This is a genomic window from Viridibacillus arenosi (assembly GCF_001955655.1).
Lineage (GTDB): Bacteria > Bacillota > Bacilli > Bacillales_A > Planococcaceae > Viridibacillus > Viridibacillus arenosi.
Map to the genome: position 1 here is coordinate 1 of NZ_MSPW01000017.1, position 54,712 is coordinate 54,712.

The following is a 54,712-nucleotide window of genomic DNA, read 5'->3' on the forward strand; positions in this document are numbered from 1 at the left end:
TCGTCCTGAGCCAGGATCAAACTCTCCATAAAAGTAGTTTGAAAGCTCATTAGCTTTGCTAGCGTATCATCCGAAGATGATATCTATTTTTTGTTTTGACCCACCAACAGAGTTGATGTTCAAAAACATTTATTGATTAACGTCTTGCATGTTCAGTTTTCAAGGTTCATTTTGTTTGCCACTTCGTTAGCGACATTCAATATTATATCAGGATAACTTTTCGTTGTCAACAACTTTTTTAAGTTATTTTCAAACCGTTGTTTCAAACTTGTTATCATTGCTTGTTTATCAGCAACTTTTATATCTTATCAAATTCACTACTCAGTGTCAACAACTTTTTTAAGTTATTTTCAAACCGTTTTGTTAGCTAAATTAGCAACTCAATTAATATACCACTATATTAATTCTAATGCAACATCTTTTTTCAAAAAAGTAAACTTATATATAAGTTAATATTAGATGCTTTCAAAAATAGCTTGTCTTCTATTGTAATGAACTTCTTAGTAATTTTCAAACAAAAAGCTAACCACTCTAATAGAACGTAAACAAAAAAGACTCTAGCATTAACTAGAGTCTTTTCTATAAGAAAACCTTAGTATTTAATCACGTGGACGCATTGTAGGGAACAATAATACATCACGTATAGTTTGTGAATTCGTTAACAACATGATTAAGCGATCAATGCCGATACCTAATCCACCTGTTGGCGGCATACCATACTCTAACGCTTCAATGAAGTCATCATCCATTTCGTGCGCTTCGTCATTACCCGCTTCTTTTTCAGCAAGCTGCGCTTCAAAGCGTTCACGTTGATCGATTGGATCATTTAATTCAGTAAAGGCATTTGCATGCTCACGACGTACAATGAATAATTCAAAACGATCTGTGAATCGCTCATCTTCAGGGTTTTTCTTAGCTAACGGAGAAATTTCCACTGGGTGACCATAGATAAATGTAGGTTGAACTAATGTTTCTTCTATTTTTTGTTCGAAGAATTCATTAATAATATGACCCACTTCCATAGAGTCTTTAATTTCAACACCATGTTCTTTTGCATGCGCTCGTGCTTCTTCTTTAGACATTGGAGTCCAGAAGTCTACACCTGTTGCTTCCTTAACTGCATCTACCATGTGCAGACGAGTCCAACCTGGCGCTAAACTAATAACATCGTCGCCATATTGCACATCAGTTGTACCTAATACTTCTTGTGCTACGTGAGAAATTAAATTCTCTGTAAGTGCCATAATGTCACGATAGTCAGCATAAGCTTCATATAATTCAATCATAGTGAATTCTGGGTTATGGCGCGTTGACATACCTTCATTACGGAATACACGACCGATTTCATATACTTTTTCAAGCCCACCAACGATTAATCGTTTTAGATGAAGTTCAATAGCGATACGCATATATAATTCCATATCTAACGAATTGTGATGCGTAATGAAAGGACGAGCGGCTGCTCCACCTGCAATTGTGTGTAGCATTGGTGTTTCTACTTCAAGGTAACCATTACCATCTAAGTAACGGCGGATAGCTTGAATAATTTTTGAGCGAGTAATGAAAGTTTGTTTACTTTCTTCACTCGTCATTAAATCTAAGTAACGTTGACGATAACGTTGCTCTACATCTTTTAAGCCATGGAATTTCTCTGGCATTGGGCGTAGTGATTTAGTTAGGAAAGTAAATTCTAATGCTTTAACAGAAAGTTCTCCTACCTGAGTGCGGAAAACATTACCGCGAATACCTACGATGTCTCCTAGGTCCGCTTGTTTAAACAATTCGTATGCTTCTTCACCAATAGCATCTTTCCGAACATAAATTTGTACTTGTCCACCTAAATCTTGAATATGCGCGAAACCAGCTTTACCTTTACCGCGTTTTGTCATAATACGACCCGCGATTACAACTTCATGTAAATCTTCTTCTAATTGTTCTTTAGTAAAATCCACATACTGTTCTTTAATTTCGTTTGATAAATGCGTACGTTCAAAACGGGCACCGAATGGATCTAAGCCGTTTTCTCTAATAGAAGCCATCTTTTGGCGTCTCACCAAAATTTGGTCATTTAATTCTTCAGACACGATATTCACTCCTCATTTTTTGTTCCGCTATGCAGTCCATAATGTACTTATTGTACACAATTTTGCTTAACGATTCACGTCTTTATCATCATTTACTAGTAAATACTTCATAATCCATTAGCTCCTAAAGAAAAAAGCCGTCACTTCAAAGGCGACGACTCGGAGTTCCATTAAATAATATGGATAGCTTTTTCTGCTGCTTCTCGTTCTTCAAATTCTTCTACTAAGGTATTCAGTAATACTCTTAATTCTAACGCTGTCTCAGTTTGGTTAATAGCATTACGTGCCTTACCATTACCGCGAATGCCTTTTAAGTACCACGAAGCATGTTTACGCATTTCACGAACCGCTACAACTTCTCCCTTTAAGGCCATTAGGCGTTCAAAATGAAGAAGACAAACATTGATTTTCTCACGAACACTTGGTTCATCAATTAATTTACCTGATTTCAAATATTCCACTGTACGGTATATCATCCAAGGGTTACCCAGTGCTGCACGACCGATCATAACGCCATCTACCCCAGTTTGTTCAATCATACGTTTCGCATCTTGAGGTGTTTCTACATCTCCATTTCCGATAACAGGAATGTTGACGTTCTCTTTTACTTGACGAATAATATCCCAATTTGCATGACCTTCATACATTTGAACACGTGTACGACCGTGGACAGCAACTGCAGATGCTCCAGCACGTTCTACTGCTTTGGCATTATCGACTGCAAAGACATGCTCGTCATCCCACCCAATACGCATTTTCACGCTGACTGGTTTTTTCACATTATCTACTACTGCCGCTACCATTTCATATACTTTATTTGGATCTAGAAGCAATTTAGCCCCTGCTTCACATTTGATAATTTTATTTACTGGGCACCCCATATTGATGTCGATAATATCCGCCGTTGTATTTTGGTCTACATATTTAGCTGCTTCTACAAGCGTTTTTTTATCGCCACCAAATATTTGTAACGAAAGTGGGTTTTCACGTTCATCGATATAAAGCATACTCATTGTTTTATCATTACGATGAACAATCCCTTTATCTGAAATCATTTCTGCATATACTAAACCCGCTCCAAATTCTTTTACTGTTAGACGGAAAGCCGAATTACAAATACCTGCCATCGGCGCAAGTACTACTCGGTTATCCATAACAATGTCGCCGATTTTGAACGGGTTGTCATTTGTTAATGTCATACTCTGTTTCCTCCATATATGGTTGGTGCTTATTCTCTACCTTTTAATTCGTCCATTTTTATATCAAGCGCTGTCGCTATGATTTGTAACTGTTCTTCTGTTGGCAAACGATCCCCACGTTCAATTTTACCTAAAATTGAAGTAGACATACCAACTTTTTTCGCAAATTCGACCTGCTGAATTCTTTTTAGTTTTCGAAATGCACGAATTCTTCTACCCCAGCGATCGTTTTCCATTGTCGTACGCCTTCTTTCCCAACACTAGATAGCATTGATTGCAACGCTTCGTTTGTTTTAGGATAAATGAGATCTGGAGCGATTTCCAATAATGGTACTAGAACAAAAGCACGTTCATGCATTCTAGGATGCGGAACAATTAGTGTCTTTGTTTGAATATTGTCGTGATTATAAAGCAAAATGTCAAGGTCTATCGTTCTTGGACCCCAACGAATTACGCGCACACGCTTTAACTCATTCTCAATCGCTTGGCACAATTCAAGTGTTTTTTCCGGATTCAACGAAGTACGAATTTGCACAACTATATTAAGGAATGCATCTTGGTCTATAAAACCAACAGGATCAGTCTCATATACAGAAGACACCGCAACAACTTCCACTTCTGGATGTTCAGTTAGTAACTTGACTGCATGTCGCAAAGTTTGCAATCGCTCGCCTATATTTGAACCTAGCGAAATAAAAACTTCGTTCATTTAAACTCACCTCTTGTCAATTCAACAGATACTTCCCGGTAATGACCTGGAATCGGCGGGTCAGGTTTAATCATTTCTACACGTAACCCTTTTACTCGTCCCTCATATGTAGACAGAATACGAGTCGCTATTTGCTCTGCAACAGCTTCGATTAATTTGTAAGGTTCGCCTTCAACAATTTCTTTGCAAATCATATACACTTCCGCGTAATTCACTGTATATTCAAGCTCATCTGTCTCACCAGCTTGATGTAAATCTACCGCCAGTGATATCGATACCCTAAAACGCTGACCAATAGCAGTTTCGGCAGCTAATACACCATGATAGCCATAAAACTCCATATCTTTTACATGGATATAATCCATTATTAACACTCCACTTCATCATTAAAAATATTATTTCAAGATAAATCTTATCATTCTACATTTGGTTGTTTACCTAATAAGACATCCATCATCCGTGTCATACGAGCGATTTCCTTAACATCATGTACACGTACCATATGGCAACCTTTATCGATTCCGAAGCAGACTGTAGCACCTGTACCTTCCACCCGTTCTGTCACTGGGAGGTCTAAGATATTACCAATCATTCTTTTGCGAGACGTTGCAAGTAATACAGGATAACCCATTTCTACCAATTGCGGCAAAGCCTGCATCATCAATACATTTTCATGATGTGATTTCGCAAATCCAATCCCCGGGTCTAACCAGATGTGTGCATCAGGTACCCCAGCAGCTTTGGCTATTTGCAAACTCTTTTCTAAATCAGCTTTTGCTACCTCCCAGAAATTTGCCCCGTATTCTTCATTGTCGCGGTTATGCATTAAAATAATTGGCACATTTAATTCTGCAGCCACACTAGCAATTTCAGGATCGTACTTAGCTCCCCAAATATCGTTAATTATATGTGCACCTGCTAAAACAGCTTGTCTTGCTACTTCCGCTTTATATGTATCGATTGAGATCAATACATTTACCTCTTTACGAAGCTCTTTAATAATAGGTATAACACGAGCTAATTCTTCTTCGACTGAGATTTGAGTATGCCCAGGGCGAGTTGATTCGCCTCCGATGTCAATAACCTTCGCACCATCTGTGACCATTTGCTTTGCTTGAGCAACTGCTGATTCTATATCGTTATATTTTCCGCCATCTGAAAAAGAGTCTGGCGTTACATTTAATATACCCATCACAAACGTCTCTTTATGGAAGTCGAGTATATGCCCATCGATAGTTAGTGGTATTGCGTAATTGTCTAGGTTCATCAAGGTCTTCCTTTCGCATCATTTATGCTTTTAACATACTGCTCGTGTAGAGCTTTGTAAACCGGCCCGTTATTTCCTAGGAAATTTTTCCCTTGCAAAGAGCGGATTGGGATAAGTTCTTGGACGGACGTTGTTATAAAGCACTCGTCCGCTTGTTCTAGCTGCTCTCGAGTAAAGAACCCTTCTATAACCGTTATTTGTTGCATCACTTGCCCGCGCGTAATACCTGGTAAAATACCAGTTTCAATAGAAGGAGTATATACCTTACCATTCGTCACCCAAAAAATATTTGACGTTATACCTTCCGCTACAAAACCTTCTTCATTCACGAAAAACCCTTCCAAATCAGCTAAAGACGGTACTTCAAATCGAGCTAATACATTATTCGCATAGTGATGCGATTTATGGCGGATTGATTGCTCAGGCGTATTACGTTCTGTATTCAACCATACCGCGGATTTCTCTTGCCCTCTTACCATCCTAGGCAAAGATTTACGAAATACAATAACGGTTGGTTCAGTATAACTTGTTGGCTTTAATCCAATATCATGTGCACCTGCCGATACATTCAATCGAAAATAACCATCTTCTCCATCACAACGTTTATCCAACTCACGAATAACTGCTAACAATTCATCAAAGCTATAAGGCAATACGATATGATAATCATCTAATGCTCGTTGCAACCTTTTACAGTGATCTTCCCAGAGAAATACGTCTCCTTCATAGGTACGAAATGTTTCAAAGAAGCCTAATCCATACAAAAAGCCGTGATCAAATGGCGAAATCCTTAAATCCTCACTCTGTACATACTCTCCGTTCATCCAACACCACATTAATTACCACTTCCTTCAGTAACCTCACAATAGCACTCGATAAAGTTTTGCAATATCTTCTTACCTTCCTCTGTCATAATTGACTCCGGATGGTACTGAACACCTTCAACCGGATAATCCTTATGACGAATCCCCATAATTTCACCTTCTGCTGTCGACGAAGTAATTTCAAGGCACTCAGGTAAAGTCTCACGTTCAACAATTAGTGAATGATAACGCGTTGCTTGAAATGGATTTGGTAGCCCTCTATTTACACCTTTACTATCATGCTGTACAGGTGATGTTTTACCATGCATTAAACGTTCTGCACGAATAACTTTTCCACCAAATACTTGCGCAATTGCTTGATGCCCTAGACAGACACCAAAAATTGGAATGCTCCCTGCAAAATGAGCAATGATTTCTAGACTTCTACCGGCTTCATTCGGACTACAAGGCCCTGGTGAGATAACAATCATAACAGGCGCAAGCTTTGCAATCTCCTGCACTGTTAGCTCATCATTTCTTTTCACAATAAGCTCTTGTCCAAATTCACCAAAATATTGCACGAGATTATAGGTAAATGAATCATAGTTATCAATCATTAAAATCATACGTTACACTCCTCCGCCATTGCCTTCGCTTGCCATAAAGCTTTTGCCTTGTTTAGAGATTCAATATATTCATTAGTAGGAATAGAATCAATCACAATACCCGCACCCGCTTGTATATACGCCATCTCTTCTTTAATAAAAGCTGTACGGATAACGATATTCAGTTCTAAATCACCGTTGTATCCTAGCCAACCTATCGACCCTGTGTATAACCCCCGACGAACTGTTTCAAGTTCCTCAATAATTTCCATCGTTCGAATTTTTGGTGCACCTGTAATTGTGCCGCCAGGGAAAAGCGCTCTTACTACATCTGCATTTGAACAATTTTCATCTACAATGCCCCTTACATTCGAAACAATGTGCATAACATGCGAATATCTCTCAATCACCATAAACTCATTCACTTCAACGGTTCCATATTTTGAGACACGACCTAAATCATTACGCTCTAGATCAACGAGCATAACATGTTCAGCGCGTTCCTTTTCATTATCAATTAATTCCTGTGCCAATCGTTCATCTTCAACGATATCTTTCCCTCTCGGACGAGTTCCTGCTATCGGCCGAGTTGAAAGCTCCTGCCCTTTTTTCTTCACAAGTAATTCAGGAGAACCTGAAACAACAGCAAACTCAGGGGATTGGATAAATGCCATATACGGAGAAGGATTAAACGAACGTAGCGCCTCATACATTTGCATAGGTTCTGCACCAAGCTCTTTTGCTTGTCTAACGGACAGATTCACTTGGAATACATCACCTTGCGCAATATAGTTTTGCACTTTACGGACAGCCTCTTCAAAAACATCAACCGATAGAGACACTTGTAATTTTGTTACATCATGCACAACATCAGTAGCCGCACCCTCCGCAAATTTTTGTGATTTTAGCCCCTTCTCCCCTGCCAGTTGCCAATCGCGTTCACGTTTCGCAAGGTCAACATCGCTAGAAGAAAGCTTCATCAAATGAACTTGTTCCTCCGCTACATCATATACCGCCCATTCATCGAATAGATAAAAATACAAATCTGGTATCTGCAGATCATCCTCCGCTAGGTTTGGCAGGTTCTCAATTTTTCGTGCATAGTCGTATGAGATAAATCCTGCTGCACCACCTTGGAAATCAGGGAAATCCACATTAACAGGCAATTTATATTCATCTATTAAAGCTTCCAATAAATGTAGCGATTCTCCTACTCGTGTTTCCTCTTGTCCATCACGCCAGGAAATCAGTAAGCCGTCATCAGTCGAACGTACTACAGCCATCGGGTTCCATCCTGCCACTGACTGCTGACCGCCGCGGCCACTTTCTAATAACAAATGATATTTTTCATCTTTTACAAGTTCCTTAAACGCATAAAAGAACGACTGCTTGTCCATCGAAAAAGATGGGTAGTTGATTAATGATAAGCTCAAGAAATCTTCCTCCAATTAATTAAATCTATATTTTAACTTCACAAATTTCACTTTATAAATTACACCAACATCTAACAGTATATGAAAATGAAAGTCAGAGAGCAAAGTTCTAGAGAAAATATAAACAAAAATAAAAAAACGGGGCACGAATATGCCCCGCTTAGAAGTTAATGAAGTTGAATTAGTCGTCAAAATGGTAAAGAGGCGTACTTAAGTATCGTTCTCCATTCGATGGAAGAATCGCTAAAACGTTTCTACCTTTACCAAGACGTTTGGCTGTTTCAATTGCCGCGAAAATAGCTGCACCAGATGAAATACCACCTAATACTCCTTCTTCTTTAGCAATTTTACGTGCTGTATCAAATGCAGCGTCATTTTCCACAGGGAAGATCGAAGTATAGATTTCAGTATTCAACACTTTCGGAACAAAACCTGCTCCGATCCCTTGTATTTTATGAGGTCCCGGTTGTGCCCCAGCTAAAACTTGAGAATCTTTTGGTTCTACTGCGATAATTTCAATTTCAGGATATTTTTCTTTTAATACTTCCCCTACACCTGTAATTGTACCACCAGTACCAACTCCAGCAATAAACGCATCAAGATTTAAGCCATCAAATGCTTCAACTATTTCTGGACCAGTTGTTACACGGTGAACTTCAGCGTTTGAAGGGTTTTCAAATTGTTGAGGAACAAACCAACCATTTTGTTCAGAAAGCTCATTCGCCTTTGCAATTGCACCTTTCATCCCTTCAGCGCCAGGTGTTAAAACAAGATCCGCTCCGTAAGCACGTAGTAAATTGCGACGTTCCATACTCATTGTATCAGGCATTACTAACACTGCTTTATATCCCTTAGCAGCCGCTACCATTGCAAGACCAATACCAGTATTACCACTTGTCGGCTCAATTAATGTGCTTCCTTCTTTTAACTTACCAGCTTTTTCAGCAGCTTCAATCATCGCTAAAGCAATACGGTCTTTAACACTGCTGCCCGGGTTAAAGTATTCTAGTTTTACGTAAACATTACCGTCATTTGGTCCTGTTACATTATTCAATTTCACGATTGGCGTTTTACCAATTAAATCTGTTACTGAATTAACTAATCTACTCATCTTTTACTCACTCCTAATTCCTAGTAATTTTATAGGTTTTAAATTATCTTAATTTTACAACCTATTGGTTACGTTTGTCAAATGAAAAACTATTTACTCTACTAAAAATGCAAACTATATTCCTAAGCAACAAATCCCACCCAATAAACCCTAAAGATTATTCCTTGTAGACGTGTATATTCATTCCACTCATGTAAAATAAAAAAGACTACTCTACAATTAGTATGTGCAGAGTAGTCTAGATATCATTATTTTATAAGTCTTTGTCATGTATCAATATGTCTTCACAATATAAACATTTAGGCATTTAATTAAGATACAGACTAACTTAAATTACATTCTTCAGAATAGATTTACTATCATTTTAAGAATTAATTTCTGTTATGAATCCTTCTAATTCTTCTTTTGAGTATTGGTACTTTTCTTGACAGAAGTGACAATGAGCTTCTGCTTTTCCATCTTCTTCAATCATATCACGTATTTCTTTTTCACCTAAGCTAAGGATAGCTGCGCCAAAACGTTCTTTTGAACAGCTACATTCAAATTTCACTGGCATTGTATCTAGCATTTGAACATTATCTTCACCTAGTACAGCTTTTAAGATTTCTTCAGGAGTGAACCCTTTTTGAATCATTTTAGAAACCGGTTCGATTTTCGATAATTGATTTTCAATTTGAGTAATCGTTTCATCATCTACACCAGGTAGCAGTTGTATGATAAATCCACCAGCCGCCAGGATAGAATCATCTGTATTTACCAACACACCAAGACCTACTGATGAAGGTACCTGTTCAGATGTAGCAAAATAATATGTGAAATCTTCTGCAATTTCCCCAGAAACAATCGGCACTTGTCCAGAGAAGAAGTCACGTAAACCTAAGTCTTTCACAACTGTTAATGCACCCTCAGTACCAACAGCTCGGCGTACATCTAGTTTTCCTTGAGGATTCAAATCAAATTCTACATGCGGATTTGTAACATAACCACGAACTTCACCTTGTGCATTCGCGTCTACGATCATCGAACCAATTGGTCCATTACCTTCAACTTTAACAGTGATTTTATCTTCACCTTTTAACATAGCACCCATCATCACTGATGCAGTCATTGTACGACCAAGTGCCGCAGAAGTTGTTGGCCAAGTATCATGACGACGTTGTGCTTCCCCAACCGTTTCAGTTGTACTCACAGCAAATGCACGCACACTATTATTAAACCCTAACGCTCTTACTAAATAATCTCCCACTCTTATATTCCTCTTTTCTTATTGATTTCTCTTATATATTATACGCAATCCCTTTAAAGTTAAAAATGGATCAACAATATCGATAATTGTTGATTCTTTCGCAATTAATGAAGCAAGTCCACCCGTTGCAATTACAAGTGGTTCCTTCTTATTCTGCACCTTCATTCGACTAACGATACCTTCTACTTGTCCAACATAACCGTAAACGATACCGGATTGCATAGCAGATACCGTATTCTTTCCAATAACATTACCAGGTCGCATAATTTCAACACGCGGCAATTTAGAAGCACGTGCAAATAACGCTTCTGTTGAAATATTAATCCCTGGCGCAATTGCCCCACCCATATAGTCACCTTTATCATTCAAATAACAATAAGTTGTTGCCGTACCGAAATCTACAATAATCAGTGGCGATTCATACTCATGAAGTGCAGCTACAGCATTCACGATACGATCAGCACCAACTTCCCTCGGATTTTCATATTTGATATTCAGACCTGTTTTCACACCAGGTCCAACAATCAATGGCTCTAGCGAAAAATACTTACGACACATTGCCTCTAGTGAAAACATTATCGGAGGCACTACTGAAGAAATAATAATACCATCTATATCAGCAAAAGATAAATCCACATGTGTGAACAATGATTTAACCTGCATTGCATATTCATCTTCTGTCTTATGCGGGTCAGTTTCCATACGCCAATGATGCATAAGTTTGTCATCGTTAAATATACCAAGTGAAATATTCGTATTCCCAGTATCCATTACTAAAATCATCAACCCAAGCCTCACTTACATACAGTTTTCTGAAAGAATCATAACATATTTTGGCCTAATAAAAGAAGCTGATTGCCTTATGCGAACACAAAGGTCAATCAGCTTCTAATTTAATAGTTATTATTTTCGTTCTTCTTGAATACCATCATTTGATGTTCCATCCTGCTTTTCAGTAGGTAGGTCACTTGATGTTGGATCAGCAGTTCCAAATACATCAAGCTTTTCTTCTTTAACTAAAGTTACATTTTTAGATTCATTACTTTCAAGTACTAGATCAGCCTTTTTACCATTACTTTGGTTATAAGGTCTATCTGGCAACGTTCCGTGGTCTTTTAGATGTTGAATCTGTTCTGCATCTAATGTTTCAACTTCAAGTAAAGTTGTAGCAATTAAATTTAGAAGATCACGATTTTCAGTAAGAATACGTTTTGTACGGTCATATTGCTCTTTTACCATGCTTTGCATCTCTTGATCAATTTCGTAAGCAATTTTATCTGAGTAATTTTGTTCAGAATTGATATCTCTACCTAAGAAGACATTGCCTCCTTGGCTTGAACCAAATTGCAATTGACCAAGTTTATCACTCATACCGTATTCGGTAACCATTGAGCGAATAATACTCGTTACGCGTTGGAAGTCATTATGAGCACCTGTTGAAACTTCACCAAAGACGATATCCTCAGCTACACGCCCACCAAGTAACCCTGCAACTTTATCAAGAAGCTCCGGTTTAGTCATGAAGTAACGATCCTCTTTTGGAAGCATTACTGCGTAACCGCCAGCTTGACCACGAGGGACAATTGTTACTTTATGAACTTTTTCAGCTTCATCTAATATTAATCCAACAACAACGTGACCTGCTTCATGGTATGCAACAATATTACGTTCTTTTTGTGAAATGACACGGCTCGTTTTAGCAACACCTGCAATTACACGGTCTGTTGCTTCATCGATATCTCCCATGTCAATTTTCTTCTTATTCGTACGAGCAGCTACAAGTGCAGCTTCGTTTAATAAGTTTTCTAAATCTGCGCCAGAGAATCCAGGTGTACGTTGAGCAATTGCTTTTAAGTCCACTGATTCATCTAAAGGTTTTTTACGAGCATGTACTTTAAGAACTGCTTCACGACCTTTTACATCTGGGCGTCCAACAGTAATTTGACGGTCAAAACGACCTGGACGTAATAATGCTGGGTCTAGGATGTCTGGGCGGTTCGTTGCAGCGACGATAATAATACCTTCGTTTTCACCGAAACCATCCATTTCAACAAGCAATTGGTTTAAAGTTTGTTCACGTTCATCATGACCGCCGCCTAATCCTGCGCCACGTTGGCGACCAACAGCATCAATTTCATCGATGAATATGATACAAGGTGCGTTTTTCTTCGCATTTTCGAATAAATCACGAACACGTGAAGCACCCACACCAACAAACATTTCAACGAAGTCAGAACCACTAATAGAGAAGAATGGTACGCCAGCTTCACCGGCTACCGCACGCGCTAGTAAAGTTTTACCAGTACCAGGAGGCCCTACAAGTAGAATTCCTTTTGGAATACGCGCTCCAATATCATTGAATTTAGTAGGATCTTTTAAGAAGTCTACTACTTCTACAAGTTCTTGTTTTTCTTCGTCTGCACCAGCTACATCTGTAAAACGAACCTTTTTCTTTTGATCGTCATACAGCTTAGCCTTACTTTTACCAAAGCTCATTACACGATTACCGCCACCTTGTGCCTGATTCAATAAGAAGAAGAACAGGATAAAGATGATGATGAATGGAATAATTCCAGTAAAGAACTGAATCCATCCGCTCGTTTCAGGAGCAGGTAAAAAGTTGATTTTCGAGTTGTTTTTTGCCGCAGCATCAATTTTATCCATTACTGCTTGGTTATCACGAGGTACATTTGTTACGAAAGATTCACCTTTTTTGTAACCCTCTAATTCACCTTTAACGACATAAACCAATTTGTCAGGCTGTAACTCCGCTCGGGTTACTTTGCCTTTATCTAGTGCTGTTATGAACTCGTGATACTGTATTTCTTTCGTCGGTTGGTTCGAGTTATTAAACGTACCAAAAATCCCGATGATCACGAGGAAAATTAATAAATATAATATGGTGTATCGAAATATTCGATTCATCCCCAGCCTCCTCACAAGGTAAACAGAAAAACTATAGTAAATCTTAACATATGAACATTAAGGCGTACAACGAAAAGCATTTCGAAAAAGAAGTTTCAATGTAAAATTGTCAAAATTTTAACATTGTTATTAAAATGAATAAACTTCTTTCTTTAGCACCCCAATGTATGGTAAGTTACGATATTTTTCTGCGTAATCTAATCCATATCCTACAACAAATGCATCTGGTACTTCAAAACCTACAAAGTCAGCTTTTAAGTCTACTTTGCGACCAGTTGGTTTGTCTAATAATGTAACGATTTTAATTGATTTTGCTTTGCGATATTTGAAAAGGTCTACTAAGTAGCTTAGCGTTAGACCACTATCAATAATATCTTCTACGATTAAAATGTCACGGCCTTCAACACTTGTGTTTAAGTCTTTAACGATTTTCACTTCACCAGAAGATACAGTAGCATTACCGTAACTAGTTACATCCATAAAATCTACTTCAACATAAGTGTCGATTCGTTTCATTAAATCCGCCATGAATGGCATCGCACCCTTTAGTACACCAATCATTAAAGGAAACTTCTCTTGATATTCCTCCGTTAAGGATTCCCCAATCTCACGAATTTTAACTTGTAAATCTTCCTCAGAAATTAATACTTTTTCGATGTCTTTTTGAAGCATCTTAGTTCCTCCTTGATTGTATATAGACACTACAAAGTTTGTTGATCTACGATGAAGAATGCATCATCAGTAGAGCGTTCGCAATAAGAAAAACAATTACCTATACGAAGACCAGGAAGTGCAATGACCTCATCTTCTTGCGTAACAATAACTGGCCATTCGTCTCTAAGTGCCATTGGTACCTTCTCGTCAATAAAAATACGAGATATGCGCTTATGTTGATTCAAGCCAAGTAAATTGATACGGTCTCCATTCATTCTCGTTCTGACATATAACGGCAATGGGACTTGCTCAATTTGAAAAAAATAAGTCTTTGCGGACGGGGTAGTATCAGATGGCCTTTCATCAGATAACTTTCCTATGTATACACGCAAATTGTTCGTCAAATTCGTCCATGTATTAAGCGTAACCATTAAAGGCAACTTTTCTACACTTGAAATTTGTTTTTTCTTGATAATTAGCTCATCATATTGACGAATTGCTACAACACCTTTTGGTAAATGCAAAGTTGCATTTCCAGCCGTCGATGAAGTCAGTTCGAGAATAGAATTCCACAGGGTATAACTTTGTACAATTGTTGTATCTTTATATAGATATTTTAATAGTAGTAGAATGATTCTTCTTTGTAAAGCGAGTGGCTTATTTTGGAATGCTTTTATGCAAATTCTCCATGAATCTTCATTTATTATTGCCACAACTTCATGAAAAGCTTCTTGCGCTAAACTTTGCAATAAATCTTCATCCGCTTGTGCCTTTTCGGTATACTGACGAAATGCATCAGCAACACGTGGATTTTCACCTGCAAGTAACGGTACAACATGATGGCGAATTCGATTACGTGTATAAGAATCTTTTTTATTACTAGAATCTTCTCGATAAGCCTGTTCGTTTCGTTGTAAATAAGTATGAATGTCATTCTTCGTCACAGATAAAAATGGACGTATTAGATGCCCGTTTGCAAATGGTCGCTCTCGTTTAATCCCAGTAATTCCGGAAGCACTCGAGCCTCGTGTAAGTGCCATTATGACACTTTCTACTTGATCATCTGCATGGTGCGCAACTACAAGATGCGTACTTGAACTTTCTATCATGATCTTCTCGAAATACCGATAACGCTCTCTTCGGCATATAGCCTGTAAATTCCCTTTCTCACGTTGTAAAATCTCAGGAATAGGTATATCAATAGCATAAACAGGAATGTCACGTTCTTGGCAAAAAGCTTCAACAAATTGACGGTCCCTTTCAGCATCTTCCCCACGCAACATATGATTCACATGAATCGCCGCAACAGTGACACCCAATCGGTCTTTCTCTTTATACAAAAAATGCAGAAGTGCCATTGAATCAGCACCTCCCGAACAAGCAACGAGAAGACGGTCACCTTCATTACATAAATGATAATACTTCATGTATTGATAAGCTTTTTGTTCGAGTTGTTCCATCTTCTCACCTCATTCACTATCTTACCATTCTTTGCTCAGAAATAGCCGCCGAAGATGGTTTAAATAAAGACCAATTTGAAATTTTATGTTCAATACGGATTGCGACGAGTGTACAATCATCATTTGGTACATCCTGACCTCGAAATGCACGTAAAACAGATGCACACATATCCTCAGCTGGGCAATTCTCCAGCTCCTGTAAATGACGAATTAGTTTACTTTCCTGCTCCTCCCAAGACTTATTTTCAAAGAACAGACCATCCGTACACATGAAAATTATATCCCCTGCTTTTAGTGATACTTGATCTGCTTCTACTGAAAATGATGTCATAAACCCTACTGGCTCACTCTTACTCTCTAATCGAATACACCTTTCCCCTCGTACTAAATAAGTTGCCATACTCCCTGCTTTCCAGGACCATAAAGTGCCGACTTGTAAATCCACAAGTGCAAAATCCATTGTCGCGTACATATCACTATCATTTTTCAAAGACATGACATAATGCAATGTATGCATGGCTGTTTCGGGTGCCATTTGATGGTGCATGCATTCACGCATTAATCGAATGAGACGTCTACTTTCCTGATGTGCCTTTTTACTATGTCCCATTCCGTCTGATAACATAACGGCCGTAAGCCCTTGATGAAGTGGGAAAACGGCGTGTGAATCACCAGAGTAAATCGTATTCTGCTTCGAAGACGTATATACATCATAAGACATATGGAATCGAACCGAAGATTGAAATGTCATCTGCAAATGTGGATACGGACTGTCCTTCATAGCAGTTCTCGCGATTTCAAACGGCTCATTAAACACACTTTGTAAAATTGGTAGCACTAAGCGCTCTGCTAATGTTTGATCTGTTTCCCACATGGCCTTTTTCTCTGGTAAACAGCAAACAATTTTCCGATTCCCTGTCTCATTTGATAAAATATCTACTTGAAAATGTTCAATTCCAGCAAGTTTTAGCTCTTCTGATAGCTCGTCCTCTTTATGCTGAAAAGACACTGCTTCCCCCGTCATATCATTCATCACCATATCGATATGCTGGCACATATCCCGCAATTGCAAAGCAATCATCTTACGACCGTGGTAAAACTGACCACTAAGTTGCTTTTTCGAAACCTTCTCCTCCAGTGCGGACAAAAACGGCGCGGACTTCACACATTTATAACGAATTTTTTCATCAAGTTGCAATCTTGTCGCTGCATTCGCAGTAGCACTTGCATCCAGCCATCTCTGCGTTAAATCTGGCATCTCACTTTTACTATTGCTCCAACATTTATCGTACTTAAAGCAAGATTGGCAAACTGCGAGCGGTTGCTCCTGCCTCTCTTCTGCTACAGTTTTGTTCACATTCCCAAAACGATCATGTACAAGCTCTTTCATAAAATCTACGAAGTGATGAAAATCTACAAGCTTCGTATTGAGCCTTTCCGTTAACCACTTCTGCCTTTCTAAAAGCACTTCATCCCTATTTGGATATAATTGATTTTGCCAATAAAGAACCCATTTCTGTGGGAAGATAAAAAATAGTAAGGTAGCAAATGCAATAGACATAAAGAATGTATAATCAAGTGGCAGTGTCGCATCATACAATGAAAAAAAGACACTCGCCATAATGCCCCCTGTGGCAATCCAAAACCTACCGGCATTTTTGCAAACCCCTGCAAATAAACCGGTTACCGCGTAAACTGCCATCATTCCACTAAAAGATAATTGAGATAGACTAAGTATCATACCTGTTAGCACTGCTACAGCTGTTGCTAATGTGACACCGCCAACTAATGCAGATACAAGTATAAGTAAATGCATAGCAATACGTGATACTGATAAGAAGCTAAGAACAACATCGTCCATAGCGGTTAATACCACAGCCCCTACGATCAGTGCTGCACCGAGTCGCTCAAAAGACCATCTGGCCGTCATTAACTGATGCATCGGTAAGAAAAGGATACCCAAAAAGAGTGTCATGAAGATTGCTAATGCACCTTCATATCCGATGTATAGCCATACAAGAATTGGAGGATGCCCATTGTACGAAATATATTGCCAAACTATTTGAACCGTCAAAATACTAAACCCTACTATTACAGGAAGTGGTAATCGTTTAAAAGGGGTTTTTAAAAGGAGTAATAAAAACAACAATTCCAATATATGAATGGTTGTTTGCCCGAAACCTAATGTAAGACTTCCGCACAATCCTCCTACCAATGTCCAACTCATCCACCTTGGATATCTAGTAAATGCAATTGCTGCAATCGGTAGGAAGAATGGTACCGTTGCTTCAAATAACACAGCTTGAGATAAGTAAAAGGAACAAAATAAAAACAAAACTGATAGCCATATTCGGTATTTTCTCTTAGCTACACTTGCCCATGTATTCTTAATTGCTTGATTTTGCGCTATTCCTTCATGCCACATCTTCATAAAACAACCTCCTCCTGAACATTGCCACCATTATAGATTGAATATTCCATAAACTTTGTCTTTTTGTGTTTTCATGAAAAAAAACTTTTCGACGAGAAATTGCTTTTTTAAAGAAAATAATTTCATAAAACAGCTTGACACTTACACACTTTATCTTGTATTATTTATTATGTTGTTTAAAACGGCGGCGTAGCTCAGCTGGCTAGAGCGTACGGTTCATACCCGTGAGGTCGGGGGTTCGATCCCCTCTGCCGCCATAATTTTTTTATCTGGGCCATCTGTGCCAATATTATTTGGCCCCTTGGTCAAGCGGTTAAGACACCGCCCTTTCACGGCGGTAACACGGGTTCGAATCCCGTAGGGGTCATCATAAAAAAGCAACTTTCTCATGATGAGAAAGTTGCTTTTTTATATGTCAAATTAAGTACGGTATATACATATACGTGGCAAATTGTCTACAGAGGTGTCGTTATAGGCGAATTTTAGTTTGTTTGTATTGCATTTAATAGTACAATTCGTCAGGTATAAACAATTAAAAAAGCAACCCACGACGTACTTGGATTGCTCAAAAATCTATTTCACACTTTTTCTACGATTAAAATAGCCAGCAAGTTACCCTCTTCTTGCGCCACGGCCACCACGTTTAGATTCTGTAGCGCGTTTTAGCGTTGCAAGACGATCTTCACTGTCTTTTAAGAATCGTGCCATTTTTTGTTCAAAATTCTCTTTTGGTTGATGACGGTTATCATTACGATCATTTGAACGATTATTATGACGTGGGCGTTGAGGCCGCTCTGGTCGTTCTGCTTGAGGCTTTGCTTTACGAATAGACAAACCAATTTTGCCATCCGCTTCGACATTCATTACTTTAACCTCAACCATTTCTCCAACTTTCAAATGTTCGTTGATGTCTTTTACATAATTGTCTGCAACCTCACTAATGTGCACCAGACCTGTTGAGCCATTTGGCAGCTCTACGAATGCTCCAAAATTTGTGATACCTGTTACCTTACCCTGTACCTTGCTGCCTACTTCAATTGACATAAAAAAAATGCTCCTCCTTAATAAATCAAGCGACTTTGTAAGCCATGTAATCAAATTATGAATCTTAAAACTCGGTTAGATTCTCACTTCTAATTATATCCAACAAAAAAAGAGTGTCAATAAGACTACTCTTTCGAATCCCCATTTTTCTCATCTTTTTCGGTATTTTCTGGAATTGAGAAAATAATTTCACCAGCTTCAGAAAGGAAAAGTTCTTTACGTGCTAATTTGGCGATATAATCATCGTCATTTAGCTTCGAAATTTGAATTTTCAATTCCTCTTGTTGGTCTTGGGTGTCTGAAAGTTTCTGGGTTAGCTCAATTTTTTGCTGTTCTTTTTTAGCGAGTGTCTTCTTTTGATTTATCAATGTAAATACTAGGGACCCCATAACGAGAACAAATGCGATTGTGAAAAGTGCCAGTCTTCGATAAAGACGTATTTTCATGGCTCGTTTTTTCTTTTCCTGCCGTTCCATGGACTCGATGTATTCTCGACGAATGGCAGCAACTGAATTTTCTCCACTAGCTTTTTTGTTACGATTATTCATCCTCGTTATCCCTCCCTAAATAATAATTCTTCTAGCTTCTTCATTGTTATTGTATGTGTATTCTCCATTATAACGAATTTACCTTGATTTTTTAAGCCTTAACTGTTTAGTTTTTTTAACCAATGGCGTAAATGGTAACAGCAGGAGCCTTACAACACGCATTATGGCGCGGATTATCCACCTTATGATCGAAACGAAAAAATTAAAAATTAACCACAATGGCCTAAGTAAAATAATGTATATTAGACGACCTCCAAAGCGAAATACCGATTGGAAGTATAACTGATAACAATAAAAACCTGCGAGCTGTGCTATTGGATCAACAATACGCCATTCACCAGCTCGCACATTAAATAGTAAATAAAAACTAGCTATACCGAGTATAAGCCAAGTTATCAGCTCTAACGCTATATAGCCTTTTCTTCTGAATGACCGCGGGGGTGCATAATATTTAATCGTACGTACTAGATCTATACATGCTGCTCCTACAATTCCACTAGCAATCATGACGAGAAGGCTGAGAAATTGCGCTGTTACGGTCATCCAAATATTTTATGAAGGAAGCTTTTAGACAAGCCGTTGTCTTCGTCATCATACTGTAGCGTCTTCACTGTTCCTTCAAGTGTCAATAAACCCTTGTCTACATCCAAATGGACAATACGTAATTCCTCACCTCTGATGAGTAAATGTCCTTGCGAAGTGTGCACTAAAAACTCTTCTTGATCAAAGCGCTCGATTGATTTCACCGAAGTGACATCCATTCGTTTGCGATTTCTGACCGTTAGCAAATGATCCCCTGTTGGAATTGTGTACGTTGCATTATCCGGCTGTAACGTCAATGATTCCCCTCCCTTGTCCTGTCTTTAAACTATATGCTGCGGACAAACCCTTTATGATAAAACTGCTAATTTCCATTCAGATATTTGTTTATAGATAGGTTTTTCAAAACGCTTTGCAGTCATTTTAGTACTATTTTAGCGTTACCTCTTCAACATTCACTCTTTAAATAGATAGAAGAAACAAGTATAACAATGATTTACTGCATATACCTGCTCATTTCTATGTATCCTTACATAAGATATTCTTATTCATTAATAATTTGTAACTTCCCCCTATCATGTTTACTGGTCAGTGTTACTTTGGAGAACTAGCTTTGGAATTGTCCAATTAAAAAAGTTGCCCTAAAATTTAGTGAATACTAATTTTCAGGGCAACCTCATATAAAATCATTCAAACAAAATATAGATCAATGCTTAAAATACTATTTCTCTTTAAGCAACATCTACTTTCAAAATCAGCTAGTTCTCATCATCGATAAATTGCGGTTCAATCTTCTCTAATTTCTCCTCTTTTATAATCGTAAACATTCTTGCAGCGTCTTCTTTTTTTACTGTATCTTTCAATTCTTCAACTCGTGCCGTTACAACTTTTTGACCGAATCGGATTGCGAGTTCGTCACCTGCTTTTACAGCAGTACTTGCCTTCACCACTTTACCGTTAATTGTAATACGACCTTGATCGGCAACCTCTTTTGCTAATGTGCGGCGTTTAATCAAACGTGATACTTTCAAAAATTTATCTAATCTCATATTTTATTTCCCTCCTTCTGATTTTGCCTCGTTCCAAAAGGCATCTAACTCTTCAAACTTATAAGCTTTAAAATCTTTTTTACCAGCCATTACTTGCGCTTCAACATACCCAAAGCGACTAGCAAATTTTCGGTTTGCGTGGAGCATGGCTTCTTCAGCTGAAATTTTATATACACGTGCGATATTCACTAATGTAAATAGCACATCGCCAAATTCATCGAGACGTGTTTCATTCGTTCCATTCGCTACTTCTGCTCGGAATTCCTGCAATTCTTCGGAGAACTTTTCCCAAACACCTTCTGTCGTAGGCCACTCAAAACCAACTTTTGCCGCTCGTCTTTGATAGTTATAAGACGTTTGCAGTGAAGATGCTGCTCGGTACTCACCTTTTAATAGAGGTTCCGGTATCTCACCATTAGCATTTTCTTTACTTTTAATTTTTTCCCAGTTAGCATTTACTTCTTCCACACTATCTACAGTAACATCACTAAATACATGAGGATGACGACGAATCATCTTAGTGCTTACTGCTTCTAATATATCCTCTAGGTTGAAGAATCCTTCATCTTCACCAATTTGTGCGTGTAAAAATACTTGTAGTAGCACATCACCAAGCTCTTCAATCATATGCTCATCATCTTGCTCATCGACCGTTTGTAGGAACTCATGCACTTCCTCTAGCATATATCTTTTCAAACTTTCGTGCGTCTGTTGTTGATCCCAAGGACAACCATTAGGGCCACGCAATGTTGAAATAATCTCACGGAAAGTTGACCATTCACGAAGAGCTCCATCACGATTCGTTACTGGAGGCACGTAGACGGTTGTTAAGTTATCAATTTCTGCTGCACGGTCCAATTCGTATAAAGGAACTGTACGTAGCTTTTCGCCTTTTGATCCTGCTGCAGTAACGATTGTAACTGGATAATCCTCACGATATTTTTCCATCAATGTCAGTTTTACTTCTGAAGCGCTGAAAGTATCATATACTTGTGCAATTAATAGATGTTGCTTCATATTCACTTCATGTGATGAGAAAGTTGCTCCATCTACCAATTGGAAGCCATCGATTGGATCGATACGTAATGCACCGAAGATTGGATCTAGGAAACTTTGACCTCCCTCAATGTTAAGCTTTACTTTGCCTTCTTTTTCAGCTTTTATTAATAGTTGAACAGTTAACTCTGCTACGAGTGGATGTCCAGGTACTGCGTACATTATATCTTCTTTCTCCACATAACTTAAAAGCGTTTCTACAATCTCTTCATAAACTGGTCGGAAATCATCGTGCTTTTCATAGATATAGTCAAAGCTTTCAAATTCGATTCCTTCAGTTGCTAACTCATTTAATACTGGGTGGTCTATCGTACGTACATATATTTTCTTTGCCTGCTGTAACTTACGATAAACACCTATTTGTAGCTGTTCAAAGTCACTAGCTCCGAGGCCAATTATTGTCAATTGATGCATAATTTTCACCTATCCTTATTTCTTTCGTTGTAGCCATAATTGATAACTGGCCATTCTGCGTCCAAATGGTAGTAAAAACCAATCCCTACTATTTAGAACTCCACACTTCGCAATGATTGTCAAAAACACAAACGCCCCTATCAATGCTGCTGTGCTTCCAGTCAATGCTGCGTTCAATCGCGAAGGTAAAGAAGCAAAGAGCCACTGCTCGGTAAAATAACTCCATAACAGTACACAAGTTATCATGACGGCTGAGGCAAATCCCATACATATATAAAAACGTGTGGGTGCGAAACGAATTGGTCTAATTTTTTTAAAATAATAGATCAATCCAATAGCTGAACATATTAAACCTAAATTACTAGCATATACCGCGCCTATGATACCCCACCTTATAATAAACAACTCATTACAAAGCACTTTCACTATAAAACCTACTATTAATATTAAAGTCGGTATTTTTAATTTCCCTAACCCTTGAAGCATGGCTGTCAGCGTTAGAATAAGTGACAACCATATAATTTGCGCTACAAATACTATCAATACATTAGATAACTCACGTGTTTCAAATAGCATCTCATTTACATAAGGCATAACGAGCATTAAACCAAGCGTCGCAGCAAAACCAAATAACAAGGCCGTACGATAGGTCAGTTGAATAAACCGTTCAGCTCCTCGCCCATTATCCTTTTTTGATGTATGGGCAACAAGAGGGACAATTGCAAGGGATAACGATGTTGCAATAACAAGCCCGACTTGCACAAGTGGCTGCCCTCTATCGTAAATTCCCTTCGTTTCCATTGCCTCTAAGGTTGAAATTCCACTTTTCGTAAGTGTTTCAAAAACAGTAAATGAATCAACTAGTTGAAAAAACAATAGTAAAAGGCCACTCATACTGACCGTAATGCTTAAAACTGTCAATTCCTTTAATACAGGAAAGATAGCTACCTTTTTCCTTACGGATATTTTGTTCCCTCGCTTAAACTTTTTAAAATACATCCATAATAAAATGATACCAGCTAGTTCACCAACAACAGTGCCTGCCACCGCCATTTGCCCTGCCTGATACAAAGAAGTGGTCGTCGTCATAACAAGCCAAGTACCACCCAAGATGACAAGGACACGAATAGTTTGTTCCATCACTTGTGCATAGGCAACTGGTGTCATCATACCGCGAGCTTGAAAGAAACCTTTATAAACAGCAATCGCTGGCATACATAATGTAACAAAGGAACCTGTACGTAAAAGTGAAGCTAATTCTGGATCGCCCATCCATTTCGCAAATAGATCAGCTCCACAAAATAAAATGATGAAGAAAAGGGTGGATAAAATACATAAATAATAAAATACCACCCGTAATAATTCACCGCGCAACACTCCTTCATCACGATCTTCAGCTTCAGCAAGTAATTTAGAAATGGCGACAGCAAATCCACTCGACGTCCAAACAACGAAAATCGCTATAAATGGATACACTTGCTGATAAATATAAAATCCCTGGTCCCCAACTAAATTTTGAAAAGGGACTCGATACACCATGCTCAGTATTTTGACAAAAAGAGCAGCAAGCGTTAATAATGCCACTCCCTTCACATATACCTTCATTCCCCACTTCTCAGGCATTTCAAATCCTCTTTCCTATACATCGTTCACCAAAATTCATAATAATCTAAGTGTCATCAGTATAGCATATTGATGCTTATCCATAAAAAACAGGTTATAACATGCCTAAAGAACTATATTTATTAGAAAATCACTTTCTTTATATAGTATTAGATTATTAATAAGTGACTTTTAGTTCAATACCAGTAAAAGCATCCGATAAAATTATTAATTAAAGAGTATAGAGGAGGGATTACTTTGAAGATGAATGTAGCGAATATTAAAACATTTCATAACGCGGCGAAATTTAATCAGCCACATATACTACAAAGTTCATATATCTATGCTGCATTAAAATCAAAACCGAAAAAAAATCGGGTTTTAATTGAAAAAGAAAATGGTTATGTACGTCAGTACCTCGTCAAAGAGGATGGCACTAAAATATTAATTTCCGAAATGCGGGAAGATACCACGAAACAAACAGCTAACCATAATGAATCAAATACCGATGATTTAATGAAGTTGCTTAATTTTTCAAGAATAGTACATCCTTCTAATATTAAAATGATAAAATAAAAAAAGTCTTCCTCGTAAAAATTGCGAGGAAGACTTTTTTCATGTTAATCAAGCATTTGCTTAGCAAGAAAATGAGCAGCAGTTTCAGCTACTTTTTGCTCTGAGTCACCAATAAAGTGCACCTTTGACAATATATAAACAGCGCCAATTGGGTCACCTGACACGATAATTGGTGCCACACAGTAAGATTTTATTTGCTCAACTTGACCTGGAACCAACTCTACAGAGCTTTCATGCTTCTCTACTAGAATGGATCGTTGCATAATACTTTCTTCAGCAAATGATGAGAGCTGTCTATTAACATAATCCTTTTTTGATACTCCTGCCACTGCAATCATTTCATCTCGATCACTAATTAAAGCAGCCGTACCAAGCGTTTCATATAATGTTTCTACATACGAAGTTGCAAAGTCACTCAATTCGCTAATAGGTGAATATTTCTTTAAAATAACTTCCCCTTCGCGATCCGTGAAAATTTCTAACGGGTCGCCTTCACGAATGCGTAAAGTCCTTCTTATTTCTTTTGGGATAACGACGCGCCCTAAATCATCAATACGTCGTACAATGCCAGTTGCTTTCATTCGTGTTGCCTCACTTTCGACAAAATATAGTTATACTTGTCCTAGTATGGTTCACAAATGGGCATTCTATGCAAAAAGGGTATTACTCAGCAACAGGTGCAGATTCTTCCCTTTTTGCAGTAGGCAAAAGTTTCATAATAGCTTCTAAAATATCAAACGGTAATTGTTTATCCATTTTGCGCTCATCTATTGTAAGTAATAGTTGTTGCCCATCCATCCGGAAGCCTACAGCCCGCCCGAACTTCAATGATTCTGAGACAACTTTTGCGCCATCTATGTTCGCCGTACCTTGCTCTGAAATTTGAATAGTAATAACTTTATTCGTTTCCTTAATTGAAGTGACTCCTGCTTCCTTCGCCCAAACTTTCATTCGTGCAATACGTAATAAACGTTCGGTTTCAAAAGGTATATCACCAAATCGATCTTGCAATTCATCAATAATTTCAAGATAGTCATTTTCATTTTCCATCGCTTTTACACGTTTATACATTTGAATTTTTTGATAGCCATCTGGAATATATTGATCAGGAATGTATGCGTCATACGGTAAAATTATTTCAATTTCAGGTATGTCTTCTTTTTTCGTACCACTACGTCGTTCTTCTATTGCTTCTTCAAGCATTTGTGAATATAAGTCAAATCCGACAGAATCGATAAAGCCATGTTGTTGAGATCCAAGTAAATTCCCTGCACCCCGAATTGATAAATCACGCATAGCAATTTTAAATCCAGAGCCAAGTTCAGTAAATTCTTTAATCGCTTGCAAACGTTGCTCTGCTACCTCTGTCAGTACTTTATCACGTTGATACATGAAATAAGCATAGGCTACTCTATTGGAACGCCCAACGCGTCCTCTTAATTGATAAAGCTGCGATAAACCCATGCGATCAGCATTGTGTACAATTAATGTATTCACATTTGGAATGTCAATACCTGTTTCAATAATTGTTGTCGTGACCAACACATCATAATCTCCGTCCAAAAATCCAAGAATAACAGATTCTAGCTCAGACTCACTCATTTGGCCATGTGCAAAGCCGACTCGCGCTTCAGGTACGAGCTCTTGGATCTCTTGCACCTTTTTCGCCATATCTTCAACACGATTATATAAATAAAACGTCTGCCCACCGCGTGACATTTCACGCTCAATGGCTTCACGCACAAGCGCACCACTATGCTCCATGACATATGTTTGGACTGGGAAGCGATTTGCAGGTGGCGTTTCGATTACAGATAAATCACGGACACCAACCATCGACATATGTAATGTACGAGGTATTGGTGTTGCTGTTAATGTTAATACATCGACATTCGTTTTTAATTGTTTGATCTTTTCTTTATGCGTCACACCAAATCGTTGTTCTTCATCGACTACGAGTAATCCTAAGTCACGATATACCACATCTTTAGATAAGAGACGATGTGTACCGACGACGACATCTATCGTACCGTCTTTTAACCCTTTTAATGTTTCTGTTTGCTGTTTTTTCGTACGGAAGCGGCTAAGTAAACCAATAGAAACTGCCTGCTCTTGGAAACGTTCTACCATCGTTTCATAATGCTGCTGAGCTAAAATGGTTGTAGGTACAAGGAAAGCTACTTGCTTACCATCCATAATTGCTTTAAAGGCTGCACGAATGGCAACCTCCGTTTTACCATAACCAACATCACCACAAACAAGTCGATCCATTGGACGCTCGCGTTCCATATCGTGTTTGACTTCACGAATAGAACGTAATTGATCTTCTGTTTCCTCATATGGAAACGCCGCTTCAAAAGTGCGTTGTTCATCACCATCTGGAGTAAAGGCAAAACCTTTTTCAGCTTCACGTTTTGCATATAGTTTTATTAAATCATCGGCAATATCTTGTACTGCAGATGACACTTTACTTTTCGCACGTTTCCACTCTGCTCCGCCCAGCTTATGTAGCTTCGGTTCACGGTCTTCAGAAGCAACGTATTTTTGGATTAAATCAATTTGATCAACTGGTACGAATAATTTATCATCTGCTCGGTAACGAATGTGTAAATAATCTTTATGTGATCCCTTTACTTCTAAAGTTTCGATACCGATATATTTCCCAATACCGTGGTGAATATGAACGACATAATCTCCAGGTTTAATTTCGGTATAACTTTTAATACGCTCGGCATTCGTCATTTTTTGAGGTCGCGATTTCTTTTTTTGCTTTTGTTTAAATAGCTCCTCTTCCGTAACAATCGCTAAACGCTGTAATGGGAGTTCAAAGCCAGCTGTCAATGCGCCTTCAATTGCATAAACACCCGCTCCATTCGGTTCCCCGAGTTGTATATGAATATCGTAATCATCCAACACTGTTTGCATTTTTCGCAGACGATCTTTACCTTCCGCCACAAAGAGCACCGTAAATTTCCCTTGCTCCCATCGCTCCATCTCATTTTTCAACAGAGGTATTTGCGCATGAAAATGTTGCATTGGTTTACATGAGAAACTTGTAGTTTTCTTAAACTGAACACCTGAAAATGCACGTGTAAATAGAGCAAAGAATAGTTTTGGTTGTTTTAGCATCGCAAAAATTTCTTTTAGTGAATATGAAGGTTTCACGGCATGCACCATTTTCCCTTCTTCTAGGAGGCTCAAGAACCATTCTTTCTCTTCTTTCTCCCATGCATCCATTACTTCTTGTACTCTGCCTAATTCATCAAATACAACAAGGGCATTTTGGGCAAAATAATCACCTAAATAAGATGGCTTATCATATAAAAGCGATCCATACTTGTTGGCGTAATCAGGTAAGTTACCTTGCTTTAGCATTTCAATATCAGCTTGGATATTTTGATAGAGTGCTTCTTTAACATCTTGCGCTTTCACTTTACGTAAGCTTTCAGCCAATGCATCCTCTAGCTTTTCAGCCAGTATTACTCTATCAACTCGCGTTAAAACGAATTCTGTCGCAGGCAAAATACGTACATCTTGTAATTTATCAATTGAACGCTGATCATCAGCTGAGAATGTTCGGATTGAATCTACTTCTGTATCGAACAATTCAATACGTACTGGCACTTCCATATAAGGTGGATAAATATCTAAGATACCACCACGTAATGCAAATTCTCCTGGCGTTGTCACCATCTGACCTCGTGTATAGCCCATTACAATAAGCTGATTCAACCATGCTTCCACATCGACATCGTCACCGACTGCCGTTTGAAGACGCAAATCAAGCCATTGCTCTTTTGGAGACATCATTTTACGTAGACCTGCTACTGGAATAATGTAAATCCCCTTTTGTTCATGTAACATATGGTCAATTGTTTCAATTCGTTGCGCTCTTAACTCAGGACTTGCTATCGACATATCAGCTGCGATAAATTCATCAGCTGGATAATAATGTACAAGATCCTCGCCCATTAACTTCACTAAATCATCATACATTTTCTGCGCCTGCAATAGATTTGGCGAGATGATATATACTGGCTTCTCTATAGCCCCATAAATCGTATCTAAAAAGGCTGGACGCGCACTACCAGAAAGGCCCGTAATTAACTGAGGACCATTATCTTGCTGCAAATCTTCCAATAATTTTGTTATATGCATATCTTGAGAGAACAATTTACGTAATATCTCCAAATGAAGCCCTCCTTCCTTCAAAAAAATATAATGAATCTATTTGCTCTATCTATATTTTGCGAGTAAATAGTCTATCTATTTCATTTTTCTTTTCATTCATATACAGAAAAAGGCCTTGGACGCATAGCGCACCAAAGCATTCTTCATTATTGTAGCCACTTTTTTAACGCATAATAGTCTGGAAATTGTTTTAAAGATTCTTCACAATGCTCACAAATACAATCGACCGTTGTATCTCCATTATGGTCTTTATGAATGTATTGTTCTGCTTCCGCTTCATTTAATTGATGTAACTTGCGGACACTCTCTTCTGAATCGAAAGGCAGTAGCCCAACCTCAGTTTCACAGTGCCGACAGCGATAATGAATTGCCATATGCAACATGCCCTCCTTTATAAAAAGTATAGACAGTCACATAGCAATTTATGCTCAATCATTAATTAAATTGATTCATAACATCTATAAATGGCTTGTCCAGTGCATACTCACAAGCATCCGCTGCTTTTTCAAAAGCATCCTGCATTATAGGTTGATCTTCCTTCGAAAACCTTGCAAGAACATAATCAGAGACCTTCATACCAGCAGGTGGGCGGCTAATGCCAATACGAATACGGTTAAAGTTTTGAGTACCTAAATGCTGGATTAATGATTTTATACCGTTGTGTCCGCCAGCACTACCTTTTTGACGCAAGCGTAATTTTCCTTTATCCAAATCTAAATCATCATAAATAACAATGATATCCTCGATATCGATATCAAAATAATCCATGATTGGACCTACACATTCACCAGAAATATTCATATACGTAAGTGGCTTCAATAGCATTACTTTGCCTTCTGGGCGGTGAATAGTGCCGTACATACCATTAAATTTTGATTGATTTAATGATACGCCCCATTTTGCTGCTAATATGTCGATGGTATCAAAACCGACATTGTGATGTGTATGTTCATATGTTTTGCCCGGATTGCCGAGACCAATTATTAGTTTCATAATAGCATCTTCCTTTTCTGCCTAATCCATGCTATTTTATCACATACCGTTGGAAATTATGAAAAAATGCAATTATTAGTGGTTTTTCGACTTTTTCCTAAAAAAAAACGCTCTATCATAAAATGATAAAACGATTTTTTCTATATAGCTATTGTTTCCAATAATCGGCCATTTCCCGGTCGAGATATACCCAACCTTTCCATGAAATATGAATTGTATCACTAATAAAATGCGGCTCGTACTCGTAACCAGTAAAATCAACAAGTGGGAAACCAGCATTTTGCACCTGCTTATTAATCTTCGCATAATATTCTTCTCGACGTTCTTTTGGGAACCCTGCATAATCGTACCATTTTCCATTCACAGGAATAGATACGAACATTGGTTTAGCACCCGCATCCTTTAGTACATCTAAGACCATTTGAAAATCTTCATACTCAGGTGACTCTGTGTAGCTTTCGTGTTTACGGAAGTCTTTGAGTTCATCTAACTTGAACTCTATCTTCTTTTTATAATATTTATCGTTAATAGATAAATCATTTGTTGTAATTCGCTGACTACCATATTCATCTGCATGCTTCTTCAACTGCTCAAAAGATTTTCCAGCAACCATTTCTGGATTTGCATGTAGTTTTTCAAGCGGTTCTGCCATGATGGAGTAATACAAATCTTTTTTCTCCATTAACTTTTTATTTATTAAAGCTACTGGTTTTGCTAAAGCTGCTTTTATTGGGTACTTGACACCATCTGTTACTTCATTTTCATAAATTGTTGATAAAACAAAGTCTCTTTGTACACTATCAAACTGCAAAAGACGCTCCATTGCTTTTTTCTTCAACTGAGGATCCATCTTATTATTCAACGCTAAATCGTAAGACTGCAACATTGAATAGTTAGGTGAGAAATGGAAATCATCAACACCTGTTTCTGTAAACCATTGCGGTGAAATAATAAATACCAATTTCTTATTTTTCAAATTCCCTTCTTGCTCTGCAAAATTCAAAAAATGATGAATGGATTGCGTACCCCCACGGCCATGTAAATACGTCGTAAAGCCTTCGTCATTGGCTTTAAAATAGTTATATGGATGGAATGGATCAAAGCGATTTAACTCAGATGAGCCATAGATTGGGAACATATTCGGCTCTTGTAGTAAACGATTTTGGAAATACTCCCCTTGGAACATTAATGGATTCAGAGCTGTTTTGGAATGTTCTACATCTTTATCTGAGATTAAAAAACCAAGCCATTTATTTGGTATAAATAAAAATACTAAAAACAGAATTACCGCAATGATGAGCGGTAAGAAGGCATACTTTCTCATACACGCTCAGCTAACTGCTCTGCGATACGATTCGGTGTATTCCACTCCTCGCGCGTAAACTCTGTAATCGATACTGAAATACCAAATTTTTCTTCTACTTCTACTAGAAACGTAATAATGCCAAACGAATCTAGTAAACCTTCTTCAAATAAATCAATATCAGGTTGCTCTACAACTACATCTTCCTGACATACCTCTGCTAATAATTCATATACTTTTTGTTTTTCCATCTTAATCTAACTCCTTATTATTTAAATAGTTGTCCAGAGAAAATATAAAATCCAAAGCAAATAAAGTTAAATGTTATAAACACAGATACAACATGTGTCCATTTATTTTTTGGCCATAGTTTATGTTTTCGATTCCACCGATCGAAGAAATCATATCCCACAATAAGTGCTGCATGATACAAGCCATAAATAACAAAATGCCATTCTAACCCATGCCAAACACCCATGATGAAGAATAATAGAAAATAACCAATATTAGAAACCGTATAGCGATTTTTAATCCACTTTTTCTTTGTCATCCAAAATACAAATCGCATATATACATAGTCTCTAAACCAGAATGATAGACTCATATGCCAACGATTCCAAAAGTCTTTAATATTTTTACTAATGAATGGCATGTTGAAGTTTTCTGGTGTTTTAACTCCCATTAAGTAGCTGACCCCTATAGCAAAGGCACTATAACCTGCAAAGTCAAAAAATAGATAAAGGCTGTAAACATACATATATGCTACGTTAGACCAAAATGGTGAATGAATATAAGTTGCGTGATCTGGTAAATACACAAGAATTTTGTTGTAAATTAAAAATGCTAAAATAAATTTGTATAAGAACCCTCGGAAAATACTATTAATGCCTAAATATAAAAGTTCTTTATACTCCTCTTTTGAAAAAGTCTTATTAACATCCTTCTCAAACCTTCTCCAACGATCAATTGGACCAGATGAGACAGTCGGGAAAAATAGTAGGAAGTAAATAAGTTCACCAACTGGTAGTGTCTGCTTCTTCATCAAGCCGTCACGTGTTTCAATAACTATCTGTACGGACTTAAATGTAATATAAGAAACACCAAGGAATCCAAATACATGATTCAAACCGAGTAACGGTAGTACTTTCACAAGCACTAATGGCAATATTGATAATACAACCATCGTACAAAATACAACTGTATTATTACGTTCTTTTCTGTAATGATGATAACCTTTAATTAAAACAATTTGAAAAATCGTAAACAAAATAATAGATATTGCACCGGTTTTCGAATTCCCGAAGATGACGGCCAATATAACAATAGATACAAGCATATTATAAATTTTTGATGATTTACCTAACAATCCAAGAATAATAGTAGGTAAAAGTAAAATGCCAATTAAAAAGAAAAATATAAACGAGCCATATGGAATCATACCATAACCTCAGCTACTAATTGTTTTCTATTTATTTTACCATTGGATGTCATAGGTAACTGATCACAGTAATTAAATTTTCTTGGAATCATATATGCTGGCAAACCTTTTGCTAGTTCCTTTTTTATAGCGCTTGATAATTGATATTCTTTTTCAAAAGCGTGTTCTTTAGGCACGATATATGCTGCTAAAAAATCAATAGCCTCATTTTTATAAATCGGTACAACTACACATGAATCTACATACTGGCATTGTAATAAATGGTTTTCTATTTCTTCGATTTCCATTCTATAGCCATGAACCTTGACTTGGAAATCTGCACGACCACTATAGAAATGTAAGCCTTTTTTCTGATATCCGACATCACCTGTACGATACGCTTGTTGCCCTTTATATTCAAAAAAGACTTTTTCAGTTAATGTTTCTTCTCCTAAATATCCCTTACTAACACTTGGTCCAACAATAATCATTTCACCTTTTTCACCATCAGGTAAAATTTGATCATCCTCATCTATAATAAGCATTTGAGTATCACCTTTTATATAACCTATTGGTAAAGAAATATGATCATCTAATAATTCAGCGGTTACTTCTATTGCTGAAACAGCTACAGTTGCCTCTGTTGGTCCATATGTATTGAAAATGCGTGCGTTCGGGAACAATTTCAATAACTTGTTTGCAACTTCTGTCGGCAATACTTCTCCGCAAAATAGGAACGTATTTAACGACGGTAGCATCCCACTATTAAATTCAGGATTCATTAAACACATTTGTACGAATGATGGAGTGGATGTCCAAACATTTGTTTTTGACTGTGCTAATTGCCCAAACAAAACCTTAGGATTTGCTATCATCTCTTTTGTAATTGCGAATAATGTAGCACCCGTCGTTAGTGCAGGGTAAAGGTCCATTACTGACAAATCAAATGAAAATGGTGCTTGATTTAAAAATACCTTGCCCTCTGTTATCGGGAAATCTTCATGCATCCAATTAACAAAGCTCTCTAAATTTTGAACTGAAATTTGAACACCTTTAGGATTTCCTGTACTACCAGATGTATAAATAATATAAAAATTATCATTTTCTTTCACCCAAGTAGATGTTGATGTTCCATTGGAGTGTTTAGCAACTATATTTGCTAATTGATCTTCAGACATATAAGAAATTGATGACTCCTGAAGTGAATCTCTTTCTAGATTCTCTGTTTCGATGAGAAATGCTGCACCTGAGCAATTAATAATTTTTTGAATGCGTTCTTTTGGAATTGATACATCCACTGGAATATATGGGTGACCTGATTTTACGACTCCTAAAAAGGAGCTAACCATCATGGGTGCCATATGACCGTATACTATAATAGGTGCTTTCTTCGGGAGATTTAAAGTGGTTAAATACGCGGCTAATGATTCTGACTGTTTCCATAAATCTCCATAACTTAATGTCGCATCTCCATTTTGAAATGCAATAGAATCTTCATTATTTAAGGCTATATTTTGAATAGCCGAAAGTATATTCAATGGTAACCCTCCTAACTTTAAAATTCTGTATATATGAATGGACCGGCATTCATATCCTGAAAACCATATAAGAGAACGAGTAAAATGAGAATCGCCAAGTAATAAATCGTCCGCATACTCACATACGTTACAGTATGATTCCAAAGCTTTCTTACTTTCTCCATCCTATTTACCTCACATTTCTACAATTTAATCATTTACGATACACCATTTCATCTATTATTACAATATCATGTCAATACCATTACATTAGACGTAATGAAGTAAAAGTTGTTCCTACCTTCAACAACATGAAGACCTAAAGACTACATTTTTTCAAATAAATAGTAGTTAGGGTAAAGAAATAGGCTTACCATCCTTATTTATAGATGGTAAGCCTTTTTTTGAAATTTATTTTATCTTGCACCGATAATCTCTTCAGAAGTTGCTTTTTCATCAACTTCTGTTGATTCAGTTTCAACTGTAGGCGCAGATACCGTAACAAGAAGAAAGTCATCCGTATCTAGAATTTCGAATGTTGACGTGCTACGAATATCACCAACAGCTAAAGTGTCACCAATCTCTAACGTTGAAATATCAACCTCTATTGATTCAGGAATATCTGATGGTTTAACTTTAATTGTTACTTCACGATTAGGCTGTTGGAGAATGCCGCCCTCTTTTGCCCCTAATGAATCGCCAGTAAGATTTACTGGTACACTCACTTCTAAAGCATCTGACATATTAACTGCTAAAAAATCTAAGTGAACTAATGTCCCCTTCAATGCACATTTTTGAGCTTCATTTAATACGGCGTTTAATTTTTCACCATCAATTTCTAATGTTACTATGGAATTTTTACCATCTAAACGTAATGCTTTTTCATACTCTCTTGCATTAATCGTAATTGGAGTTGCCTCTGTTTTATAACCATATACCACAGCTGGTACAAAACCTCTTTGTCGAAGTTCAGTTAGTGCAGAATGATTTTCAACCTTACGCTTTTTTGCATGAACTACAGTACTCATATAGATACATGTCTCCCTTCCTAGTTAACATAGTCACATTAATATATGTACCCTGTTAGCTAGGAATTCAAACATTTACCATTATTAATCAAATAAAGTACTTACTGATTTGTTCTCATAGATTCTTACAATTGCATCAGCTAATAGAGTTGCAACAGATAGTTGTTTAATTTTAGGTGATTTTTTCTCATCCGGTAATTGAATAGAGTTTGTAATCACTAATTCTTTAATAACAGAGTTATCAATGCGCTCAATAGCTGGACCTGATAATACAGGGTGTGTACAGCAAGCGTAAACTTCTTTAGCACCTGCTTTAACTAATGCGTCAGCACCGATTGTAATTGTACCTGCCGTATCAATAATATCATCGATTAAGATTGCTACTTTACCATCAACACTACCAACAATATTCATAACTTCTGCAACGTTTGGACGTGGACGACGTTTGTCAATTATAGCTATTGGAGCTTTTAAGCGATCCGCCATTTTACGAGCACGTGTTACACCACCATGGTCTGGTGATACGATAACAACATCTTCTGATTTGAAACCTTTTGCTTTGAAATGATCAGATAATAGCGGTACACCGATTAAGTGATCCATTAAGATGTCGAAGAAGCCTTGAATTTGTGGAGCATGCAAGTCAAGAACGATTGCACGAGTAGCTCCTGCAGTTTCTAGTAAGTTAGCCACTAATTTAGCCGTAATCGGTTCACGTGCACGCGCTTTACGATCTTGGCGAGCATAACCATAGTAAGGTAATACTACGTTTACTGTGCGCGCTGAAGCACGTTTCACGGCATCTACCATAATAAGTAATTCCATTAAGTTTTCGTTTACTGGAGCTGAAGTAGACTGTACGATAAATACGTCACAACCACGAATACTTTCCTCAATATTAATTTGAATTTCTCCATCACTGAAATGTTTAACGGAGCATTTTCCTAGCTCGACACCTACTTCTTTAGCAATTTCTTCAGCTAAAGGTATATTCGAGTTTAATGAAAAGATTTTTAACTTTGAGTTGGCATATTGATACGGCATGATGGCCTCCTGGTAATTTTAATTATTTTAATTTTAGTTTGGTAACATAATTATCTTTATTTTCTTGTCTAGAACGTGCAATTGCTAGTGCGTCAGCGGGTATATCTTTTGTAATTGTCGAACCAGCTGCTACATATGAGCCTTTTCCTACCGTTACGGGTGCAACTAAATTAGAGTTACAACCCACAAAAGCATTATCTTCAATCACTGTTTTAAACTTGTTTTTCCCATCATAATTGACGGTAATTGTACCGCAACCTATATTGACTTCAGTACCTACTTCAGCGTCTCCTAAGTACGATAAATGAGACACTTTACTACCATTGTCTATTTTTGTTTTCTTCACTTCAACGAAGTTTCCAATCTTCACACGATCGCCCAAATCAGAATCTGGTCGGATATGTGCAAATGGACCAACAGCTGTATCCTCACCGATGACGCTTTCACGTACTACAGAAGAATGGACAGTCGTACGATTTCCAATTCGGCTATTTTGAATATGACTATTAGGACCAATGATGCAATCTTCTCCAATGCTAGAAGCACCTTCTATGATAACACCTGGTTGGATGACTGTATCACGACCAATTTGTGCATCAACGCTTATATATGTGTTAATAGGGTTAATAATCGTCACCCCATTGCGCATATGTTGTTCGTTAATTCTAGCACGCATTGTTTCTTCAGCTTGAGATAAAGCAAAGCGGTCGTTAACACCAAGCGTTTCAGCAAAGTTTTCAGTTACATATGCTGCAACTACTTCACCTTGTTTTTGTAAAATTTCAATGACATCCGGTAAATAGTATTCACCTTGGGCATTATCATTTTTTACAAGTTTCAACGCAGCAAATAACGCTTTATTATCAAAGCAATATGTGCCAGTGTTGATTTCTTTTACTTGTCGTTGTTCAGGAGTTGCATCTTTTTGTTCAACAATTTGAGCAACCTGTTGATCTGTAGAGCGAAGAATTCGACCATAGCCAGTAGGGTCTTCAGCAATAGCAGTTAAAATTGTTGCTTTGGCATGATTAGATTCATGATGCTCGAACAACGCTTTCATTGTTTCGGGGCGAATTAAAGGTGTATCCCCACAAATAACAATCGTTGTGCCTTCTAAATCTCCAAGGATCGGTTCCACCTGTTGAACGGCATGTGCAGTACCAAGCTGTTCCGCTTGTAATACATACTCACTTTTTTCACCAAGTTGTTCCTTTACCTTTTCAGCACCATAACCTACGATCGTTACTATACGTTCAACATCTAATGTTTGAATATGATCAACTACATGCTCAACCATTGGTTTTCCACAAACCGGATGAAGAACTTTATATAATTTGGACTTCATACGCGTACCTTGGCCAGCAGCCAGTATAACGGCATAAACATTCGTCATTTCGCAAGTCCTCCATTTTAGCTGATTTTCTCTTTTGACTATAAAGCAAATTTAGTTAATTTTCAAGGCTTCCCCACTTGACAAAACTATGACAAACAATTTATTATTAAAATCTTTTGTTTTTTTATAAAAAAATTCCAGTAACTATACTTTTAAATTAAAACTTACTTTTAAAGCGTTTATCCCATATAAATAAATATCAATATTCAAATATCCCTCTAATTTAGTTTCTTTAACACTCTATATATGACTAATAAATAAATAGATTTTAAGTCTATAAAGAATATTCACATGCGAAGATTTAATACAAATTTTTATATAATTGTATTATCAGCATAAAAATCTATTAATTATTTCTTATCTAAGTAGTTTGTAGACTCCTATTTCTCTATTTACTAAACTAGCAAACGTAAAAAATTTAATATACACGAAAAAGAGCCCATTCTATATGAATGGGCTCTAAATTTGCGGATTATTGAATTTCCTGATGTTCTTCATAAACCGTCGCTTCTTCATCACTCGACTCTTCATAAGCTTTAAGTACAGCTTCTTGAATTTTCGTACGAGTTCCAGAATTAATCGGATGTGCAATGTCACGAAATTCTCCGTCTGGAGTGCGCTTACTAGGCATTGCTACGAATAGCCCTGCGTTACCATCAATGACGCGAATATCATGAACTACAAATTCGTTGTCAAGTGTGATGGAAGCAATGGCACGCATACGTCCATCAGTTTGTACACGACGTAATCTTACATCTGTAACTTCCATTCTCTCACCACCTCTCATCTAAGATGCCAAAATGACTCTATCTACTTTATTCTATGTAAATTTATAGATTCCTTCTTTTTCCTTATTTATTTTTTAAAAATTTCGAATGTTTACAATCCTATTATGTATTAGTCACTAATTGTCTTTAAATTACTTATTTATCCTATCCAGTTTTTACAAATAAAATGATTATATACAAAAAAGACTATCTAATAAGCTTACTAGCTTATTGATAGTCTTTTCATATTTCATCTTTTCTTAAAGCTACTCTCTACTTAGCCGATTACTGCAATGACTTCAATTTCTACTTTTGCATCTTTTGGCAAACGTGCAACTTCTACAGTTGTACGAGCAGGTTTATGCTCACCAAATTGCGCCGCATATACTTCATTCATTGCTGCGAAGTCATTCATATCCGCGATAAACACTGTTGTTTTAACTACTTTTTCTAAAGAAGTGCCTGCTTCTTTAAGAACTGCTTTTAGATTCTCAAAAACTTGGTTTGTTTGTTCAGTGATGTCGCCATCTACAAACTCTCCGGCTGGTGTTAAAGGAATTTGACCTGAGCTATAAAAAACATTATTTAAAATCATACCTTGTACGTATGGGCCAATTGCTGCTGGCGCATTTTTTGTTGCTACTACTTCCATCTTTCATTTCCACCCTTCTAAAAATAGTTTCCCTCACTTAAAGCAATTGTACGATCCTTTTCATTCACTTCTTTTAATTTTACAAGTGAATAATAATCATCTACTAAGCGCTCGTCTAGATGTTCAGCCTCTACTAACACAGCAATACCAGCTAGTGTACAGTCGAATTCCTCTAGCAAGTTTTTCATGCCATTCATTGTACCGCCAACTTTCATAAAGTCGTCGGTAATAAGTACACGTTGGCCACTTTGCATGCTACGCTTTGATAGCACCATCGTTTGAATACGACGCGATGATCCAGATACATAGTTAATACTTACAGTGGAGCCTTCTGTTACTTTGTTATCACGACGTACTACAACTACAGGTACATTCAAATGTCTCGCAATAGCGTGGGCAATTGAAATACCTTTTGTTGCTACTGTCATAATAACATCAATTTCTTTATCGCAAAATGCCGAGGCAAATACTTTTCCTACGCGGTTCATTAATTCGGGATTACCGAGTAAATCTGTCATAAATAAGTATCCACCTGGCAATAGTCGATCTGAATGACTTAACTCTTTTAAGAGCTCTTGCATAACTTCTTTAACAGCCTCTTCTGGCATTTTAGGAATATATTTTACTCCCCCAGCAGCTCCTGGAACAGTCACAAGAAGACCAATCCCTCTTTCCTCAAATGTATCTTTAACAATCGATAAATCCTCACTAATAGAAGATTTGGCCGATTGATACAATTCTGCGAAAAATGTAAGAGGGATCAACTGCTGTGGATGCTCCAATAAATAATGCGTCATGTCTACAAGACGTTCGCTACGCTTCCATTTCATGAAATCCTCTCCTGAACACGAATGATTTATACAAAAAATACCACAATTATACGTATTTAATCAAGGGAATCGCGATCTCCAAGCATACGAATTGCATATACTTCATCACAAAAGCCTCTTAATCCATTATAAATACGACTTACACGGGCCTCATTCTGTACGAGGCCAAACACCGTTGGACCGCTACCACTCATTAATACGGCATCCGCTCCAAAACGTTTCATTTGTTCTTTAATCACTGCTACTTCTGGATGTAATTTTAATGTAACCGTTTCTAGTACATTCCCGACAGTATCACAAAGTAATTCATAATCATCCTCTTCAATGGCTTGAATCATCTGATGTGTATTCGGATGGACAACCTCATCCATGTTTAAACCACCATAAACAGCCGCTGTTGAGACACCAATCGTCGGCTTAGCTAATACTACCCAGCAACTTGGGGGCGCAGAAATTGCCTGTATGCGCTCTCCTCGGCCTGTTGCAAGTGCAGTGCCACCGTAAACACAAAAAGATACGTCGGAGCCAATTTTAGCTCCTAATTCTGCGATTTCATCCATAGTTAGGTTTAAATTCCATAATGTATTTAAACCTTTCAAAGTTGCGGCAGCATCGCTACTACCTCCAGCTAGTCCAGCTGCTACTGGAATATGTTTATCAATAGTAATAGATACACCTTTATCTATGTTGTATGTATCTTTTAATAACTTAGCTGCTTGATAAGCTAGGTTCCTTTGATCATCAGGTACAAAGCGATCTGTCGAATGAATTTTAATAAGCCCATCTTTTCTACTTCTAAGGCCGACTCTATCAGCGAGATCAACCGTTGTCATAATCATCTCTACTTCATGATAACCATCGGGACGTTTGTAAAGTACATCTAGTGTTAAATTAATCTTGGCAGGTGCTTTTACGTAAAGCATAACGCTGCCCCCTTCCTAGCAGGTTTTTATACAAAAAAGTGATTCTATTATTCGTGCTTTTTTCACTGATTATTATTCTACCACAGGAAGACCTTTGTAAATAAACTTCAACCTCACCGTTTGTGAGATTTTTATACCTGTTAATTCTTTATTTTAAAAACGAAAAGCTACCTCACAGTTGAAAGCTCAAGCTGTGAGGCAGCCAATTGTCAGTGCATCAATTTTGGACAATCATCAATCTACTTTGCTTTTGCTTCTTCAGCTAATTGCTGTTGTGCCATTTCGATTGCTCTTTTGACCATATTACCGGCATCTCGTGATTTGATCCCGCCCCATCCTTCTCGCTCTACTACATCGTAAAATCCAAGGTCTTTTGCGATTTCTTCTTTCAAACGATCCGACATGATACGTTTTCTAGCCATTCGAAATTCCTCCTTAGATGACTGACAGTTATAGTATGTTCAAAAAAAAACAAAAACACTCATAAAATATTCTTACGCAAAGAATACGTTACAAGTGTCCGAAAAAAATATTCGATTATAAATGCACTTACTTGGCAATGACCAATTCTTTGATGTCATCGTCAAATGTAATCTCTACTGCTTCTGTTAAAATATCTGTGTAGCTGTAAGAAACTCGCTCAAAAGCGTTTTCATCTTGATCAAGATCAACTACAAATACTGCGCGATATGTTTCACGTAATATTCCAGCGCGCTCAACCGTTTTCTTGCGACCACCGTTTGCTTTTAATTGCAAACGTCTACCCAAATGACAATCTAACGACTTCTTAATGTCGGCTAAAGTTTTTGGCATTTTCGCTTACACCTCACTATAAACCATTATACACGAGGACATTTAATTCGTCAAGTTAAATAAATTATTTTATCAATCCATCATAGTGATGTCAATTGTTTTTTATTCGAAAATCTATATTTTTTTTACGAGTGTGCTAAGAATGTAACAGAAACGTTTATTGACGGAAGGTAGGATAAAGTGCATCTGCCAATTGACCAAACTCAATAATAGATAAAGTTTCGCCTCGGCGCGTTGGGTCAATACCACACTCAGCTAGTGCCGCTAGAATTTGTTCTTTCTTTTCTTTACCTCTTGGCAACTGAGATTGTAAGTTATTTAAAATTGTTTTACGACGTTGTGCAAAGGAACTTCTTGATACTTCAAATAAGAATTCTTCGTCAATTACATGCACTGGTGGCTCTGCATGTCGAGTTAGCCGAATAACGGCTGAATCTACATTTGGCTGTGGCATGAAGACAGTTTTTGGTACAGTCATCACTACTTCAGCCTTCATGTAATATTGGATAGCTATTGAAAGTGAGCCATAAGCTTTTGTACCAGGTTTGGCAGAAATACGATCTGCTACTTCTTTTTGCATCATTACTACCATACCGCGTATAGGTAATTTCTCCATTAATAATTTTAGTAAAATAGGAGTCGTTACATAATAAGGTAAATTTGCAACTACCATGATGTCTTTATACTTCGCAAATTCTGAACTTAACTCCTCAGCTACATTCGCTTTTAAAATATCCGAATGAACAACTTTTACATTATCATATGGGCTTAATGTGTCTTCTAGAACAGGTAATAAACGTTGATCGATCTCAAATGATACAACTTGCCCTGCAGAGCGAGCTAAATGCTCCGTTAAGGCACCTATACCTGGACCAACCTCAATCGCCACACTATCTTCTGTTAAATCGGCATAACTTACTATGTTACGAAGAATATTAGGGTCAATTAAAAAATTTTGCCCTAAACTTTTTTTGAATGAAAAACCATATTTCTTTAAAATCTCTTGCGTGCGTAAAGGTGTTGCAATATCTTTATGCATTTTGTTCCTCCTGATTTATCTGTGCAATCGCTTCACCGAATTGCTCTAAAGTTATTTGAAACATTTGTAATCGCTTGTGCAATTGTTTACCGTTTGTTGAACCTATATTTAATAACTCACCTAAACGTTCTCTACGTACTTTCGCATTAGGATGTGATAGTAGCTGAGCTACGATTAAATCATCTAATGTGATAATCTGCACATCCTCTGATGCCACTCTAGGTGTATATACGTTTGAGAGGGCATAACGGATATCTTCATCTTTTGCATGTTCTATACCAAGACTTTTACCGTTTTTAGCAATTGTTTTCTTTTTCGGTAAAAACGCATGTTTTACATCTGGCACTCTTTCTTCAATAATAGCTCGAATACGTCTCCCTGGGTAATCTGGATCCGTAAAGACAATGACACCTCGTTTTACTTGGGCATGTTGAATTCGTCGTAGAACTTCCTCTGAAATAGCAGAACCGTTCGTTTCGATTGTATCTGCATGAACAGCTCGTTTAATTGCTGTTGTATCGTCTTTTCCTTCTACCACAATAAATTCTTTTATTTCCACGGATACTTTATCCTCTTTTCTAAAATGTCCTTTGACCATTTTACTGCTATATTACTTATATTGTACAGTAGCTTAAGCAAGAAGGCTCGTTTTCAATCAGTATGACTGCTCCCTATAAAAAAAGCTTTCCTTACAACTGTAAGGAAAGCTTTTCATATCTATATGTTAAACGAGATGTATTAGTTTAATACTTTTATTTTAACTCTTTTGCGTCCCCAATTATAAACAGATTGCTTATTTGAAATAAAGACATCGATTTTGTTTCCTTTAATCGCGCCGCCAGTATCCCCAGCAACCGCATAACCATAATCTTCTACCCAAACTTTAGAACCTAATTTAATAACCCTTGGATCAACCGCAATTACTTTTAAATTTGGATTCTTTCGTAAGTCGATACCAGTAGCTGTTTTACCCGAACAACCATTACAAAAAGCAGTGTAAGCTGTAGCTGTTACATACATAGTTCGACCACTAGACGGCTCATCTGAACGAGATGGTGTCTTAGATTTTGAAACTTTTTTAATTGATGTTAAATATTTTGATGAAACATAACCCGTTTTACTTTTATATTTCACCTTATACCAAGAGCCCTTTTTACCTTTGTACGTCACTTTTTTACCTTTTGGAATTGTCAGAAGCACTTTATATTTTGTGCTTGCACCTTTTCGTAAATTAAGACGACCTTTAGTTTTATAGGTTTTGGCTTTGCTAACTTGTGTAATTTTCTTGTTGCTAACGTCAGTTGTGGAGCCTTTAGAGCCTTCCACCACATCGGTGACTTTTTGTACTCGAACATCATCAAAAGCCGTTGTGTTAGGTGTTTTAGCTAGCGCCTTAGTGTCTGGTTGAGCGCGTTCTATCTCGCCTGACTCAACTATTGGTTGCTTTAAAAAGTCAGCGACCGTAGTCGAAGTGGATCCTGCTATCTTGTTGCTACCATCACCTTGGATGGTTAAATTTAATGCCTGTTCATACGAATTTGTATTATTATTTTTAAAATTCGTATTCACTGAGGTTTGTATTTTATCATTGTCAGATGTTTTAACTCCAACAATATTGTTTTGTGCTGTAACTTCTTGATAATCACCGTTTACCACGGCTGTGTTTGTACTTTCGAATAAATTCGAAGCTACGAAAGCAATTACTAGTGCGATTGATAATACCATCATCACTGCTTGCTTATTCCTCAATGATCTTGAAAACAGGTTTTTCATGGAATTTTTTGTCATGAAAAACGCCTCCTTATCACTCGTTGGATTATATAGACCTTCTTTTTAGCTGTCAACACCTAAGGTTTTTACCTAATTTTGACAACCAGGCAAGTTTTCCTATCCGAAGTAAGGGAGGCGACCTTGCATTTTATTTCGTAATTTTATAAAAACGGTGGGCATTGGCAGTTGTTGCCGATGCTACTTCATCTACCGATATTTCCTTTAGGCGCGCTATTTCTTCCGCAACTAACGGTACTAAAGATGGCTCATTTCTTTTACCTCGATGTGGATGAGGTGCCAAGTAAGGAGCATCTGTTTCAATCATCAAATACTCAAGCGGAATTTCTGTTGCAACTTCTTTTGGTTTTTTTGCATTTTTAAACGTAACAGGGCCACCTAGGCTGATCATGAAGTTCATGTTGATGCACTCTTTTGCAATCTCTACGCTACCGCTATAACAGTGCATAACTCCACCAGTAATTTCCGCATGTTCTTCTTTCAAAATCCGTACACAATCTTCTGTTGCATCACGATTATGAATGACAATTGGTAAATCTAACTTTTGTGCCAACCGAATTTGTTTACGCAATAATTCCTGTTGGATTTCTTTTGGAGATTTATCCCAATAATAATCAAGTCCTGTTTCACCGATTGCTACTACCTTTGGATGAGCTGCTAATTCCTCAATCCATTGTAAATCCGCTTCTGTGCAGTCAATTGCATCGACGGGATGCCAACCTATTGCTGCATACAAAAATGGATATTCATCAATCAATTTCATCGCTTTTTCAATTGTTGGTCTGTCGAAACCTACGACAACCATTTCTTTTACATCAGCGTCTAATGCGCGTTGGATCACTTCTTGCAAATCCTCTTCGTATTGGTCAGCATTTAAATGCACGTGTGTATCGATAAACATCGTCATTCTCCTCACAGTAATTTATTTTAGACAAAGAACAGATTTCAGAGTTGTCATTCATATTACATTTTAATTACAAAGACCCCTCTAATTATTTCACAACCATATAAAGGGATATTTATAGGTGCAAAAAAACAAAATATGATATTTTTATACTAAGGTCACATTCACAAAATACAATTCAGCAAAAAAATATCATATCCATAAATAGAACCAAGAGCCTACTATGTCATGTAGTAGGCTCTTGGTTTTTTTATACAAACTTAAGAAAAAACGCGATTTTTGAGGAATTCTAAACTTCTCCCATCATCAACAATGATTCTATAGTTGTTATTATATATTTATTTTACTTTTGCGCCGTTTTCTAGTTTTTCATCGACAGTCGCTAAAGTTAAAACACCATCTTTACTTCCTGCCAAAACCATACCTTGAGAAAGTTCGCCACGAAGTTTTACTGGTTTTAAGTTAGCAACAACAATTACTTTACGACCAATTAATTCTTCTGGTTTATAATACTCAGCAATACCTGATACAACTTGGCGTTGCTCATATCCTAGCTCTAATTGTAATTTTAATAATTTATCAGCTTTTGGCATTTTATCGCATGCAATGACGGTTGCAACACGAAGATCCACTTTCATGAAATCTTCAAAAGAAATTTCAGGAACATCTTCTTCTTTTTTAGCTAATGCATCTTTTTTAGGCTCCTCAGTAGGCTTAACTGAACCTTGCATTTGTTCGCGAATATAGCCAACTTCTACCTCATTATCTAGACGAGGGAAAATTGGCACACCTTTTTCAATGACTTTTTTACCAGATGGTATTGCACCAAATGTCTCTAGCGTATCCCAAGCCAATAATTCTTCCCCTAATCCAAGCTGTTCCATAATCTGTTTTGGTGCAATTGTCATAAATGGTTGAATCATAACAGCAATTTGTCGTAAGCTTTCTGCTAAATTAGCCATTACTGTTGCTAATTGACCTTTTAACGCTTCATCTTTAGCTAAAACCCACGGTGCTGTTTCATCAATATATTTGTTTGTTCGTGAAACCAATGCCCATACGTCTGAAAGAACTACACTAAATTGCATTTTTTCCATGTTTTCTTCATATTTCATTTTTGTATCCGTAGCTTGTGCGATTAGTGCTGCATCAAATTCTGTTGGTTCTAAACCTTCAGTCGGTATATGTCCATCAAAATACTTGTTCATCATAGAAATGGTACGGTTTAATAAATTACCAAGGTCGTTTGCAAGATCAAAGTTTGTACGTTCGACAAATGATTCTGGTGAGAATACCCCATCCGATCCAAATGGTAACTCACGTAATAAGAAGTAACGTGTTGCATCTAATCCATAACGCTCAACTAACATTTCAGGATATACAACATTACCTTTAGATTTAGACATTTTACCATCTTTCATCATAATAAAACCGTGTGCAAATACTTTTTTAGGTAATGGTAAATCTAGAGCCATTAAGAAGATTGGCCAATAAATTGTATGGAAACGTACTATATCCTTACCAACTACATGTACATCTGCTGGCCAGTATTTCTTAAATAATGTATCCTCATCAGATAAATAGCCTAACGTTGTAATATAATTTGTTAAGGCATCTACCCAAACATAAATAACATGCTTTGGATCTCCAGGAACTTTAATTCCCCAGTCAAAAGATGTACGCGAAACAGATAGGTCTTCTAAACCAGGTTTGATAAAGTTATTGATCATTTCATTTTTACGAGACTCTGGTTCGATAAATTCAGCATTATCTTCGTAATATTTCAAAAGGCGATCAGCGTATTTCTTCATATTAAAGAAGTAAGATTCTTCTTTTACCTTATGAACAGGGCGACCGCAATCAGGACAGTTACCATTGTCCAATTGTGACTCAGTAAAGAATGATTCACACGGTGTACAATACCAACCTTCATATTCCCCTTTGTAAATATCACCGTTGTCTAAGAATTTTTGGAAAATCTTTTCGACAGCGTCTGTATGACGTTTTTCAGTTGTCTGGATAAAATCATCATAAGAGATGTCCATTAACTTCCAAACAGCTTTTGCTGATTCAGCAATTTCATTCACATATTGCTGTGGTTCTTTGCCAGCCTCAGCTGCTTTTTCTTGAATTTTTTGACCATGCTCGTCCATACCCGTTTGGAAACGTACGTCATATCCTCTCAAACGTTTATAGCGTGCAATCGTATCAGAAGCTACAGTTGTATATGCAGTTCCAATATGAAATTTACCACTAGGGTAATAAATAGGTGTTGTTATATAGAATGTTTTCTTTTGATTGTCCACGAAAACTTCCTCCAGTGTTCTACAGTATACTTTCTATTCTAACCAAGTACGAAAAACCTTTCAATCAAAGTTTATTAAATGGCTTTTTGACGAAAAATGTCGAATATTACTTTTCGAATTCGAGATACTTAAATATAGCAAAAAACTCATGCATTTTAAGCATTTTCGAGGAAATTAATCAAATTCGTATGTAAATTCTACTTAAAGAACGGAATATTTTTGAAATAAAATATCATTTTTCAAACAAAAATAATTGACGTTTATGGCATTAGTTGGTATGATAGTCAACAGACACAGAATATATGTCGAATTTTGACGAAAAATCATAATAATATAGGAGGAATTCTTGTCATGAAATCTACTGGTATCGTCCGCAAAGTTGATGAATTAGGTCGCGTGGTTATTCCTATCGAACTTCGCCGTACTCTAGGCATTGCTGAAAAAGACGCTCTTGAAATCTACGTTGATGATGATAAAATCATCTTAAAAAAATACTTACCTAATATGACTTGCGCTGTAACAGGCGAAGTGTCTGATGATAACTTCCGTCTTGCTGGTGGTAGCTTAATCCTAAGCCCTGAAGGCGCTGAAATCCTTGTAAAAGAAATCCAATCTAAATTAACTAAATAATTTAGAGGATTTAATTATATTCGAGTAACAAGTTATACAATAACAAATAGATTATTACCTATCTTGTTTTTCAAATGTGATTTCATATATAGAAAACATCCGAAATATTCGCAATTTCGGATGTTTTTTTTATTTACAGACCTTATTATTCCACATGATAGGCTTGGTACACATCTCGCTTTGCAAGACCTCTTACTTTTGCCACTTCTTTAATAGCATCTTTAGAAGATAGTTGCTGTTCTTCTATTAACTTATTTATGTGATCGACAACAGTCAACTCATCCCACCAAGCTGCTTCCTCTTCTTCATCAGCATTTACATTACCTTCTAAAACAATACAAAATTCTCCTCGAATTTCACTCTCAATTGCCCACTCTAATGCTTCATCAACTGTGCCTCTTAAAAACTCTTCAAATTTCTTCGTCAATTCGCGTGCTAAAACAATCTGACGATTACCAAGAATTGTTTGCATATCCTTTAATGTATCTTTCAAACGGTGTGGAGCTTCATAAAATAGAATCGTCTCTGGTCTCTTACTTAATTTTTCTAAAGCTTCTTTACGCTCCTTCTTTTGACGACTTAAAAATCCATAGAAGAAAAATGGTTGAGGGATTAAGCCCGATGCTATTAAAGCGGTGATAGCCGCGTTAGCACCTGGAATCGGCACTACCGCAAAGTCTTCTTCAATTGCCTTTGCAGCAATATCTGCACCTGGATCTGAAATACATGGTAGTCCTGCATCACTTACTAATGCTACTGTTTTACCTTCACGTAAATAATTAAGAAGCTTTTCACCACCATACTCTTTGTTATGATCGTGGTAACTAACAAGTGGTGTATCAATTTCAAAGTAGTTACAAAGTTTTTTAGTATTACGCGTATCTTCTGCTGCGATGACATCAGCTTCTTTTAGAATACGAATAGCTCGCATAGTCATGTCCTCTAAATTACCAATAGGTGTAGCGACTAAGTATAAGCAACTCTTATTTTCATGCATGGTACTTTTTTGTGATTTCACAATTCTTCGCTCCTTATATGATTGATCTTCTGTTTACGTGTTAATTGTTTAAATGCGTATTCAGCTCGCATCGCCTCTTGCTTTGTCTCATATTCTTCAAAATAAATGCAACGTACAGGTAAACGTGCTCTTGTATACTTGGCACCTTTTCCTTGGTTATGCACGCCGAGTCGATGTTCTAAATCATTTGTGTAACCTGTATAGTAAGTTCCATCACCACATTCTAGTACATACATGAGATGCTTATTGTTCTTTTCCATATAGCATCTCTCTCACTTCATCTGTATATTCACCATCTTCTCCATATACATAAAGTGGGGGCAAAATCTTTAAATCTGGCTTGCCATCTTTAATTCCTTCTATTAACAATGTATTCGCTTCTTTACCAGCTTTAGGATAAACAAAGCGAATACGTTTTGGCTCCAATCGATTTGCACGCATTGCCGTTATAATATCAAGTAGACGACTCGGACGATGAACAAACGCTGCCTTTCCACCTTGCTTTAACAATTTACTTGCAGAAAAAATCATTTGATCTAATGTTAAGTGGATTTCATGTCTAGCAATCGCGACATGCTCCTTCAAGTTTTTATCACTCGCTTCATGCGCAGGGAAATACGGTGGATTACATGTCACGACATCATACTTTTCCGCGCCAAGTACAGATGCAATTGTCTTCACATCACCTTGCATAATCTCAATTTGTTGTTCTAATTTATTATAATGAACACTTCTCTGAGCCATATCAACAAGACGATTTTGCAATTCTACTCCAGTAATATGCCCTTTTGTTCGAGCACTCAAGAACAACGGAATAGCTCCATTACCAGCGCATAAATCAACAAGCTTTCCCCTTTGATAAGGTACATTTACAAACTTTGCAAGTAATACTGCATCAAGAGAAAACGAAAACACCGACGGACTCTGAATAATGCGTAACTCTTCTGCTAAAAGATAATCGAGCCTCTCATCTTCTTTCAACCACTGTTCCATATAATTACCTCCAACATAGCAAAAGACTGACCTCCACTTTTTGAGAAAATGGAATCAGTCTTTGTTTAGCCGTTTTGTTTATTTAAAAATGATAGGCAGAATAAACAATCCTCGCCCTTACGTGATCCTCCGAAATGGACATGACATACATGGTATCCTTCATGATAAAGACGTGCCAAGTTATCATAACCCTCACCGACATCAATGATTTCTACTTTTTTCGCTGTAACGTCTTTGATAACCTTCCCCTCAGGTTTAGAAGAGAGTACTTCCTCTAGACGAGTGCGAAGATGACGATTCTCCATTTGGAGTGTTTGATGCTCTTCCATCATGAGTGCAACGAATTTCTTCAGTGCCTCAAATTGTTTTTGCATCGATTCTAGCTGTTGTTCGAACTCCATAACAGTATCTAAGAAATTACGGTCCTCCACTCAAGCCACCTCATTATTTCCACTATTGGACAGAACTTTTTTCGTGTTGTAAAATTTCTTCCAATGTATAATCCAAAATACGTTGTTGCTCAGAAAGCTCTACTTGTAGTACGCGCTCTAATATATTCATACCTACTACTTTTCCACTACCATCTGGTGTTGTAATTACAGCACCAATATCAGGCATTTGCTCCCTTGCTTCTTCATACTCGTCGTTTTCATATTTCAAGCAACACATTAAACGTCCACATAACCCTGAAATTTTAGAAGGGTTAAGCGATAAGTTTTGATCTTTCGCCATTTTTATAGAAACTGGCTCAAAATCACCTAAAAATGTAGAACAACATAACATTCTTCCACATGGACCTATACCACCAAGCATCTTCGCCTCATCTCTCACTCCAATTTGGCGAAGTTCGATTCGTGTGCGGAAAATAGCAGCTAAGTCTTTTACTAACTCTCTGAAATCTACTCGACCCTCCGCAGTAAAATAAAAAATAATTTTATTACGGTCAAATGTATATTCAACATCAACTAATTTCATTTCTAGTTCATGTTCTGAAATTTTTTCTGTTGCTGATTCAAAAGCACGTTTAGATTCTATAGCATTTTCGTCAACCTGGAATCGATCGCTTTCATCGGCTGGACGTACAACTTGCTTTAACGGTAGTACAACATCACTTTCGCCTACTTGTTTCATTGGAACAACAACTTTGCCATACTCAATGCCACGCGCAGTTTCGACAATTACATATTGACCCTTACTTAATAAAAATTCTCCAGGATCAAAATAATATATTTTACCCGCTTTTTTAAAGCGGACACCAACTACATTATACAAAGGATTTTCCCTCCTGCAGATTCAGCATAAGCTGCTCCATCATCAGCGTTCGGTTCATGTTGCGCTGTAATTGCTTACGAGCTTGTAATATCGCTTGTAACTGCGTCGATAAACGAGCATATGTCGTCTGCAATGCAACTTTCTTCCAATACGATAACCAATCTGGATACGTACACACTGCTTCGGGATTTGCTTTAATCGCAACAATGTCACGAAATGCAAATAGCAGTAAATCTAATGCCAACTCCATTTGCTCTTTCTCTTTAAATAGTGGCAGCCAATCTTCATGTACTGATAACATAGATTCATGCACATTAGTAAAGGTTGCCTCAACCAATTTTAACACTGTTTTTCGGGCCTGCGCAAACTCATCATCTTTTGATAGAGAAAAAGCTTCCTCTAAATCGCTTGTCACCATGCTAACCGTAGCAGCCATTGAAACCGTAATTCCCTCTGCTACAAGCTCTTTAATCATAGCGTCTTTTGATATTCCTTGAAACTTTATATGTTGGCAACGTGAACGAATAGTCGACAACATAGCATTTATATTATCTGTAATGAAGATTGCCGTCACAATACCTTCAGGCTCTTCGAGAAATTTCAATAATTTATTGGCAGATTGCGGATTCAGACGGTCGGCCTCATGAACGACATATACTTTTCGCCCTGCTTCTAAGCCTGTCTTATTCATTTCATGTAACAAGGCCTCGATGGCTGCTACTTTAATAAATTGACCATCAGGGTATATTTGGTGGAAATTTGGGTGATTTCCTGATTTTATACGCTGACAATTTCGACATGTTTCACATGGAACATTTTTTCGAGGTTCCTCACAAAACATTAATTGCACAAAGAAATGCATTATAGCTTCAGTTCCAGAGCCTTTTCCACCTTCAAATATGTAAGCATGACCAAGTCTTTTTTTATCGAAAATTGTTTGGAGCTGCTTCATCACTACGGGTTGTAATTTTAGTAGCTCTTCAGCTGTCTGCACCATCATTCATCACCTTTTCATTGTTTGAAAAAATCCCGTGCTCCGGGGTTCCGAAAGGCACGGGGTTTATTTACGTATATAAGTTGATTAACAACCCTTTAATTTCGCCTATTTTACTTAATAATTCAACGGAGTCTTTCTCCTGATTTAAAATGTCCTCTGTCAATTCGATAAGCTTTTCATCAATTGTTGATACAACCTTCAATCGTCGACCTTCACCAAAACGATTCCATGTATGCGATTGTTTAAGCTCCATACCGTAATCAACTGCCTCTTTTAAGAAGCGTTTTACAAGCATTTTAAATTTAGCTAAGTCACGTAAATTACGAGATTTGGCAATGCGATCGCCAGCTGTTGAAATATCACCTAATAGTCTTGTTAGTTGCTCTGTTTGCAATCGCTGCCCCTGCTTCACTACTACGTCACCAAAACGCGTTACGGGTTGATGATTTTGTAGCGGCTGACGTGATTGATCTAAGCCAGTTCGTAAGTCTTGATTAATTTTCAATTACCAGTCGCCTCCATTATTAGAAATGGTGGAACTGTTCAATCGGTAATACGAAAACGGTAGCTCCCCCAACCTCAACTTCTACAGGATATGGAATATACGAATCTGCATTCCCACCCATCGGTGATATTGGTGCTACCATTTGTTCACGAGCACGACAATTATCACGAATGATATCTAAAGCTTTTGGAACCAATGAATCTTCAGTACCTATAAGGAATGTTGTATTTCCTGAGCGTAGGAATCCTCCAGTACTTGCCAATTTTGTTGCACGAAACTCATTTTTCGTCAAAGCGTTTGAAAGACGGTTACTATCCTGATCTTGTACAACTGCTACAACTAATTTCATCGGCACTCACCCCTTAATTAAATAGGTTCTTTAAATAATTATAACACAAACAAGCTAATTTCTTCATTTTCTTTATAATTCATTTTTCAAAATTTCCCAAACATTCTCAACTACTTCATCTAAACTTTTACTTGCATCTACTATACGAAAACGTTCTGGATTTTGATCTGCTAATAATTTATAGGCTTCACAAACCTTTGTATGGAAAGCTAGGCTCTCTACATCTAAACGGTTAATTTCACGGTCACTATGCGCATTAATTCGTGCAAGTCCCGCCTCTGGCTCTAAATCAAATAATATCGTTAAATCAGGCATTCTATCCCCAATAGCAAACTCATTGATAGAACGAACCCCTTCCATTCCAAGACCTCTGGCATGTCCCTGATAAGCTAATGATGAATCAATAAAGCGGTCACATAAGACCGGGATACCTAAAGCTAAAGCTGGTTCTACCTTTTCCGCAAAATGCTGGCTGCGAGCAGCTGCATATAATAGAGCCTCCGTCCGTGCATCCATTGCTGTATGGGCAGGGTTTAATATGATATCGCGAATCTTTTCAGCTATTTCGTTGCCCCCTGGTTCACGTGTTGCAACGAACTCTTTCCCCTCCCTTTGTAGCCTTTCAACAACCATTTTCAATACAGTAGTTTTCCCTGCTCCCTCTGGTCCTTCAAATGTTATAAATAAATTTTTCTTCATTATTATATGTTCCTCCGATAACGGATTAGTTTCGATTTACTCTATTATACAATATCTATTCTTAAAACCCGTCACTCATGCTTAATTTCATTAATCAAAAAGTCCAATTGCATACTAAATAGTTTTTAATTACCCTATTTCAAATTATTTAACCCTACTACCTTTTACAATAATTGATATCCTGTATTTTAAAATACTTATAAATTACTACTCAATTTGAGGAGATGAAAATCTCTTACTTGATACTAGAATTAATATCAATCGATTAATCCATAATGCAGCCAGCGGGTTATTTAATGATTAAAATATTCTAATAACCATATATACATATATATAAAGTATTAAATCAACCAATTGAATTAAACAAAAGTTAATCGATTGGATAAACAGAGAAAACAACTACAGAAAAGCTCATTTTAACCATAAACGTCTAAGATCACTTAGGCTTTTATATATTTGATGTATTTTATTTTCAAAATCAATAAAAAAGCACAACTGATTAAATCAGCTGTGCTTTGATGTGCCTAGCAACGTCCTACTCTCACAGGGGGAAACCCCCAACTACCATCGGCGCTAAAGAGCTTA

At 37.2% G+C, this 54,712-nt stretch carries 57 protein-coding genes and 2 tRNA genes; 4 read left to right on the plus strand and 55 right to left on the minus strand.

Going from position 1 to position 54,712, the window contains the following annotated elements:
- Positions 1-599 precede the first annotated feature (599 nt).
- From lysS to BK137_RS20270, 16 genes are all read right to left on the minus strand, one after another.
- Positions 600-2,084 (minus strand): lysine--tRNA ligase, encoded by a 1,485-nt coding sequence (gene lysS, locus BK137_RS20195; RefSeq protein ID WP_038179314.1) that lies wholly within the window; start codon positions 2,082-2,084, stop codon positions 600-602.
- Positions 2,085-2,254: 170 nt separating this feature from the next.
- Positions 2,255-3,283, minus strand: a complete 1,029-nt coding sequence (dusB, locus tag BK137_RS20200; RefSeq protein ID WP_038179312.1) for a tRNA dihydrouridine synthase DusB — start codon at positions 3,281-3,283, stop codon at positions 2,255-2,257.
- Positions 3,284-3,312: 29 nt separating this feature from the next.
- Positions 3,313-3,519: a helix-turn-helix domain-containing protein gene (locus BK137_RS20205; protein ID WP_038179310.1), complete on the minus strand. Its 207-nt coding sequence runs from the start codon at positions 3,517-3,519 to the stop codon at positions 3,313-3,315.
- Positions 3,471-3,992, minus strand: a complete 522-nt coding sequence (gene folK, locus BK137_RS20210; RefSeq protein ID WP_038179308.1) for a 2-amino-4-hydroxy-6-hydroxymethyldihydropteridine diphosphokinase — start codon at positions 3,990-3,992, stop codon at positions 3,471-3,473. The genes BK137_RS20205 and folK overlap by 49 nt, the downstream gene beginning before the upstream one ends.
- Positions 3,989-4,357, minus strand: coding sequence for a dihydroneopterin aldolase (folB, locus tag BK137_RS20215; RefSeq protein WP_038179306.1), 369 nt, complete (start codon positions 4,355-4,357; stop codon positions 3,989-3,991). Before folB ends, folK begins: the two co-directional genes overlap by 4 nt.
- A gap of 50 nt (positions 4,358-4,407) precedes the next feature.
- Entirely contained in the window at positions 4,408-5,259 is an 852-nt protein-coding gene (gene folP / locus BK137_RS20220; RefSeq protein WP_038179304.1) for a dihydropteroate synthase, read from the minus strand.
- Positions 5,259-6,095 carry an aminodeoxychorismate lyase gene (gene pabC, locus BK137_RS20225; RefSeq protein ID WP_038179302.1) on the minus strand — a complete coding sequence of 279 codons (837 nt, stop codon included), beginning with the start codon at positions 6,093-6,095 and terminating at the stop codon, positions 5,259-5,261. Before pabC ends, folP begins: the two co-directional genes overlap by 1 nt.
- The gene (pabA, locus tag BK137_RS20230) at positions 6,095-6,688 is read right to left on the minus strand and encodes an aminodeoxychorismate/anthranilate synthase component II (protein WP_038179300.1); all 594 of its coding nucleotides are present in this window, start codon (positions 6,686-6,688) and stop codon (positions 6,095-6,097) included. The genes pabC and pabA overlap by 1 nt, the downstream gene beginning before the upstream one ends.
- Positions 6,685-8,064 (minus strand): anthranilate synthase component I family protein, encoded by a 1,380-nt coding sequence (locus BK137_RS20235; protein ID WP_038179320.1) that lies wholly within the window; start codon positions 8,062-8,064, stop codon positions 6,685-6,687. Before BK137_RS20235 ends, pabA begins: the two co-directional genes overlap by 4 nt.
- A gap of 217 nt (positions 8,065-8,281) precedes the next feature.
- Positions 8,282-9,211: a cysteine synthase A gene (gene cysK, locus BK137_RS20240; RefSeq protein WP_038179298.1), complete on the minus strand. Its 930-nt coding sequence runs from the start codon at positions 9,209-9,211 to the stop codon at positions 8,282-8,284.
- A gap of 364 nt (positions 9,212-9,575) precedes the next feature.
- Positions 9,576-10,457, minus strand: a complete 882-nt coding sequence (hslO, locus tag BK137_RS20245) for an Hsp33 family molecular chaperone HslO (RefSeq protein WP_038179296.1) — start codon at positions 10,455-10,457, stop codon at positions 9,576-9,578.
- Positions 10,458-10,475: 18 nt separating this feature from the next.
- Positions 10,476-11,240 carry a type III pantothenate kinase gene (locus BK137_RS20250; RefSeq protein WP_179078297.1) on the minus strand — a complete coding sequence of 255 codons (765 nt, stop codon included), beginning with the start codon at positions 11,238-11,240 and terminating at the stop codon, positions 10,476-10,478.
- Positions 11,241-11,360: 120 nt separating this feature from the next.
- Positions 11,361-13,382, minus strand: a complete 2,022-nt coding sequence (gene ftsH, locus BK137_RS20255) for an ATP-dependent zinc metalloprotease FtsH (RefSeq protein ID WP_038179293.1) — start codon at positions 13,380-13,382, stop codon at positions 11,361-11,363.
- Positions 13,383-13,511: 129 nt separating this feature from the next.
- Positions 13,512-14,054 (minus strand): hypoxanthine phosphoribosyltransferase, encoded by a 543-nt coding sequence (gene hpt, locus BK137_RS20260; RefSeq protein WP_038179291.1) that lies wholly within the window; start codon positions 14,052-14,054, stop codon positions 13,512-13,514.
- A 29-nt stretch (positions 14,055-14,083) separates the two neighbouring features.
- Entirely contained in the window at positions 14,084-15,496 is a 1,413-nt protein-coding gene (tilS, locus tag BK137_RS20265; protein WP_038179289.1) for a tRNA lysidine(34) synthetase TilS, read from the minus strand.
- A gap of 16 nt (positions 15,497-15,512) precedes the next feature.
- Positions 15,513-17,927, minus strand: a complete 2,415-nt coding sequence (locus tag BK137_RS20270) for a SpoIIE family protein phosphatase (protein ID WP_051448547.1) — start codon at positions 17,925-17,927, stop codon at positions 15,513-15,515.
- Positions 17,928-18,110: 183 nt separating this feature from the next.
- Between BK137_RS20270 and BK137_RS20275 the strand changes: the two genes are divergently transcribed.
- Both BK137_RS20275 and BK137_RS20280 read left to right on the plus strand, forming a co-directional pair.
- A tRNA-Met gene (locus BK137_RS20275) sits at positions 18,111-18,184 on the plus strand.
- A 38-nt stretch (positions 18,185-18,222) separates the two neighbouring features.
- Positions 18,223-18,294 (plus strand) — tRNA-Glu (locus tag BK137_RS20280).
- Positions 18,295-18,539: 245 nt separating this feature from the next.
- Here BK137_RS20280 and BK137_RS20285 read toward each other — a convergent pair.
- From BK137_RS20285 to BK137_RS20315, 7 genes are all read right to left on the minus strand, one after another.
- Positions 18,540-18,971: a S1 domain-containing RNA-binding protein gene (locus BK137_RS20285; RefSeq protein WP_038179287.1), complete on the minus strand. Its 432-nt coding sequence runs from the start codon at positions 18,969-18,971 to the stop codon at positions 18,540-18,542.
- A 125-nt stretch (positions 18,972-19,096) separates the two neighbouring features.
- Entirely contained in the window at positions 19,097-19,519 is a 423-nt protein-coding gene (locus tag BK137_RS20290) for an FtsB family cell division protein (RefSeq protein ID WP_038179285.1), read from the minus strand.
- Positions 19,520-19,597: 78 nt separating this feature from the next.
- The gene (yabQ, locus tag BK137_RS23025; protein WP_038179283.1) at positions 19,598-20,062 is read right to left on the minus strand and encodes a spore cortex biosynthesis protein YabQ; all 465 of its coding nucleotides are present in this window, start codon (positions 20,060-20,062) and stop codon (positions 19,598-19,600) included.
- Positions 20,059-20,358, minus strand: a complete 300-nt coding sequence (yabP, locus tag BK137_RS20300; RefSeq protein WP_038179281.1) for a sporulation protein YabP — start codon at positions 20,356-20,358, stop codon at positions 20,059-20,061. Before yabP ends, yabQ begins: the two co-directional genes overlap by 4 nt.
- A gap of 459 nt (positions 20,359-20,817) precedes the next feature.
- Positions 20,818-21,108 (minus strand): RNA-binding S4 domain-containing protein, encoded by a 291-nt coding sequence (locus BK137_RS20305; RefSeq protein ID WP_038179279.1) that lies wholly within the window; start codon positions 21,106-21,108, stop codon positions 20,818-20,820.
- A 3-nt stretch (positions 21,109-21,111) separates the two neighbouring features.
- Complete coding sequence (gene yabN / locus BK137_RS20310; protein ID WP_038179277.1) at positions 21,112-22,578, minus strand: bifunctional methyltransferase/pyrophosphohydrolase YabN; 1,467 nt, start codon at positions 22,576-22,578, stop codon at positions 21,112-21,114.
- Positions 22,579-22,593: 15 nt separating this feature from the next.
- Positions 22,594-24,201 carry a putative polysaccharide biosynthesis protein gene (locus tag BK137_RS20315; protein WP_038179275.1) on the minus strand — a complete coding sequence of 536 codons (1,608 nt, stop codon included), beginning with the start codon at positions 24,199-24,201 and terminating at the stop codon, positions 22,594-22,596.
- A 237-nt stretch (positions 24,202-24,438) separates the two neighbouring features.
- Here BK137_RS20315 and BK137_RS20320 point away from each other — a divergent pair, with 237 nt between their 5' ends.
- Positions 24,439-24,756, plus strand: coding sequence for a hypothetical protein (locus tag BK137_RS20320; protein WP_038179273.1), 318 nt, complete (start codon positions 24,439-24,441; stop codon positions 24,754-24,756).
- A gap of 44 nt (positions 24,757-24,800) precedes the next feature.
- Here BK137_RS20320 and spoVT read toward each other — a convergent pair whose 3' ends face one another.
- From spoVT to metG, 23 genes are all read right to left on the minus strand, one after another.
- A complete protein-coding gene (gene spoVT / locus BK137_RS20325) occupies positions 24,801-25,337 on the minus strand; it encodes a stage V sporulation protein T (RefSeq protein WP_038179271.1) in 537 nt (178 codons plus the stop codon).
- Positions 25,338-25,419: 82 nt separating this feature from the next.
- Positions 25,420-28,947: a transcription-repair coupling factor gene (mfd, locus tag BK137_RS20330; RefSeq protein WP_038179269.1), complete on the minus strand. Its 3,528-nt coding sequence runs from the start codon at positions 28,945-28,947 to the stop codon at positions 25,420-25,422.
- A 146-nt stretch (positions 28,948-29,093) separates the two neighbouring features.
- Positions 29,094-29,321, minus strand: coding sequence for an anti-sigma-F factor Fin family protein (locus tag BK137_RS20335; protein WP_038179266.1), 228 nt, complete (start codon positions 29,319-29,321; stop codon positions 29,094-29,096).
- Between the two features lie 61 nt (positions 29,322-29,382).
- On the minus strand, positions 29,383-29,940 hold the full coding sequence (gene pth / locus BK137_RS20340; RefSeq protein ID WP_038179264.1) for an aminoacyl-tRNA hydrolase: 558 nt from the start codon (positions 29,938-29,940) through the stop codon (positions 29,383-29,385).
- Positions 29,941-30,088: 148 nt separating this feature from the next.
- Complete coding sequence (gene dltD / locus BK137_RS20345; protein ID WP_038179262.1) at positions 30,089-31,264, minus strand: D-alanyl-lipoteichoic acid biosynthesis protein DltD; 1,176 nt, start codon at positions 31,262-31,264, stop codon at positions 30,089-30,091.
- Positions 31,261-31,494: a D-alanine--poly(phosphoribitol) ligase subunit 2 gene (gene dltC / locus BK137_RS20350; protein ID WP_038179260.1), complete on the minus strand. Its 234-nt coding sequence runs from the start codon at positions 31,492-31,494 to the stop codon at positions 31,261-31,263. Before dltC ends, dltD begins: the two co-directional genes overlap by 4 nt.
- 17 nt (positions 31,495-31,511) lie before the next feature.
- Positions 31,512-32,681: a D-alanyl-lipoteichoic acid biosynthesis protein DltB gene (gene dltB / locus BK137_RS20355; RefSeq protein WP_038179258.1), complete on the minus strand. Its 1,170-nt coding sequence runs from the start codon at positions 32,679-32,681 to the stop codon at positions 31,512-31,514.
- Positions 32,678-34,198 (minus strand): D-alanine--poly(phosphoribitol) ligase subunit DltA, encoded by a 1,521-nt coding sequence (gene dltA / locus BK137_RS20360; RefSeq protein WP_038179256.1) that lies wholly within the window; start codon positions 34,196-34,198, stop codon positions 32,678-32,680. The genes dltB and dltA overlap by 4 nt, the downstream gene beginning before the upstream one ends.
- A gap of 17 nt (positions 34,199-34,215) precedes the next feature.
- The gene (gene dltX / locus BK137_RS20365) at positions 34,216-34,362 is read right to left on the minus strand and encodes a teichoic acid D-Ala incorporation-associated protein DltX (protein WP_076035401.1); all 147 of its coding nucleotides are present in this window, start codon (positions 34,360-34,362) and stop codon (positions 34,216-34,218) included.
- A gap of 231 nt (positions 34,363-34,593) precedes the next feature.
- Positions 34,594-35,205, minus strand: coding sequence for a 50S ribosomal protein L25/general stress protein Ctc (locus BK137_RS20370; RefSeq protein ID WP_038179254.1), 612 nt, complete (start codon positions 35,203-35,205; stop codon positions 34,594-34,596).
- Between the two features lie 84 nt (positions 35,206-35,289).
- On the minus strand, positions 35,290-36,249 hold the full coding sequence (locus tag BK137_RS20375) for a ribose-phosphate diphosphokinase (protein WP_038179251.1): 960 nt from the start codon (positions 36,247-36,249) through the stop codon (positions 35,290-35,292).
- 22 nt (positions 36,250-36,271) lie between these two features.
- Complete coding sequence (gene glmU / locus BK137_RS20380; protein ID WP_038179249.1) at positions 36,272-37,642, minus strand: bifunctional UDP-N-acetylglucosamine diphosphorylase/glucosamine-1-phosphate N-acetyltransferase GlmU; 1,371 nt, start codon at positions 37,640-37,642, stop codon at positions 36,272-36,274.
- A gap of 472 nt (positions 37,643-38,114) precedes the next feature.
- The gene (gene spoVG, locus BK137_RS20385) at positions 38,115-38,411 is read right to left on the minus strand and encodes a septation regulator SpoVG (protein WP_038179247.1); all 297 of its coding nucleotides are present in this window, start codon (positions 38,409-38,411) and stop codon (positions 38,115-38,117) included.
- Between the two features lie 275 nt (positions 38,412-38,686).
- Positions 38,687-39,061 (minus strand): RidA family protein, encoded by a 375-nt coding sequence (locus BK137_RS20390; protein WP_038179245.1) that lies wholly within the window; start codon positions 39,059-39,061, stop codon positions 38,687-38,689.
- A 17-nt stretch (positions 39,062-39,078) separates the two neighbouring features.
- Positions 39,079-39,891 carry a pur operon repressor gene (purR, locus tag BK137_RS20395; protein ID WP_038179243.1) on the minus strand — a complete coding sequence of 271 codons (813 nt, stop codon included), beginning with the start codon at positions 39,889-39,891 and terminating at the stop codon, positions 39,079-39,081.
- Between the two features lie 56 nt (positions 39,892-39,947).
- Complete coding sequence (gene ispE, locus BK137_RS20400; RefSeq protein WP_038179241.1) at positions 39,948-40,814, minus strand: 4-(cytidine 5'-diphospho)-2-C-methyl-D-erythritol kinase; 867 nt, start codon at positions 40,812-40,814, stop codon at positions 39,948-39,950.
- A gap of 239 nt (positions 40,815-41,053) precedes the next feature.
- Positions 41,054-41,236: a small, acid-soluble spore protein, alpha/beta type gene (locus BK137_RS20405; protein ID WP_038179240.1), complete on the minus strand. Its 183-nt coding sequence runs from the start codon at positions 41,234-41,236 to the stop codon at positions 41,054-41,056.
- Positions 41,237-41,363: 127 nt separating this feature from the next.
- Positions 41,364-41,627 carry a biofilm formation stimulator Veg gene (gene veg / locus BK137_RS20410; protein ID WP_038179237.1) on the minus strand — a complete coding sequence of 88 codons (264 nt, stop codon included), beginning with the start codon at positions 41,625-41,627 and terminating at the stop codon, positions 41,364-41,366.
- Positions 41,628-41,784: 157 nt separating this feature from the next.
- Positions 41,785-42,666 (minus strand): 16S rRNA (adenine(1518)-N(6)/adenine(1519)-N(6))-dimethyltransferase RsmA, encoded by an 882-nt coding sequence (gene rsmA / locus BK137_RS20415; RefSeq protein ID WP_038179235.1) that lies wholly within the window; start codon positions 42,664-42,666, stop codon positions 41,785-41,787.
- Positions 42,659-43,225 (minus strand): ribonuclease M5, encoded by a 567-nt coding sequence (rnmV, locus tag BK137_RS20420; RefSeq protein WP_038179234.1) that lies wholly within the window; start codon positions 43,223-43,225, stop codon positions 42,659-42,661. Before rnmV ends, rsmA begins: the two co-directional genes overlap by 8 nt.
- Before the next feature lie 179 nt (positions 43,226-43,404).
- Positions 43,405-44,454 (minus strand): 3D domain-containing protein, encoded by a 1,050-nt coding sequence (locus BK137_RS20425; RefSeq protein ID WP_051448546.1) that lies wholly within the window; start codon positions 44,452-44,454, stop codon positions 43,405-43,407.
- 130 nt (positions 44,455-44,584) lie between these two features.
- Positions 44,585-45,355 carry a TatD family hydrolase gene (locus BK137_RS20430; protein ID WP_038179232.1) on the minus strand — a complete coding sequence of 257 codons (771 nt, stop codon included), beginning with the start codon at positions 45,353-45,355 and terminating at the stop codon, positions 44,585-44,587.
- A gap of 341 nt (positions 45,356-45,696) precedes the next feature.
- A complete protein-coding gene (gene metG / locus BK137_RS20435) occupies positions 45,697-47,664 on the minus strand; it encodes a methionine--tRNA ligase (protein ID WP_038179231.1) in 1,968 nt (655 codons plus the stop codon).
- A 351-nt stretch (positions 47,665-48,015) separates the two neighbouring features.
- Here metG and BK137_RS20440 point away from each other — a divergent pair, with 351 nt between their 5' ends.
- Positions 48,016-48,294, plus strand: coding sequence for a transition state genes transcriptional regulator AbrB (locus BK137_RS20440; RefSeq protein WP_038179230.1), 279 nt, complete (start codon positions 48,016-48,018; stop codon positions 48,292-48,294).
- Between the two features lie 145 nt (positions 48,295-48,439).
- Here the strand turns inward: BK137_RS20440 and rsmI are convergent, their stop codons facing one another.
- The 9 genes from rsmI to tmk form a co-directional block, all read right to left on the minus strand.
- Positions 48,440-49,312, minus strand: coding sequence for a 16S rRNA (cytidine(1402)-2'-O)-methyltransferase (gene rsmI, locus BK137_RS20445; protein WP_038179229.1), 873 nt, complete (start codon positions 49,310-49,312; stop codon positions 48,440-48,442).
- On the minus strand, positions 49,309-49,572 hold the full coding sequence (locus BK137_RS20450; RefSeq protein ID WP_038179228.1) for a GIY-YIG nuclease family protein: 264 nt from the start codon (positions 49,570-49,572) through the stop codon (positions 49,309-49,311). Before BK137_RS20450 ends, rsmI begins: the two co-directional genes overlap by 4 nt.
- A complete protein-coding gene (locus tag BK137_RS20455; RefSeq protein ID WP_038179227.1) occupies positions 49,556-50,305 on the minus strand; it encodes a tRNA1(Val) (adenine(37)-N6)-methyltransferase in 750 nt (249 codons plus the stop codon). The genes BK137_RS20450 and BK137_RS20455 overlap by 17 nt, the downstream gene beginning before the upstream one ends.
- Before the next feature lie 65 nt (positions 50,306-50,370).
- Complete coding sequence (yabA, locus tag BK137_RS20460; RefSeq protein WP_038179226.1) at positions 50,371-50,736, minus strand: DNA replication initiation control protein YabA; 366 nt, start codon at positions 50,734-50,736, stop codon at positions 50,371-50,373.
- 22 nt (positions 50,737-50,758) lie between these two features.
- The gene (locus BK137_RS20465; RefSeq protein WP_038179225.1) at positions 50,759-51,577 is read right to left on the minus strand and encodes a PSP1 domain-containing protein; all 819 of its coding nucleotides are present in this window, start codon (positions 51,575-51,577) and stop codon (positions 50,759-50,761) included.
- Entirely contained in the window at positions 51,570-52,574 is a 1,005-nt protein-coding gene (gene holB, locus BK137_RS20470; protein ID WP_038179224.1) for a DNA polymerase III subunit delta', read from the minus strand. Before holB ends, BK137_RS20465 begins: the two co-directional genes overlap by 8 nt.
- Before the next feature lie 67 nt (positions 52,575-52,641).
- Entirely contained in the window at positions 52,642-53,079 is a 438-nt protein-coding gene (locus tag BK137_RS20475; RefSeq protein ID WP_038179223.1) for a YaaR family protein, read from the minus strand.
- Positions 53,080-53,098: 19 nt separating this feature from the next.
- Positions 53,099-53,428, minus strand: coding sequence for a cyclic-di-AMP receptor (locus BK137_RS20480; RefSeq protein ID WP_038179221.1), 330 nt, complete (start codon positions 53,426-53,428; stop codon positions 53,099-53,101).
- 72 nt (positions 53,429-53,500) lie between these two features.
- On the minus strand, positions 53,501-54,127 hold the full coding sequence (gene tmk / locus BK137_RS20485; RefSeq protein WP_038179219.1) for a dTMP kinase: 627 nt from the start codon (positions 54,125-54,127) through the stop codon (positions 53,501-53,503).
- Between the last annotated feature and the right edge of the window lie 585 nt (positions 54,128-54,712).

Excerpts from the sequence above, each read along its gene's own strand:
- dusB (WP_038179312.1), bottom strand. The coding sequence starts at position 3,283 with ATGACATTAACAAATGACAACCCGTTCAAAATCGGCGACATTGTTATG.
- BK137_RS20205 (WP_038179310.1), bottom strand. The coding sequence starts at position 3,519 with ATGGAAAACGATCGCTGGGGTAGAAGAATTCGTGCATTTCGAAAACTA.
- folK (WP_038179308.1), bottom strand. The coding sequence starts at position 3,992 with ATGAACGAAGTTTTTATTTCGCTAGGTTCAAATATAGGCGAGCGATTG.
- folB (WP_038179306.1), bottom strand. The coding sequence starts at position 4,357 with ATGGATTATATCCATGTAAAAGATATGGAGTTTTATGGCTATCATGGT.
- folP (WP_038179304.1), bottom strand. The coding sequence starts at position 5,259 with ATGAACCTAGACAATTACGCAATACCACTAACTATCGATGGGCATATA.
- pabC (WP_038179302.1), bottom strand. The coding sequence starts at position 6,095 with ATGTGGTGTTGGATGAACGGAGAGTATGTACAGAGTGAGGATTTAAGG.
- pabA (WP_038179300.1), bottom strand. The coding sequence starts at position 6,688 with ATGATTTTAATGATTGATAACTATGATTCATTTACCTATAATCTCGTG.
- BK137_RS20235 (WP_038179320.1), bottom strand. The coding sequence starts at position 8,064 with ATGGACAAGCAGTCGTTCTTTTATGCGTTTAAGGAACTTGTAAAAGAT.
- cysK (WP_038179298.1), bottom strand. The coding sequence starts at position 9,211 with ATGAGTAGATTAGTTAATTCAGTAACAGATTTAATTGGTAAAACGCCA.
- BK137_RS20250 (WP_179078297.1), bottom strand. The coding sequence starts at position 11,240 with ATGATTTTAGTAATGGATACTGGGAATACGAATATTTCACTTGGTATA.
- ftsH (WP_038179293.1), bottom strand. The coding sequence starts at position 13,382 with ATGAATCGAATATTTCGATACACCATATTATATTTATTAATTTTCCTC.
- hpt (WP_038179291.1), bottom strand. The coding sequence starts at position 14,054 with ATGCTTCAAAAAGACATCGAAAAAGTATTAATTTCTGAGGAAGATTTA.
- tilS (WP_038179289.1), bottom strand. The coding sequence starts at position 15,496 with ATGGAACAACTCGAACAAAAAGCTTATCAATACATGAAGTATTATCAT.
- BK137_RS20270 (WP_051448547.1), bottom strand. The coding sequence starts at position 17,927 with ATGAAGATGTGGCATGAAGGAATAGCGCAAAATCAAGCAATTAAGAAT.
- BK137_RS20285 (WP_038179287.1), bottom strand. The coding sequence starts at position 18,971 with ATGTCAATTGAAGTAGGCAGCAAGGTACAGGGTAAGGTAACAGGTATC.
- BK137_RS20290 (WP_038179285.1), bottom strand. The coding sequence starts at position 19,519 with ATGAATAATCGTAACAAAAAAGCTAGTGGAGAAAATTCAGTTGCTGCC.
- yabQ (WP_038179283.1), bottom strand. The coding sequence starts at position 20,062 with ATGACCGTAACAGCGCAATTTCTCAGCCTTCTCGTCATGATTGCTAGT.
- BK137_RS20305 (WP_038179279.1), bottom strand. The coding sequence starts at position 21,108 with ATGAGATTAGATAAATTTTTGAAAGTATCACGTTTGATTAAACGCCGC.
- yabN (WP_038179277.1), bottom strand. The coding sequence starts at position 22,578 with ATGCATCAATTGACAATAATTGGCCTCGGAGCTAGTGACTTTGAACAG.
- BK137_RS20315 (WP_038179275.1), bottom strand. The coding sequence starts at position 24,201 with ATGCCTGAGAAGTGGGGAATGAAGGTATATGTGAAGGGAGTGGCATTA.
- spoVT (WP_038179271.1), bottom strand. The coding sequence starts at position 25,337 with ATGAAAGCAACTGGCATTGTACGACGTATTGATGATTTAGGGCGCGTC.
- BK137_RS20335 (WP_038179266.1), bottom strand. The coding sequence starts at position 29,321 with ATGGCAATTCATTATCGCTGTCGGCACTGTGAAACTGAGGTTGGGCTA.
- pth (WP_038179264.1), bottom strand. The coding sequence starts at position 29,940 with ATGAAACTAATAATTGGTCTCGGCAATCCGGGCAAAACATATGAACAT.
- dltD (WP_038179262.1), bottom strand. The coding sequence starts at position 31,264 with ATGAGAAAGTATGCCTTCTTACCGCTCATCATTGCGGTAATTCTGTTT.
- dltC (WP_038179260.1), bottom strand. The coding sequence starts at position 31,494 with ATGGAAAAACAAAAAGTATATGAATTATTAGCAGAGGTATGTCAGGAA.
- dltB (WP_038179258.1), bottom strand. The coding sequence starts at position 32,681 with ATGATTCCATATGGCTCGTTTATATTTTTCTTTTTAATTGGCATTTTA.
- dltX (WP_076035401.1), bottom strand. The coding sequence starts at position 34,362 with ATGGAGAAAGTAAGAAAGCTTTGGAATCATACTGTAACGTATGTGAGT.
- BK137_RS20370 (WP_038179254.1), bottom strand. The coding sequence starts at position 35,205 with ATGAGTACTGTAGTTCATGCAAAAAAGCGTAAGGTTGAAAATCATTCT.
- BK137_RS20375 (WP_038179251.1), bottom strand. The coding sequence starts at position 36,249 with ATGCCGTATCAATATGCCAACTCAAAGTTAAAAATCTTTTCATTAAAC.
- glmU (WP_038179249.1), bottom strand. The coding sequence starts at position 37,642 with ATGACGAATGTTTATGCCGTTATACTGGCTGCTGGCCAAGGTACGCGT.
- spoVG (WP_038179247.1), bottom strand. The coding sequence starts at position 38,411 with ATGGAAGTTACAGATGTAAGATTACGTCGTGTACAAACTGATGGACGT.
- BK137_RS20390 (WP_038179245.1), bottom strand. The coding sequence starts at position 39,061 with ATGGAAGTAGTAGCAACAAAAAATGCGCCAGCAGCAATTGGCCCATAC.
- purR (WP_038179243.1), bottom strand. The coding sequence starts at position 39,891 with ATGAAATGGAAGCGTAGCGAACGTCTTGTAGACATGACGCATTATTTA.
- ispE (WP_038179241.1), bottom strand. The coding sequence starts at position 40,814 with ATGCTTTACGTAAAAGCACCTGCCAAGATTAATTTAACACTAGATGTA.
- BK137_RS20405 (WP_038179240.1), bottom strand. The coding sequence starts at position 41,236 with ATGGCTAGAAAACGTATCATGTCGGATCGTTTGAAAGAAGAAATCGCA.
- veg (WP_038179237.1), bottom strand. The coding sequence starts at position 41,627 with ATGCCAAAAACTTTAGCCGACATTAAGAAGTCGTTAGATTGTCATTTG.
- rsmA (WP_038179235.1), bottom strand. The coding sequence starts at position 42,666 with ATGCATAAAGATATTGCAACACCTTTACGCACGCAAGAGATTTTAAAG.
- BK137_RS20425 (WP_051448546.1), bottom strand. The coding sequence starts at position 44,454 with ATGACAAAAAATTCCATGAAAAACCTGTTTTCAAGATCATTGAGGAAT.
- BK137_RS20430 (WP_038179232.1), bottom strand. The coding sequence starts at position 45,355 with ATGTTTATCGATACACACGTGCATTTAAATGCTGACCAATACGAAGAG.
- BK137_RS20440 (WP_038179230.1), top strand. The coding sequence starts at position 48,016 with ATGAAATCTACTGGTATCGTCCGCAAAGTTGATGAATTAGGTCGCGTG.
- BK137_RS20450 (WP_038179228.1), bottom strand. The coding sequence starts at position 49,572 with ATGGAAAAGAACAATAAGCATCTCATGTATGTACTAGAATGTGGTGAT.
- BK137_RS20455 (WP_038179227.1), bottom strand. The coding sequence starts at position 50,305 with ATGGAACAGTGGTTGAAAGAAGATGAGAGGCTCGATTATCTTTTAGCA.
- holB (WP_038179224.1), bottom strand. The coding sequence starts at position 52,574 with ATGGTGCAGACAGCTGAAGAGCTACTAAAATTACAACCCGTAGTGATG.
- BK137_RS20480 (WP_038179221.1), bottom strand. The coding sequence starts at position 53,428 with ATGAAATTAGTTGTAGCAGTTGTACAAGATCAGGATAGTAACCGTCTT.
- tmk (WP_038179219.1), bottom strand. The coding sequence starts at position 54,127 with ATGAAGAAAAATTTATTTATAACATTTGAAGGACCAGAGGGAGCAGGG.